Source organism: Microbacterium testaceum (assembly GCF_001476655.1).
Taxonomy (GTDB): Bacteria; Actinomycetota; Actinomycetes; order Actinomycetales; family Microbacteriaceae; genus Microbacterium; species Microbacterium testaceum_C.
In genome coordinates this window covers 1-51,505 of the sequence record NZ_LDRT01000015.1, presented here as the reverse complement: position 1 = coordinate 51,505, position 51,505 = coordinate 1, and the positions used below count along the sequence as shown (strand labels likewise).

56 protein-coding genes, 1 tRNA gene and 1 pseudogene are annotated in these 51,505 nt (G+C 70.6%); 18 read left to right on the top strand and 40 right to left on the bottom strand.

The features are described from left to right. Positions 1-215: 215 nt before the first annotated feature. Together NS220_RS03045 and NS220_RS03040 are read right to left on the bottom strand one after the other, a co-directional pair. Complete coding sequence (locus NS220_RS03045) at positions 216-1,274, bottom strand: SseB family protein (RefSeq protein WP_058622632.1); 1,059 nt, start codon at positions 1,272-1,274, stop codon at positions 216-218. 67 nt (positions 1,275-1,341) lie between these two features. Further along, entirely contained in the window at positions 1,342-3,774 is a 2,433-nt protein-coding gene (locus NS220_RS03040; RefSeq protein ID WP_058622631.1) for an ATP-dependent helicase, read from the bottom strand. Positions 3,775-3,853: 79 nt separating this feature from the next. Here NS220_RS03040 and NS220_RS03035 point away from each other — a divergent pair, with 79 nt between their 5' ends. Beyond that, a complete protein-coding gene (locus NS220_RS03035) occupies positions 3,854-4,261 on the top strand; it encodes a YccF domain-containing protein (protein ID WP_058622630.1) in 408 nt (135 codons plus the stop codon). Here NS220_RS03035 and NS220_RS03030 read toward each other — a convergent pair whose 3' ends face one another. Next, entirely contained in the window at positions 4,262-5,200 is a 939-nt protein-coding gene (locus NS220_RS03030) for a hypothetical protein (RefSeq protein ID WP_058622629.1), read from the bottom strand. 72 nt (positions 5,201-5,272) lie between these two features. Between NS220_RS03030 and NS220_RS03025 the strand changes: the two genes are divergently transcribed. The 3 genes from NS220_RS03025 (at position 5,273) to NS220_RS19585 (ending at position 7,062) form a co-directional block, all read left to right on the top strand. Next, positions 5,273-6,178: a DMT family transporter gene (locus NS220_RS03025; protein ID WP_058622628.1), complete on the top strand. Its 906-nt coding sequence runs from the start codon at positions 5,273-5,275 to the stop codon at positions 6,176-6,178. Beyond that, positions 6,159-6,950, top strand: a complete 792-nt coding sequence (locus NS220_RS03020) for a GntR family transcriptional regulator (protein ID WP_081322952.1) — start codon at positions 6,159-6,161, stop codon at positions 6,948-6,950. The genes NS220_RS03025 and NS220_RS03020 overlap by 20 nt, the downstream gene beginning before the upstream one ends. Positions 6,951-6,986: 36 nt before the next feature. Then, positions 6,987-7,062, top strand: a tRNA-Met gene (locus tag NS220_RS19585). A 182-nt stretch (positions 7,063-7,244) separates the two neighbouring features. On the opposite strand, the gene NS220_RS03015 is transcribed toward NS220_RS19585, so the two are convergent. Beyond that, positions 7,245-7,586, bottom strand: coding sequence for a metalloregulator ArsR/SmtB family transcription factor (locus NS220_RS03015; RefSeq protein WP_058622627.1), 342 nt, complete (start codon positions 7,584-7,586; stop codon positions 7,245-7,247). Between the two features lie 65 nt (positions 7,587-7,651). Here NS220_RS03015 and NS220_RS03010 point away from each other — a divergent pair, with 65 nt between their 5' ends. Continuing rightward, positions 7,652-8,557, top strand: coding sequence for an SDR family oxidoreductase (locus NS220_RS03010; RefSeq protein WP_058622626.1), 906 nt, complete (start codon positions 7,652-7,654; stop codon positions 8,555-8,557). A 25-nt stretch (positions 8,558-8,582) separates the two neighbouring features. Further along, positions 8,583-8,807: an RNA-binding S4 domain-containing protein gene (locus NS220_RS03005; RefSeq protein ID WP_058622625.1), complete on the top strand. Its 225-nt coding sequence runs from the start codon at positions 8,583-8,585 to the stop codon at positions 8,805-8,807. Positions 8,808-8,896: 89 nt separating this feature from the next. Here NS220_RS03005 and NS220_RS03000 read toward each other — a convergent pair whose 3' ends face one another. Genes NS220_RS03000 through ykgO form a run of 4 tightly spaced genes read right to left on the bottom strand, consistent with a single transcriptional unit; the run spans position 8,897 to position 9,885 of the window. Beyond that, on the bottom strand, positions 8,897-9,193 hold the full coding sequence (locus tag NS220_RS03000; protein WP_058622624.1) for a hypothetical protein: 297 nt from the start codon (positions 9,191-9,193) through the stop codon (positions 8,897-8,899). Further along, a complete protein-coding gene (locus NS220_RS02995; protein ID WP_058622623.1) occupies positions 9,190-9,498 on the bottom strand; it encodes an ArsR/SmtB family transcription factor in 309 nt (102 codons plus the stop codon). The genes NS220_RS03000 and NS220_RS02995 overlap by 4 nt, the downstream gene beginning before the upstream one ends. A 49-nt stretch (positions 9,499-9,547) precedes the next feature. After that, positions 9,548-9,742 (bottom strand): hypothetical protein, encoded by a 195-nt coding sequence (locus tag NS220_RS02990; protein WP_058622622.1) that lies wholly within the window; start codon positions 9,740-9,742, stop codon positions 9,548-9,550. Positions 9,743-9,762: 20 nt separating this feature from the next. Continuing rightward, positions 9,763-9,885: a type B 50S ribosomal protein L36 gene (gene ykgO / locus NS220_RS02985; RefSeq protein ID WP_058622621.1), complete on the bottom strand. Its 123-nt coding sequence runs from the start codon at positions 9,883-9,885 to the stop codon at positions 9,763-9,765. 79 nt (positions 9,886-9,964) lie between these two features. Between ykgO and NS220_RS02980 the strand changes: the two genes are divergently transcribed. Both NS220_RS02980 and NS220_RS02975 read left to right on the top strand, forming a co-directional pair. Continuing rightward, complete coding sequence (locus NS220_RS02980; protein ID WP_058622634.1) at positions 9,965-10,960, top strand: GTP-binding protein; 996 nt, start codon at positions 9,965-9,967, stop codon at positions 10,958-10,960. A gap of 213 nt (positions 10,961-11,173) precedes the next feature. Beyond that, the gene (locus NS220_RS02975; protein WP_058622620.1) at positions 11,174-11,359 is read left to right on the top strand and encodes a hypothetical protein; all 186 of its coding nucleotides are present in this window, start codon (positions 11,174-11,176) and stop codon (positions 11,357-11,359) included. A 35-nt stretch (positions 11,360-11,394) separates the two neighbouring features. Here the strand turns inward: NS220_RS02975 and NS220_RS02970 are convergent, their stop codons facing one another. Genes NS220_RS02970 through NS220_RS02955 form a run of 4 tightly spaced genes read right to left on the bottom strand, consistent with a single transcriptional unit; the run spans position 11,395 to position 15,448 of the window. Then, complete coding sequence (locus NS220_RS02970) at positions 11,395-12,474, bottom strand: ABC transporter permease (RefSeq protein ID WP_058622619.1); 1,080 nt, start codon at positions 12,472-12,474, stop codon at positions 11,395-11,397. After that, on the bottom strand, positions 12,471-13,427 hold the full coding sequence (locus tag NS220_RS02965) for an ABC transporter ATP-binding protein (protein ID WP_058622618.1): 957 nt from the start codon (positions 13,425-13,427) through the stop codon (positions 12,471-12,473). The genes NS220_RS02970 and NS220_RS02965 overlap by 4 nt, the downstream gene beginning before the upstream one ends. Positions 13,428-13,475: 48 nt before the next feature. After that, a complete protein-coding gene (locus tag NS220_RS02960; protein ID WP_058622617.1) occupies positions 13,476-14,405 on the bottom strand; it encodes an NAD(P)/FAD-dependent oxidoreductase in 930 nt (309 codons plus the stop codon). Between the two features lie 53 nt (positions 14,406-14,458). Continuing rightward, positions 14,459-15,448 carry a glycerophosphodiester phosphodiesterase family protein gene (locus tag NS220_RS02955; RefSeq protein WP_058622616.1) on the bottom strand — a complete coding sequence of 330 codons (990 nt, stop codon included), beginning with the start codon at positions 15,446-15,448 and terminating at the stop codon, positions 14,459-14,461. A gap of 143 nt (positions 15,449-15,591) precedes the next feature. Here NS220_RS02955 and NS220_RS02950 point away from each other — a divergent pair, with 143 nt between their 5' ends. Then, a complete protein-coding gene (locus NS220_RS02950; RefSeq protein WP_058622615.1) occupies positions 15,592-16,476 on the top strand; it encodes a Bax inhibitor-1/YccA family protein in 885 nt (294 codons plus the stop codon). A 222-nt stretch (positions 16,477-16,698) separates the two neighbouring features. Beyond that, positions 16,699-17,928 (top strand): non-homologous end-joining DNA ligase, encoded by a 1,230-nt coding sequence (gene ligD / locus NS220_RS02945; RefSeq protein ID WP_058622614.1) that lies wholly within the window; start codon positions 16,699-16,701, stop codon positions 17,926-17,928. On the opposite strand, the gene NS220_RS02940 is transcribed toward ligD, so the two are convergent. Next, positions 17,895-18,452 carry a TetR-like C-terminal domain-containing protein gene (locus NS220_RS02940; protein ID WP_058622613.1) on the bottom strand — a complete coding sequence of 186 codons (558 nt, stop codon included), beginning with the start codon at positions 18,450-18,452 and terminating at the stop codon, positions 17,895-17,897. The genes ligD and NS220_RS02940 overlap by 34 nt on opposite strands. A 74-nt stretch (positions 18,453-18,526) precedes the next feature. Between NS220_RS02940 and NS220_RS02935 the strand changes: the two genes are divergently transcribed. Then, positions 18,527-19,240: an MBL fold metallo-hydrolase gene (locus NS220_RS02935; protein ID WP_058622612.1), complete on the top strand. Its 714-nt coding sequence runs from the start codon at positions 18,527-18,529 to the stop codon at positions 19,238-19,240. A 2-nt stretch (positions 19,241-19,242) separates the two neighbouring features. Here the strand turns inward: NS220_RS02935 and NS220_RS02930 are convergent, their stop codons facing one another. The 9 genes from NS220_RS02930 to guaB form a co-directional block, all read right to left on the bottom strand. Then, the gene (locus tag NS220_RS02930) at positions 19,243-20,610 is read right to left on the bottom strand and encodes a glycosyltransferase (RefSeq protein ID WP_058622611.1); all 1,368 of its coding nucleotides are present in this window, start codon (positions 20,608-20,610) and stop codon (positions 19,243-19,245) included. Positions 20,611-20,684: 74 nt separating this feature from the next. Further along, positions 20,685-22,265 carry a glutamine-hydrolyzing GMP synthase gene (guaA, locus tag NS220_RS02925; protein ID WP_058622610.1) on the bottom strand — a complete coding sequence of 527 codons (1,581 nt, stop codon included), beginning with the start codon at positions 22,263-22,265 and terminating at the stop codon, positions 20,685-20,687. Continuing rightward, on the bottom strand, positions 22,262-22,783 hold the full coding sequence (locus NS220_RS02920; RefSeq protein ID WP_058622609.1) for a DUF3817 domain-containing protein: 522 nt from the start codon (positions 22,781-22,783) through the stop codon (positions 22,262-22,264). Before NS220_RS02920 ends, guaA begins: the two co-directional genes overlap by 4 nt. A 9-nt stretch (positions 22,784-22,792) precedes the next feature. After that, positions 22,793-23,662 (bottom strand): SURF1 family protein, encoded by an 870-nt coding sequence (locus NS220_RS02915; protein ID WP_058622608.1) that lies wholly within the window; start codon positions 23,660-23,662, stop codon positions 22,793-22,795. 13 nt (positions 23,663-23,675) lie between these two features. Further along, entirely contained in the window at positions 23,676-24,791 is a 1,116-nt protein-coding gene (locus tag NS220_RS02910; protein ID WP_058622607.1) for a GuaB3 family IMP dehydrogenase-related protein, read from the bottom strand. A 144-nt stretch (positions 24,792-24,935) separates the two neighbouring features. Beyond that, positions 24,936-26,624 carry an ABC-F family ATP-binding cassette domain-containing protein gene (locus NS220_RS02905; RefSeq protein WP_058622606.1) on the bottom strand — a complete coding sequence of 563 codons (1,689 nt, stop codon included), beginning with the start codon at positions 26,622-26,624 and terminating at the stop codon, positions 24,936-24,938. A 103-nt stretch (positions 26,625-26,727) separates the two neighbouring features. Continuing rightward, positions 26,728-26,988, bottom strand: a complete 261-nt coding sequence (locus tag NS220_RS02900; RefSeq protein WP_153004133.1) for a hypothetical protein — start codon at positions 26,986-26,988, stop codon at positions 26,728-26,730. A 22-nt stretch (positions 26,989-27,010) separates the two neighbouring features. Then, positions 27,011-27,340 (bottom strand): hypothetical protein, encoded by a 330-nt coding sequence (locus NS220_RS02895; protein WP_058622604.1) that lies wholly within the window; start codon positions 27,338-27,340, stop codon positions 27,011-27,013. 165 nt (positions 27,341-27,505) lie between these two features. After that, positions 27,506-29,008, bottom strand: a complete 1,503-nt coding sequence (gene guaB / locus NS220_RS02890; RefSeq protein WP_058622603.1) for an IMP dehydrogenase — start codon at positions 29,006-29,008, stop codon at positions 27,506-27,508. 406 nt (positions 29,009-29,414) lie between these two features. Between guaB and NS220_RS02885 the strand changes: the two genes are divergently transcribed. The 4 genes from NS220_RS02885 to NS220_RS02870 are packed head-to-tail and all read left to right on the top strand — an operon-like array spanning position 29,415 to position 33,392. After that, a complete protein-coding gene (locus NS220_RS02885) occupies positions 29,415-30,653 on the top strand; it encodes a branched-chain amino acid ABC transporter permease (protein ID WP_081322953.1) in 1,239 nt (412 codons plus the stop codon). Positions 30,654-30,656: 3 nt separating this feature from the next. Continuing rightward, positions 30,657-31,640, top strand: coding sequence for a branched-chain amino acid ABC transporter permease (locus NS220_RS02880; protein WP_058622601.1), 984 nt, complete (start codon positions 30,657-30,659; stop codon positions 31,638-31,640). After that, a complete protein-coding gene (locus tag NS220_RS02875) occupies positions 31,633-32,640 on the top strand; it encodes an ABC transporter ATP-binding protein (protein WP_153004132.1) in 1,008 nt (335 codons plus the stop codon). Before NS220_RS02880 ends, NS220_RS02875 begins: the two co-directional genes overlap by 8 nt. Next, entirely contained in the window at positions 32,637-33,392 is a 756-nt protein-coding gene (locus NS220_RS02870) for an ABC transporter ATP-binding protein (RefSeq protein WP_058622600.1), read from the top strand. The genes NS220_RS02875 and NS220_RS02870 overlap by 4 nt, the downstream gene beginning before the upstream one ends. Before the next feature lie 378 nt (positions 33,393-33,770). Here the strand turns inward: NS220_RS02870 and NS220_RS02865 are convergent, their stop codons facing one another. The 3 genes from NS220_RS02865 to groES form a co-directional block, all read right to left on the bottom strand. Then, positions 33,771-35,084 (bottom strand): ABC transporter substrate-binding protein, encoded by a 1,314-nt coding sequence (locus NS220_RS02865; protein ID WP_058622599.1) that lies wholly within the window; start codon positions 35,082-35,084, stop codon positions 33,771-33,773. A gap of 155 nt (positions 35,085-35,239) precedes the next feature. Beyond that, positions 35,240-36,181: an EamA family transporter RarD gene (gene rarD / locus NS220_RS02860; RefSeq protein ID WP_058622598.1), complete on the bottom strand. Its 942-nt coding sequence runs from the start codon at positions 36,179-36,181 to the stop codon at positions 35,240-35,242. Between the two features lie 142 nt (positions 36,182-36,323). Beyond that, complete coding sequence (gene groES / locus NS220_RS02855; RefSeq protein ID WP_013583903.1) at positions 36,324-36,620, bottom strand: co-chaperone GroES; 297 nt, start codon at positions 36,618-36,620, stop codon at positions 36,324-36,326. Between the two features lie 132 nt (positions 36,621-36,752). Between groES and NS220_RS02850 the strand changes: the two genes are divergently transcribed. Next, positions 36,753-37,940 (top strand): class I SAM-dependent methyltransferase, encoded by a 1,188-nt coding sequence (locus NS220_RS02850; RefSeq protein ID WP_058622597.1) that lies wholly within the window; start codon positions 36,753-36,755, stop codon positions 37,938-37,940. 6 nt (positions 37,941-37,946) lie between these two features. On the opposite strand, the gene NS220_RS02845 is transcribed toward NS220_RS02850, so the two are convergent. The 4 genes from NS220_RS02845 to tsaB are packed head-to-tail and all read right to left on the bottom strand — an operon-like array spanning position 37,947 to position 40,604. Further along, positions 37,947-38,354, bottom strand: coding sequence for a hypothetical protein (locus NS220_RS02845; protein ID WP_058622596.1), 408 nt, complete (start codon positions 38,352-38,354; stop codon positions 37,947-37,949). Continuing rightward, positions 38,351-39,451, bottom strand: a complete 1,101-nt coding sequence (tsaD, locus tag NS220_RS02840; RefSeq protein WP_058622595.1) for a tRNA (adenosine(37)-N6)-threonylcarbamoyltransferase complex transferase subunit TsaD — start codon at positions 39,449-39,451, stop codon at positions 38,351-38,353. The genes NS220_RS02845 and tsaD overlap by 4 nt, the downstream gene beginning before the upstream one ends. Continuing rightward, complete coding sequence (gene rimI, locus NS220_RS02835) at positions 39,451-39,972, bottom strand: ribosomal protein S18-alanine N-acetyltransferase (protein WP_058622594.1); 522 nt, start codon at positions 39,970-39,972, stop codon at positions 39,451-39,453. Before rimI ends, tsaD begins: the two co-directional genes overlap by 1 nt. Then, positions 39,972-40,604: a tRNA (adenosine(37)-N6)-threonylcarbamoyltransferase complex dimerization subunit type 1 TsaB gene (gene tsaB, locus NS220_RS02830; protein ID WP_058622593.1), complete on the bottom strand. Its 633-nt coding sequence runs from the start codon at positions 40,602-40,604 to the stop codon at positions 39,972-39,974. Before tsaB ends, rimI begins: the two co-directional genes overlap by 1 nt. Positions 40,605-40,667: 63 nt before the next feature. Here tsaB and NS220_RS02825 point away from each other — a divergent pair, with 63 nt between their 5' ends. Further along, positions 40,668-41,591: an alpha/beta fold hydrolase gene (locus tag NS220_RS02825; protein WP_058622592.1), complete on the top strand. Its 924-nt coding sequence runs from the start codon at positions 40,668-40,670 to the stop codon at positions 41,589-41,591. Here NS220_RS02825 and NS220_RS02820 read toward each other — a convergent pair. The 10 genes from NS220_RS02820 to coaA form a co-directional block, all read right to left on the bottom strand. After that, complete coding sequence (locus NS220_RS02820) at positions 41,566-42,483, bottom strand: sensor histidine kinase (RefSeq protein WP_058622591.1); 918 nt, start codon at positions 42,481-42,483, stop codon at positions 41,566-41,568. The two genes, NS220_RS02825 and NS220_RS02820, sit on opposite strands and share 26 nt — an antisense overlap. Next, positions 42,480-43,196 (bottom strand): response regulator transcription factor, encoded by a 717-nt coding sequence (locus NS220_RS02815; protein ID WP_058622590.1) that lies wholly within the window; start codon positions 43,194-43,196, stop codon positions 42,480-42,482. The genes NS220_RS02820 and NS220_RS02815 overlap by 4 nt, the downstream gene beginning before the upstream one ends. Continuing rightward, a complete protein-coding gene (locus tag NS220_RS02810) occupies positions 43,193-43,474 on the bottom strand; it encodes a DUF4190 domain-containing protein (RefSeq protein ID WP_058622589.1) in 282 nt (93 codons plus the stop codon). Before NS220_RS02810 ends, NS220_RS02815 begins: the two co-directional genes overlap by 4 nt. After that, a complete protein-coding gene (locus NS220_RS02805) occupies positions 43,471-44,004 on the bottom strand; it encodes a DUF3060 domain-containing protein (protein ID WP_058622588.1) in 534 nt (177 codons plus the stop codon). Before NS220_RS02805 ends, NS220_RS02810 begins: the two co-directional genes overlap by 4 nt. A 1-nt stretch (position 44,005) precedes the next feature. Continuing rightward, positions 44,006-45,220: an OmpA family protein gene (locus NS220_RS20510; RefSeq protein WP_058622587.1), complete on the bottom strand. Its 1,215-nt coding sequence runs from the start codon at positions 45,218-45,220 to the stop codon at positions 44,006-44,008. 77 nt (positions 45,221-45,297) lie between these two features. Beyond that, positions 45,298-45,801: a tRNA (adenosine(37)-N6)-threonylcarbamoyltransferase complex ATPase subunit type 1 TsaE gene (gene tsaE, locus NS220_RS02795; RefSeq protein ID WP_058622586.1), complete on the bottom strand. Its 504-nt coding sequence runs from the start codon at positions 45,799-45,801 to the stop codon at positions 45,298-45,300. After that, on the bottom strand, positions 45,798-46,919 hold the full coding sequence (gene alr / locus NS220_RS02790) for an alanine racemase (RefSeq protein WP_058622585.1): 1,122 nt from the start codon (positions 46,917-46,919) through the stop codon (positions 45,798-45,800). Before alr ends, tsaE begins: the two co-directional genes overlap by 4 nt. After that, on the bottom strand, positions 46,916-47,296 hold the full coding sequence (locus tag NS220_RS02785) for a holo-ACP synthase (protein WP_058622584.1): 381 nt from the start codon (positions 47,294-47,296) through the stop codon (positions 46,916-46,918). The genes alr and NS220_RS02785 overlap by 4 nt, the downstream gene beginning before the upstream one ends. 96 nt (positions 47,297-47,392) lie before the next feature. Further along, positions 47,393-49,243, bottom strand: a complete 1,851-nt coding sequence (gene glmS, locus NS220_RS02780) for a glutamine--fructose-6-phosphate transaminase (isomerizing) (protein ID WP_058622583.1) — start codon at positions 49,241-49,243, stop codon at positions 47,393-47,395. A 48-nt stretch (positions 49,244-49,291) separates the two neighbouring features. Beyond that, on the bottom strand, positions 49,292-50,236 hold the full coding sequence (coaA, locus tag NS220_RS02775; RefSeq protein ID WP_058622582.1) for a type I pantothenate kinase: 945 nt from the start codon (positions 50,234-50,236) through the stop codon (positions 49,292-49,294). Positions 50,237-50,287: 51 nt separating this feature from the next. Between coaA and NS220_RS02770 the strand changes: the two genes are divergently transcribed. After that, positions 50,288-51,217 (top strand): Ppx/GppA phosphatase family protein, encoded by a 930-nt coding sequence (locus tag NS220_RS02770; RefSeq protein ID WP_058622581.1) that lies wholly within the window; start codon positions 50,288-50,290, stop codon positions 51,215-51,217. Positions 51,218-51,358: 141 nt separating this feature from the next. Here the strand turns inward: NS220_RS02770 and NS220_RS19125 are convergent. Further along, a pseudogene (locus NS220_RS19125) lies at positions 51,359-51,505 on the bottom strand (phosphoglucosamine mutase); the annotation flags it as partial.

Sequence of the window (51,505 nt, the reverse complement as noted above, 5' to 3'; positions counted from 1 at the left end):
CGCCATCCGACCCCGCGGCAACCCGACCCCGCGGCACCCGCGCGCGCCAACCGCCCCCGCGGCAACCCGACCCCGCGGCATCCGCGCGCGGCCGAAACTCCTGCGGAATCGGCGATCCCCCGCCGCTCGGCCCCTGCCGGAGGGGCCGGGCACCGGGAATTCAGGAGTTTCGCCCGCGCACGCCGACCCATCGGCCCGGCGGGAGAACAGCGGGCTTACTCCGCGAGCGCGAGAACCGGCGCGAGCTCGGCGCGCGACAGACGAATCCACGGACCCGCCGGGTCGATGAGCAGCCCGGTGAGCTCCTCGTCGCTCGCGAGCGCCTTGGCGAGCTGCTCGACCTTGAGCGGCACAGGCTGGTCACCGCGGCCGAGGGCGAGCAGCTCGAGCGGGTGCGAGAACACCTCGAGGAAGCGCTCGCCCGTTGCGGAGCGCGATTCGGCCACACCGACCGGTCCGCCCTCTTCGGTCTGGTTCACGGCGATCCAGAGCGGCACGCCCTCGACGATCGCGGAGACGATCGTGGATGCCGTCTCCTCGGTGCGCTTCTCGCTCAAGGCCGTCTTCACGCGGAGCTCCTCATCCGCTTCCGAGACCATCCGCTCCAGCAGCGCTGTCGGCAGCACCGCGCGGGCGTCGTCGGACGCGGGGTCGAGGACGATTCCGGCGTACGGGCCGCCGAGGACGTGACGCAGGAGCGCCATGACCGGCTGCCCCATCGCGGAGGTGTCGCGGTCGCCGTCGAACTCGACGCTCTTGGCGAGGGCCTGACCGCTGCTGTAGGCGAGGACGAGCTGCTCGTCTCCGCGCGTGGCGATCGCGAGCGGGAGGTCCTTGCCCTCGGCGAGCAGCGCGCGGGCGTCTCCCTTGACGCGCAGGAAGACGTGTCCCTGCAGCAGCTGGCGGGCGACGTTCAGCAGCTGAGGGGTGTCGGGCTGGCCGGTGATCTCGGCGAGCGCCATCGCGAGCAGCGCGTTGTCGCGCAGCCCCGGGACCGATTCGAAGCCCTCGGGGGCTTCCATCGGTCCGGGCTGACGAGCCGACGGGCGCGCGGCGACCGGCGGCGCCGAGGAGGTCTCAGGGGCGGCGCCCACCCCACGGAACGACGAGGTCGAGATGGTGACGCTGGGGGTCGGTGCCGCGGCGGCGTCGCTGCCGGCGTCGGCGGAGTCGGGGGCGTCGCTCGGACCGGCCGGGTCGACGGGCTGCTCGCCCGGTTCGATCGTGGTGTCGGCGCGGTCGTCGGACTTGTTCCGGCGCGAGAAGAGAGCCATTGGGCCAGCCTAGCCGCGCGGCTTGTCGGCGGGTCACCGCCGGGTGAACTCGGAGGGGACGCCGCGTCTACAGCTTGGTGATCGGTGCGATCTTGATCAGCAGCTTCTTCGGGCCGACGGTGTCGAAGCGCACGTGCGCGACGCGCTTCGCTCCCTCGCCGGTCACGGCATCCACGCGTCCCTCACCGAAGTCGTCGTGGCGGATGCGATCGCCCGACGCGAGCTCCATGTCCCCGTTGTCGCGGACTTTCGCCGGAATCCGGTTCGGGAACTTGCTCGGGTCGGCTGGTGCGCGCTTGGGCAGTGGCACGAGTTCATCGCCGTAGCGACTCCCGCCGCCGGCCTGCCCCGGGCGTCGGCCGCGCGCGTTGAGGGCGCGCGACTGCGATCCGCCGCGGCCGTTGACGTCGCCCGGCGATTGGCGCCAATCGATGAGGTCGGCCGGAATCTCTTGCAGGAACCGGCTCGGCATCGCGACAGTGACCTCGCCGAACTGCGCGCGGGTCATCGCGAGGGACACGTGCAGACGCTTCCGGGCGCGCGTGATCCCGACGTAGAACAGCCGCCGCTCCTCTTGCGGTCCGCCGGGTTCGTTCGCCGAGATCCGGTGCGGGAGCAGGTCTTCCTCGACGCCGGTGAGGAACACCGCGTCGTACTCGAGGCCCTTCGCCGTGTGCAGGGTCATGAGCGAGACCGAGCCGGACGCGTCGTCGAGGTCGTCGGCATCCGCCACCAGGGTCACCTCGGTGAGGAAGTCGATGACCGTCCCCTCGGGGTTGTTCCGGGCGAACTCGCGGGTGACCGCGACGAGCTCGTCGAGGTTCTCGAGGCGCGCCTCGTCTTGCGGGTCTTTGCTCGCACGCAGAGCGTCGAAATAGCCGCTCTTGTTGAGCAGCAGCGTGAGCCCCTCGGTGACCGACGTGGAGGGGGCGAGTTCTCCGGATGCCGGGAGCATGATCGCCGTAGCCTCGGTGAGCACCGCGTCGAGCTGATCGATCGCCTTCTGCAGCTTCGGCCCGACGCCGATCTGGGCGGAATTGGCCAGGGCGTCTCGGAAGGTGATGTCGTGCTCGGCGGCGTAGCGCGCGATCGCCGTCTCGGTCACGTCGCCGATCCCGCGTCGCGGACGGTTCAGGATGCGGCGCACCGACATGCCGTCAGCCGGGTTGGCGACGGCGACGAGGTAGGCGAGCGCGTCCTTGATCTCGGCGCGCTCGTAGAACTTGGTGCCGCCCATGATCTTGTAGGGCACGGCCGAGCGGATGAAGATCTCTTCCAGCGCACGCGACTGCGAGTTGGTGCGGTAGAACACCGCGATGCCGGAGTAGTCGACACCCTTCTTGTGCAGGGCCTCGATCTCGTCGGCGACGAACTGTGCCTCGTCGTGCTGCGAGTAGCCGGTGAAGCCGATGATCGGGTCGCCCGCTCCGACGTCGGTCCAGAGCTTCTTGTCTTTGCGGTCGAAGTTGTTCGAGATGACCGCGTTGGCGGCCGAGAGGATGTTCTGCGTCGAGCGGTAGTTCTGCTCGAGCAGCACGACCTTCGCGCCCGGGTAGTCGCGCTCGAACTCGCTGATGTTGCGGATGTCGGCACCGCGGAACGCGTAGATCGACTGGTCGGAATCACCGACGACGGTGAGGGACGCCGCGTCTTCACCCGCCGGCTCGGCGTCGAAGATCATCATGCCGCCGGAGGAGAACGGCTCGGCGTCGGACCCCACGGGCCGCGTGAGCTCGTGGATCAGCGCGTACTGCGCGTGGTTGGTGTCTTGGTACTCGTCGACCAGGATGTGCCGGAAGCGCTTGCGGTAGCGATCGGCGACCTGCGGGAAGGCGCGGAACAGGTAGACCGTCTGCGCGATGAGGTCGTCGAAGTCGAAGGCGTTGGCCCGCTGCAGCTCGCGCTGGTACGACGAGAAGATCTCGACGAAGATGCGCTCGGCCGGGTCGCTCATATTCGCGGACCGCGCGTAGGACTCGGCGTCCGCCAGCTCGTTCTTCAGCTTCGAGATGCGGCTCTGCGTGCCGGCCGGGGTGAGGCCGAACGAGTCGCCCTCGTGCTCCTTCACGAGACGCTTGATGAGCGCCCGTGAGTCGCCGGAGTCGTAGATGGTGAAGGCCTTGGTGAAACCGAACTGCTCGGCCTCGCGACGGAGAATGCGCACGCACGCGGAGTGGAACGTCGAGATCCACATCCCGTCGGCCTTCTGACCGATGAGCTGGTGGACCCGCTCGCGCATCTCGCCCGCGGCTTTGTTGGTGAAGGTGATCGCGAGGATCTGGCTGGGATACGCCTCGCGTGTGCGCAGCAGCGAGGCGATCCGCCGGGTGAGGACGCTCGTCTTGCCCGAGCCGGCACCCGCCACGATGAGCAGCGCCTGCCCGCGATACGTCACGGCCTCGCGCTGGGGACCGTTGAGACCCTGGAGGAGGTCGGCGTCGGGGCGGGCATCCGACGGTGCGGGACCGCCGACGATCAGGGGCGTGGAGGCGTCGGTCATGGCGCGTCCAAGTCTAGGCGGGGGCTCCGACATCGGCCTCGCCCTCCCGGCATCCAGGACCGCCCGTCATGATGAACGCATGCGTCTGATCCTCAACATCCTGTGGCTCGTCCTCTCGGGCTTCTGGCTCTTCGTCAGCTACTTCTTCGCGGGGATCATCCTGTGCATCCTCATCGTGACGATCCCGTGGGGGATCGCCGCGTTCCGCATCGGCCTCTACGCCCTCTGGCCGTTCGGGCGCGAGATCGTGGCGAAGCCGACGGCGGGGGTCGGGTCGTTCCTGGGCAACGTCGTCTGGGTGATCCTCGCGGGGTGGTGGCTCGCCCTGGAGCACATCCTCACCGGGATCGCGCTGTGCATCACGATCATCGGCATCCCGCTCGGCATCGCCAACTTCAAGCTCGTGCCGGTGTCGCTCATGCCGCTCGGCAAAGAGGTCCGCGACATCCGCCGCGGCGGTCCGTTCGACCGCAACCTCGGGGGCTGACTAGCGGGAGGAGCGGTCGCGAGCGCGCTGAGGAAGAGCGAGCAGGAGGCCGGCGGCCGTCACGACCGCACCGATGACGACCGCCGCGACGACCGCTTCCGTCGGGATCTCGCCCTCGCGGGCACCGGTGAGCCGAGCGAGATCCCAGGGCAGCACGCCGATCTGCTCGTTCCACGAGCGCAGGGCGTCGCCCGTTCCCACGACGGCGATCGTCGCCGCGGGCAGGGCGTAGGCGATCCCCATTCCGGCCAGGGCGACACCGGTCGCGCGCCGTCGCCCGAGCTGCGGGCGCAGCGACCAGCCGGCCACGACGAACACCCAGGCGAGCAGCGCGAACGCGAGCGCCAGATAGAGAATGCGGACGAGGGGCATGGCCCACAGCGCGGGCCAGATCCCCTCGGGACCCGAGACCGCGATCACGGCGAGGGCGACGACGCAGCGCAGCACGAGCGCTCCCCCGACCGCGGCGATGATCGGCCACGGCGAGCGCCTTCCGAGCAGGAGTCGCACCACGATCGCGAAGAAGAGCCATCCGATCACCGCGAGGACCGCCCCCCACAGCCCGTCGCGGGGCGTCTGAACGACGCGGGTGGCGACCAGGACGCCCGCCGGCACGATGATCATGAGCCAGCGGTCGAGGGGCAGGAGGCCGAGGCTCGATTCCGCCGCCCGCCACGGCCGGGTCGAGGCGACCCAGCTCGCGCGTGCCGCGGCGGCGCCGGGTCGGCGCACGAGGCGTGTGCGTGCCGCGACCATTCCGACGATCAGCCAACCGGCGCCCAGCACCAAGAGGATGCGCGCCAGCCACTCGGTCGTGGGGTCGACCTCGATGGGCGTCCGGGCGAACGGGTCGACGAGCATGGCCAGGATTCCGCCGGACACGAGCAGTCCGACAGCGACGATCAGGGCCAGAATGCCTCGCCCCGCCGTCGTCGCCATGCACCTACGTTACACAGCGCTTCCTGGGCACCCGCTCCGCCGGGAGGGAGCAAATTGTGTAACAATCCATCCATGCTTCCCGCCCTCGCGATCCTCGCCGCGGCCCTGTGCTTCTCCACCACCGGGACCGCGCAGGCGCTCGCGGGTGTGGACGCCTCCCCCGTCGCGGTCGGGGCGGCGCGGATCGTCGTGGGCGGCGGCATCCTGGGTCTGCTCGCCCTCGCGCGACGCTCGCGCGAGCCCGCCCCCACCGGATCACGTCTCTCGACCGCTGCGCTGATCGCCGTCGGAGCGATCGGGGTCCTCTCCTACCAGCCCCTGTTCTTCCTCGGCACACGCGAGAACGGCGTCGCTATCGGCACGGTCGTCGCCCTCGGATCGGCACCCATCGCGACGGGGATTGCGGATGCCGTGCGCTCGCGCCGCCTCCCCTCCCCGCGCTGGACGCTCGCCACCGCCATCGCGCTGGCCGGCGTCGTGCTCGTGTCGGGGATGACGGGCGGCACCGTGGCGCTCGCGCCGGGCGGCCTGTTCGCCTCGGCCGGGGCGGGGATGTCGTACGCCCTCTATACGGTGTGCGCAAAGGCGCTCATCGAGAGGGGGTGGAACTCCACGCGCGTGATGGGGACGGTGTTCGGCGTCGCTGCCGTCGCGAGCCTGCCCGTTCTGCTGCTCGCCGGGGCCTCGTGGCTCGCAACCCCGAACGGCCTCGCGCTGGCGCTCTGGCTCGGCGTCGTCACGACGACGGTCGCCTACCTCCTGTTCGGATGGGGGCTCGCCCGCCTGACGGCCGTCACCGTCTCGACACTGACCCTCGCCGAGCCTCTCGCGGCGACCCTCCTCGGCCTGTTCGTGCTGCACGAGCACCTCACGCTCGTCAGCGCGATCGGCCTGACGCTCCTCGCGGTCGGTCTCGCCCTCGTCTCGATTCCCTCTCGTCGGCGTGAGGAGGTTCCGGATGCCACGACCCCCGCGTGACGAGACCCCCGACGCCGCGGCGGGTTCACGCGCCGACGCCACCCCCTCGGCACCGCGTTCGCGCGACGGAGCACCGCCCGCGAGCCCCGGGCGCGCGACGAGCGCCGCCCCGGGCCCCCGCGCGGCCGACCTCGTCGCGGACGCGGTGCGCGCCGGCATCCTCTCCGGCGAGCTCGCTCCCGGCACGCCCCTCCGCGAGGAGGAGCTGAGTGCGGCGCACGGCGTCTCGCGGCACACGGCGCGCACGGCGCTCACGCGCCTCGCTGCCGAACGCCTCGTCACCGCGGAGCCGTACCGCGGCGTCCGGGTCTCGCTGCTCGACGACGACGCGCTCGTCGCCCTGCAGCAACTGCGCTGCGCCCTCGAGACCGAAGCGGTGCGGATCGCGCGGGATCGCGGCATCCGTCCCGCCGATGTCGACGACGCCCTCGACGCCCTCGCCGCCGCCGAGGCATCCGGCGACTGGCCGGCCACGCTCGACGCGCATGCGCGCGTCCACTTCGCGCTGATCGACGCGGCGGGCAGCCCGCGGATCGCCGAGGAGTATCGGCGGCTCGACTCGGAGATGCACCTGCTGCTGACGCACGTGCGGCCGGCCTATGCCCCCGGGGCCCTGACCGCGGAGCACCGTGCGTACGTCGATCAGGCCTGGGCGGACCCGCAGCGGGCCGTGCGGGCGCATCTCGAGCACTCGACGCGGGCGATCCTGGAGGGCCGGCGCGCGTCTTCGCCACACGACGACACATCCGGTCACGATGCGCAACGCCCGTAGGAGTCGCGCCCATCCGTGGTTAGCGTGGGAACACATCGCGGCGATCCGGGCGGTCCCGGGCCTCGGCTCATAACCGAAGGCGTGGCGGGTTCGACTCCCGCCGTCGCGTCCACTTCTCCCCTCCGCCCGCGACTCCCGCGCGACGACCCGGCCTTCCGGCGCCCCCTCGCTCACCGAGTGTCCACAACACCCGGACGCCGTGGAAATTCACCCGGGTTTCGTGGCCACTCGACGCGGAGAACACCCCGGGACGGTGGGCGGAGCGACCGAGCGCGCGGGTGCGCGGCCCTCGCCTCAGGCCTCCGCCACCGTCTCCGCATCGCGCGACGACGTCCGGCGCTTGCGCACCTCACGCAGCACGATCTGTTCCGGGCACACCGTCGAGAGGAAGTCGGCGACCGACAGCGCGAGACGCTCCCCGACCAGCGAATACAGGATGCGATTGGCATCCCGTCGCTCCGAGATCAGGCCCGCCTGACGCAGGACGCCGAGGTGGCGCGAGATCGTGGGGCCGCTGGCGTCGAAACGCGCGGCGATCTCGCCCGCGGCCAGCTCGCCGTCCTTGAGGTCCTGCAGGATCTGCCGGCGAGTCGGGTGCGCCAGTGCGGCGAAGATGTCGGATGCCGCGTCGCTCATGATTCCAATGTAGCACCGAAGCTAAATTGCGTGTAGCTTGCTAGCTAAAGAGCAAAGGAGTGACGATGCGAGTAGCCATCACCGGTGGCACGGGGTTCGTCGGACGCCACCTGGCATCCCGCCTCGACCCCGCAGAGACCGTCGTGATCTCACGGCGGACGGGTGTGGACATCCACGACGTCGACGCGCTCACCGCGGCGTTCCGCGGCTGCGATGCCGTCGCCCACTGCGCGGGAATCAACCGCGAGATCGGCGACCAGACGTTCCGCCGCGTGCACGTCGAGGGCACACGCGCCGTCATCGAGGCGGCGCGGCGGGCGGGCGTGCAGCGCGTCGTGCTCTTGAGCTTCCTCCGCGCCCGGCCCGGCACCCGGTCGGGATATCACCAGACGAAGTGGGAGGCGGAGGAACTCGTCCGCGGCTCCGGCCTCGAGTACACCGTGCTCAAATCCGGCATGATCTACGGCCCCGGCGACCACATGGTCGATCACGTGAGCCGCGCCGTGCGCACCTTCCCGATCTTCGCCACCGTCGGCTTCCGAGAGCGTCGCGCGCGCCCCCTGCCGGTCGCGGACGCCGTCGACGTCCTGGTCGCCTCGCTGGAAGGGCGGATGCCGAACCAGACGGTCGCACTCATGGGTGCCGAGGAGCTCGAACTCGGTGCCGCCGTCCGTCGCATCGCACGTGTCGCCGGCGGACGCCCGCTGTACATCCCCGCACCCGTCTGGACCATTCGCGCTCTCGCCCAGGTGACGGAGTGGCTGATGGTCACCCCCCTCGTCGCCAAAGCGCAGGCGATGATGCTGTCCGAGGGCGTGACGGAAGCAGCCCCGCCGACCCCGGAGCCCCCGAAGGATCTCCGCCCGTCTCGTCCCTTCAGCGAGGACAGCATCCGCGAGGCGCTCCCCGACGGCGGCTTCGGATGGGACGATCTCCGCCTCGTGCGCCGTCTTCGGCGGCTACGCCGCTGAGCCGCACACCTGCCATGCTGAAAGCATGACCGCCCCCGCACCCCAGCACGTCTCGATCGGCAGCGAGAGCATCCGTCTCAGCCCCTTCCTGAAGTTCGCCGGCATCCTCGACTCCGGCGGAGACGCCAAGGAGGCGATCATCGACGGCTACGTGACGGTCAACGGCGAGGTCGAGCGGCGCCGCGGGCGACAGCTGCAGCTCGGCGACGTGGTCGGCTTCGAGGGCCGCGCGTTCCGCGTGCAGGCCTGACCGCGGCAACACCAAGGGCCCGCCTCCCTTGCGGGAAACGGGCCCTCTTCACGGCATCCCGCGCTCGTGACACGGGATGCCGTCACGACTCAGTGCTCGTCGTAGTGATCGGCGTGGGCAGCGTGACGGTGGCCGTCGTGCACGTAGTCCACGTGGTCGTCGTGCTGCACACTCTCGTGTCCGCAGTCGTCGCCGTGCGCGTGCTCGGCGGCGGTGTGCTCCGCCTGCGCCTCGTGCTCGTCGTAGTGGTCGCCGTGCAGCGCGTGGTGGTGGGTGCCGTGCACGTAGTCGACGTGGTCGCCGTGCTCGACGGCCTCATGACCGCAGTCGGCACCGTGCGCGTGCTCGTCGACGGTGTGCTCGGCGTGGGTTTCGGTGGTGCTCATTGTTCGCTCCCCTGGTGGTTCGGTTCCTGGACGTGGGCGATCGCATCGAGCACGACATGCGCGACATGCTCGTCGGCGAGGGCGTAACGGATCTCCTTGCCCTCGCGCTCCGAGGTCACCAGGCCCGCCTGGCGCAGAGTCCGCAGGTGTTGGGACACCAGCGGCTGCGACAGCCCGGCCTGGTCGGCGAGGGCGCCGACCGTGAGCGGCTCATGGCTCAGCAGCCACACGAGCGCCAGACGCGACTCGCTGCCGAGAACCTTGAACAACTCCGCGGCTTGGTCGAGTCCCGCGATCTTCTCCACGTGAAAGAGAACACCACATACATAAACGGATTGCAATGTGTTCACGCAATCAAGAACGGTTCTCGTTCCCGTTCTCGTCGGGGTCGCTGCGGCGCGGCGGCTCGAGCTTCATCCACCCGAACGTCGCGGCATCCTCGATCTCCTCCGCCTGCCGACGCCGAAGCACGCGACGGCCCCGCCACACCATGAGCCCCGCCAGCGCGAAGCCGATCGCGACACCGAGAACGAGACCCCACCACTCCACGCGGCGAGTCTACGAACGAGTCAGCCCTGACGCCCCTTGTAGCGGGGATTGAGCTTGTTGATCACGAAGATCTTTCCGCGCCGGCGCACCACCTGGGCGCCCGGCTGCTTCTTGAGGGACTTGATCGAGGCGCGGACTTTCATGGCATTCTCCTTGTTGATAAGCGTTCTCATTAACAAGGTAAGGTGTCGAAGGTTCCCTGACAAATGAGAGGTGGATGCCATGAGCCGAACGATCGCGATCATGGGCGTCTGCGCCCCCGAGCGACGGACCTACGCCGAACGCACGGCCGTAGCCCTGGCCCGCCCCCTGCACCTGCTCCGCCACAGCGACCTGCGCGCGGCGCACGCTCTTCCCCTTCCTCGCCCTCGAGCGGACGACGAGAACGCGGTGGTCGATCTCGGCACCGACGTCGACCTCATCCACGCGATCGCGGCCCGCGGCGGCCACGAGGTCGAGGCGGTCTGCGTGGTCGACGCGCGCCACATGATCGGCGATCTCCTCGACGACGCCCCGCTCGTGGCATCCGCCCGCCCCGGCGACACCCGCGGTGACGTCGGAGCCCGCGCGCGACAGGGTGCTCTCGCCCTCGAGCTCGCGACGCGCATCGTCTGGGTCAACTGGGACCAGGTGCCGACGTCCGCCCTCGCCGTCCAGATGGCGCTGGCCTCTCACCTCAATCCGGGTGCCGTGGTGCGCCTGTCACGCGACCCCCTCAGCGACCTCGCCTCCGGCGGCTCGAACCAGGGAGAGATCCTCGAGCGCGCCGGATGGGTCCACGCCCTCAACGAAGAGCACGACCCCTACATGCGCGACAACCGGGTCATGACGCTCCGGTACGACCAGGTTCGGCCGTTCCACCCCGGTCGCCTCTCCGCCGCCCTCGACCGACTCGACAACGGCGCGGCGGGACGCCTCGTCCGCTCGGCCGGATTCTGCCGCCTCGCCACCCGCCTGGGCATCCTGGCGCGGTGGGAGCACGTCGGCTCGGCCATGTGGATCGAGCCGATCGGCGCCGACGACGGGCGCATGGGACTCGGACAGGAGATCGCGTTCACCGGACTCGACCTCTCGGCCCCGCGCCTCGCGCACATCCTCGACGGCGCCGCCCTGACCGACGCCGAGTTCGCCGCCGGCCCCTCCGCGTGGGCGTCGTTTCCGGATCCGCTGCCGGCCTGGCCCGCGGTGGAGTCGTCGATCCCGGATGCCACCGACTGACGACACCCGCGCGGTCGACACCGCGGTGGTTTCGCGGCCCGCCGGCCGCTCCGGGTGCGTGGTGCGCGGAGGAGGTTCCGCGACGGGAGGACGTTTCCGCGCGCTTTTCGTCGTCCCCCGCCCGGATCCGCTCCCCACGCATCGCCCCTGGCACCTCAAGCCCTCCCGCGCAAGCCGGTCGACCGTGACTCGTCGAGGGCGGAGCGTAGACGCATGAGCACTCCTGAGATCCCCTCCCGCCACGCCGACGACGCCCACGCCGACTCGGCGGCCCCCACCGATGCCGTAACAGATGAGGTGCGGGAAGACGCCGCCGAGGCGGAAGAGCACGTCGACCTCGCGGACGACACCGGCGACGCCGTCGACCCGGGCTTCCCCGCCGCCGAGGGTCACGCCTGACGGCACCCACCGACCGGCCACGCGTGCCCGCGCGCTCAGGCGATGCGCGTCCCCGGCGGCAGCCGCTTCGCCGGGGTGCGCGTGCGAGCGATCCCCCAGGTCAGCAACCCCGCCGCGATGAGGACCTGCAGGAGCAGTCCGACGAACCAGCTGGGCACCGTGCCGTCGAGCTGGTCTTCCGGGGTCTCGTACGACGGCACGTCGGGAGCCGCGCACCCGTCGAACCGCGTCTCGGTCTCGGGAACCTTCTGCGCGAGGCGGACGCTGTAGGCGATCTGCGAGAAGAGGTCGCGCGGATACCCGTCGACGTAGGTCGGGGGCGTGGCATCCGCCAAGATCACGAACGGGTTCGCGGCGAGCACCCACCACACGCGATCGAAACGCGGCACCTCTGAGATGTACCGGTTCTCGACGCACGGGAGCTCCTCGTAGGACGGGCACCCGGTATCCCGGGGCCACACCCCGGGATCGCACCCCTCCGGTGCGGCGCTGAAGTCGACGTCGCGTGTGATCGACACCTGCTCGCTTCGGAGTGCGAGCCCCCCGAGCCCGAAGGCGATCAGCGTCCCGATCGACAGCGCCGCGATGACGAGGTACGTGCTCGCGACCGAGAAGATCGGGCGCGCGACGACGGCGCTGAAGCCCACACCGATCGCGGCGACGACCCCGACCTCGAGGACCAGGATGCCGAGAGAGGCGAGAATCACGCCCGGGTTCAGACCCCCGGCCGCCGTGGCGACGAGGAGGAACGGAGCCGCGACGACGAGGAACGCGAGTCCCGCGATCCACGCGGCGAGGAACTTCCCGATCACGATCTCGACCGTCGTCACGAGCGTCACCTGCACGGGAGCCAGGGTCGCGGCATCCCGATCCCCGTTCACCGCGCTCCCGCTGAGGGTCGGAGAGACCAACAGCACCAGCAGCAGCACGAGCATGATGACGAGGGAGAAGAACCACTCGTTGCCGCCACCGCCGAGCGCGAAGGATGCGAACGACAGGGCGAGAACGCCCACGAGGATGACGAAGAACACCCCGAGGAGCACATACCACCCGACCGAGCGCACGCGCTGACGCAGTTCGATGCCGATCACCGTTCCGAGACGACGCGGGTTCATGCGGGACTCCCCTCGGGGCCGGAGCCGACTCCCAGGTCGAGGAAGGCGTGTTCGAGGTCTCCCACCGCCGGGGCGAACTCGACGATCGGCAGGCCGGCCCCGATCAGCGCACGGAGCCCCGCGACGGCTCCGGCCTCGTCGGCGAACGGCACCAGCAGATCGCGGCGGTCGACGCCGATCTCGTCGGGGAGCCGGCCGAGCGCCGCCGCGACCTCGGCGCGATCGGTCCCCGCCCCGCGGGACGGATCGGCGAGCAGCCGCACCCGCCAGGACCGCGTGCGCGTTGCGGCCGCGGCGACGCGGTCGACCCCGACCGTGCGCCCGTTCATCATGAAAACCGCGTCGTCGACGACCTCTTCGAGCTCGGACAGCACGTGGCTGGAGATGAGGATCGTGCGCCCCTCGGCGGCCAGACGGCGAAGAAGCACCCGCAGCGCGATGCGCGCCTGCGGGTCGAGCCCGGAAGCCGGTTCGTCGAGCAGCAGCACCCACGGGTCGTGCACCAGAGCCCGCGCGAGTGCGAGACGCTGCTTCTGTCCGCGCGAGAGCACCCGCGCCGCGGACTTCGCGAGCGGGGTCAGATCGACGAGGTCGAGCAGCTCGTCGGCACGGGTACGAGCGTCCGCCCGCGGGAGGTCGTAGAGCTGCGCCGTCGCGACGAGGACCTCGCGCGCGCTGAGGCTCGGCCACGCGCCCAGCGAGTCCGGCATCCATCCCAGAAGGCGCCGCGCCCCCGCGGGGTCGGCGACGGGGTCGACACCGCCGATCCGCATCTCTCCCGCGTCGGGCCGCAGCAGCGACGCGAGCATGAGCATCACGGTCGTCTTGCCCGAGCCGTTGGGGCCGACCAGCCCGGTGACCCTGCCCGGTGCCGCCGCGAATGTCACGTCCGCGACCGCCTGAACGGCGCCGAACGAGCGCCGCACCCCTGTCGCGTCGATGCCCACATCCATGGCCCCACCCTAAGAGGGGCCTTCCGACATCGCCGCGAGATCGCGGAATCAGGATGCCGCGAGCACCCGTCCGAGCGCATCGCCCGACGCCCATGCGGTCCGCACCGCGGAGCTCTCTCCCCACGCGTCCCCGCAGGCGGACAGACCGGGCGACCGGAAGAAGGGCCGACCGGTGGTCTCGGTCGGGCGCGCGAACGTCCACCGGTGCGCGAACGTCGAGACGGGGTCCGCATCGATGCGCAGGAGACGACGCGTGGCGTCCACGATCGGCGGGATCGCCCCACCGGGGTCGCCGAGGTGCCGCCGCGCGCGGTCGGCGGTCGTGTGGACGACCAGCACCGGCGCTCCGTCGCCCCGCCGATCGCCGTCGTCGGCGATGAACGACACGTCGGGGTCGCCGTCGACGAAGGCCCCGTGCAGGTCGGCCGGCCACTGTCGTTCGTCCCACCGCAGCACGACCGCGATGACCGGCTCCCACTCGGCGCCCGAACCGAGACGGACATCGGTGAGACGCGCCGCCTGCGGCTCCGGCATCGCGAGCACGACCTCGCCCGACGGCTCCCCGCCGACGCGGTACGGCTCCACGCGCTCGACCGCTCGCTCGGACACCACGTCGAGCCCCTGCGCGAGGTCGAGGGCGAGCGAGCGGAGTCCGCGCGGAGCAGCCCAGCGCATCGGCCCCGGCTTCGGCGTCTGATTCCCGTCCGCGTCGATGACGACGAACGTGTCGGTCCAGGGGCGCGCGAGGTCCCGCTCCGCCCAGTCCGCGACGACGTGCGCGAACCGTTCCGCCTCGCCGACGACGAAATACGACGCCCCGAGGTCGACGGGGCGACCCTCGATCGTCCGGCTCGACAGACGCCCGCCCACACGCCGGCCGCGGTCGAGCACGCGCACCGTCTTCCCGGCATCGTGAACCGCCCGCGCGCACGCGAGGCCCGAGATCCCACCGCCGATGACCGTCACGTCCTGTGTCATCCCGCCATCCTCACGCGGCGCGCGGGACACCGGCGCGGGGTTGCGTCCACCCCTCAGCGTCCGAAGACCTCGACACCGAGGTCTGGGTGATCGACGAACACCCCGTCGAGCCGCGCGTCGCGGAGGATCGCCCACTCCGTCCGGAAATCACCGAACGCGGCCTGACCGCCGTGTCGCCGATACCCCGCCAGGAGGAACATATTCTCCGGACGGCATGTCCAGGTGAAGACACGGAGGCCGCGGTCCTGTGCCTCGGCGACGAACCGCGCGGGGCCGCGCGCTCTCCCGAGCCGCCCGGGGTCGAGAATGAGCCGCTTGTCGGGGCTGATGCCGTCGACCTCGAGAGCGAGCGCGTCCAGGCCGGCGGGCGTCAGCATCGACGCGTACGTCGCGGCCCCGGCCCCGTCGCGCGCGCGCAGGTCCCACGGAGCCCCACCCGCCTCGATGAGCTGAACGAGAGGCGACCGGATGCCGAGCTCCCGCAACCGCGCCAGCACGAGGGGCTCGAACGACTCGATGACCAGCGCCGGGTCGTCGAGCCAGCCCGCCTCGCGCAGTTCGTCGCTCACGAGGGCGGCCATGTCGAAGCCCTGCGCGGCGAACGCCGCGGCGTGCTTGATCTCGAGGACCACCCCGACACCGCCCTCCCGCGCGAGATCGAGGACGTCCCGAAGCCGCAGCACGGGTTCGGTGTCGTCGAATGCCGCGCTCGCCGGGCGGAGCGCCGGGATGCGCTCACGGCAGTGGAGCGTGCGGAGCTCCTCCCACGTGAAGTCCTCGACGAACCATCCGGTCAGCCGCTCGCCGTCCACGGCCTTCGAGACGCGACGCTCCGCGAACTCCGGGCGCGTCGCGACGTCGGTGGTGGCGCTGATCTCGTTCTCGTGGCGAACCACCAGCACACCGTCTTTCGAGGGCACCACGTCGGGCTCGACGGCATCCACGCCGGCGGAGATCGCCAGCGCGTACGAGCTCGACGAGTGTTCCGGGCGGTATCCCGGAGCGCCTCTGTGGCCGATGACGAGCGGGCGGTGGAACGGCACTCGCCCACGGTAGCGAGGGCGGGTGAACGACTCCTTTGCTCATAGCGGAATCCCAGTCAACACAAGGAATCTCGCACCCTGCTCGGCTAGTGTTGTCTGACAGCACGGTGCTGTGATCACCATCATTTGGAGTGTGAGTCCCCGTGGCCCTCAACAACCCGGCATTCAATACCCCGGCGTTCCAGGACCCTCGTGCCGGCGCCCAGACCCGCTACAGCCCGCCCGCCGCTCCCACCGCGAGCGCCGCGGCTGCCGCTGAGGCTGCCAACCTCGAGGGCATGTACACCGCCCCCGCGGCGGGTGCCGTCGAAACCGATCGCATGTCGATCGAAGACACCGTCTTCAAGACCCTCGCGCTGTTCGGCATCCTCGTCGTCGGCGCCGTGGCCGGCTGGATCTGGTCGATGGCCGGCGTCAGCGTCGCCAACCCGAGCCCCAGCGCCGCCCCCATGGTCGTCGGTGGCCTCGTCGGCTTCGTGCTCGCGATGGTGGCGATCTTCAAGAAGAAGCCCTCCGTCCCCGTCTTCTTCGCCTACGCGGCGTTCGAGGGTCTGTTCATCGGTGGCATCTCGGCGTTCTTTGAGTTCATGTTCCCGGGCATCGTCATCCAGGCGACCCTCGCGACCCTCTCCGTCGTCGGCGTGACCCTCGCGCTGTTCGCGAGCGGCAAGGTGCGCGCCTCGGCCCGCGCCACGAAGATCTTCCTGATCGCCATGGTCGGCTACATGGTGTTCAGCCTCCTCAACATCGTCCTGATGCTGTTCAACGCCCCGATCGCCGGTGGCGCATTCGGCATGTTCAGCGAGGTCAAGATCCTCGGCATCCCGCTCGGTGTGATCATCGGCGTCGTCGTGGTCATCATGGCCGCGTACTCGCTCGTGCTCGACTTCGACCAGATCCAGCGCGGCGTCCGCAACGGCGCCCCGCGCGTCTACGGCTGGGTCGGCGCCTTCGGCATCATGGTCACCGTCGTGTGGCTGTACGTCGAGATCCTCCGCCTGATCGCGATCCTGCGCGGCAACAACTGAGCACCCCCGCACGAAGGGCCGTCCCGTTCCGGGGCGGCCCTTCGTCGTTCCCGGCCGTGCGCTCCGCCCCCACCTCCGTCGAGTGTCCAGAACACGCCGTATCGGCGTCGTTCGTCACGGCGTGTCTTGGACACTCGCGTTTGCCCGCGAGCCCCGCGTCGCACACCGAGCCTGCGCCGCAAGGGGCGGCGCGCACGCGGGCCGCGGCGCTAGCCTCGCGCCATGAGCCCCGCCAAGACTGCCCCCGAGATCCTCGACGTCGACGGTTTCGAGGTGCGCGTCACGAGTCCCGATCGCGTGGTCTTCGCCGAGGCGGGCCTGACCAAGCTCGATCTCGTGCACTACTACCTCGCCGTCGCCGAGGGTGCCCTGCGCGGCGCCGGCGGTCGGCCGATGGTGCTTAAACGCTTCTCGAAGGGACTCGACCACGAGCCGTTCTTCCAGAAACGCGTGCCCGAGAACCACCCCGCCTTCATCGACAGCGCGACGCTGCGCTATGCCTCCGGCACCTCCGCCGAGGAGACGGTGATCCGGGATGCCGCGGGCCTGGCGTGGGTCGTCAACCTCGGCTGCCTCGACCTCAACCCGCACCCCGTGCGCGCGGAAGACCTCGACCATCCGGACGAACTGCGCGTTGACCTCGACCCGATGCCGGGGGTCGATTGGGCGCAGATCGTCGACGTCGCGTTCATCGCGCGCGAGGTGCTCGAGGACCACGGCCTCACCGGGTGGCCGAAGACGTCGGGCTCACGGGGGTTGCACATCCTGGCGCGCATCCGCCCCGAGTGGGACTACACCGACGTGCGCCTGGCCGCCGAGGCCCTTGCCCGCGAGGTCGAGAATCGCGCGCCCGGACTCGCGACCGCCCGCTGGTGGAAAGAGGAGCGGGGCGAGAGCGTCTTCGTCGACTTCAACCAGAACGCCAAGGACCGGACCGTTGCATCCGCGTACTCGATCCGCGCCCTTCCCGACGCGCGCGTCTCGACCCCGCTCACGTGGGACGAGGTGCGCTCGCGCCGCCCCGAGGAGTTCACGGTGCTGACGGTCCCCGAACGGTTCCGGGCGATCGGCGACCCGCACGCCGGCATCGACGCCGCGGCGGGCTCCCTCGAGGCCCTCCTCGCTCTCGCGAGAGAGCTCGGGCCCGCCGAGAAGCCTCCGCGCGGCTCCGACGGCTCGGGACGTCGCACGTCGACCATGCCGCTCATCGAGGTCGCGCGGACGAAGACCAAGCCCGAGGCGCTGAACGCCCTCGAGACGTGGAAGCAGCGGCATCCTCAGGCCGCAGGGCGACTCCACCCGGCCGACATCCTCGTCGACGGCATGCGCGGCTCGAGCTCGCTCTGGTACCGGGTCCGCGTGAACCTCCAACACGTTCCGGATGCCGAGCGCCCGACGCAGGAGGACCTGATCGCCGACTACGACCCCTGGGCCGCCCGCACCTCGTCCTGACGCGTCGTCAGCGCGCCGACGATGTGACTCATCCCGTAGGCGAAGGCTTCGTCGAGGTCACCGCCAAGACGGAAGGCACCCGTCAGCTCCATCGTGATGAATCCGAGCGCCCACGAGGTCAGCAACCGAGCCGCATCGAGCGCACGCTCGGGGCCGACGACAGCCGCCGTCGCGCGAAGAACAGGTTCACTGGTCGCCGCGAGACGCTCGGGGTCGATCGACGACGCGAACAGCAGACGGAACGCCTCGGGTCGCTCCTGACCGAACCGACGGAAGACGGTGAGCAGTTCGCCGAGGTCGCCCCCGGCATCCGTCAGTCGACGCGTCAGCTCGTCTGCGGTCGCGATCCCGACCAGACCGAGGAGCGCTTCCCTGTCGCGCACCCGCTTGTACAGCGACGGCGCCTTCACACCGACGGCCGCCGCCACCGCCTGCATCGTGACGGCGGTCGGGCCGCCGCTCTCGAGCAGGCGGGAGGCCTGCTCGACGATCTGGGCGAGAGATGTTCGTTCGGGGGTCGGCATCCAGCCCTCCTCATGGCTACGCTAATAAGCTATCATGGCTATTGCTCGTAGCCATCCCGCGAAAGGCCAGCCCCATGAGACTCGCTCCGTCCCTCCACCGCCTCGGCAACGACATCGTCGCCTCGTACCTGATCGTGACGGCCGACGGCGTCACGCTCATCGACGCCGGCCTCCCCGGTATGTATGCCGACCTGACACGCGAACTGGATGCCATCGGCCGCTCGATCGACGACATCCGCGGCGTGATCCTCACGCACGGCGACAGCGATCACGTCGGCTTCGCCGAGCGACTCCGCCGCGACCACGGCGTCCCGGTCTTCATCCACACCGCCGACGCCGATCGCGCACGGGGCGGCGACAAGCCCAAGAACCCGGTCGGCCCGATGCGCCTCGGGCCGCTGGTGAGCTTCGCCGCGTTCGGCATCCGCAAGGGCATGCGTCCGCAGTGGCTGACCGAGGTGGTGAGCCTCGACGGCGACACCGCTCTCGACCTCCCCGGCGCGCCCCGGGTGATCTCGCTGCCCGGACATTCCCCGGGCAGCGTCGCCGTCTTCTCCCCCGAGGTCCGCGCGGTCTTCGTCGGCGACGCGCTCACGACCCGTCACGTCCTCACGGGCCGCACCGGTCCGGGTCCCGCGCCCTTCACCGACGATCCGACCGAGGCACTGGCCTCGCTGGCGCACATCGCCGACCTCGACGCCGACTGGGTCCTCCCCGGTCACGGGCCCGCCTTCCGGGGCTCACCGGCAGCCGCGGTGCGCGCGGTCCGCGAGGTCGCGCGCGCCTGAGCTCAGCGCCGCCGCGGGTGCGACAGCGCCTCGCCGCACGCCGCGGCCAGGGTCCGCATCGCGCGCGCGGGGCTCAGGGCCGCGGCCGCGGCCACAGCCTCCGTCGACAGGCGTTCGCGCACGTCGGCATCCGTGAGCACCCGAACGAGGGCCGCGACAAGGGCGTCCTGGTCTCCGTCCGGGACCAGGATGCCGCCACCGGCGGCCAGCATGTCGCGCGGGCCGTAGCGGATGTCGTAGGCCACCGCGGGGGTGCCGTGGGCGAGGGCCTCGGCGAGGGCGAGCCCCTGCCCCTCGAACGCCGAGGTGGTGAGGTAGACCGCCGCGCGATCGAGCACGGCGCCGGGATCATTCGTCAGGCCCGGGAGCGACACGGCATCCGTCAGCCCGAGCTCAGCGACCAGGGATTCCAGCTCGGCCCGCTGGGCGCCCGCACCCCAGAGCTCGAGGCGTGCCGCCGGAACCTCGGCGACGACCCGGGCGAAGGCGCGGACGGCCGCGGGAAGCCGCTTGCCGGGGGCGAGGCGCCCGAGGACCACGACACGGCCGGCGTCGCGGTCGGCTGCGGCGACGACCTCCGCGGGCGCGCGAACGGCGTGCGGCGCGACGAGATCGTTCGCCGCGTCCCCGAAGCGTTCGCGCACGTCGTCGCGCTGGTGCACCGTCGGCCACAGCACCGCGTCGAAACGCGGGGAGATCTCGAACCAGCGCGTCCAGAGGGCGTTGAGGTCGGAGTCGGCGCGATACGGAGCTTCGAGGTGGATCGTGTGGATCGTGTGGATGATCCGGACGTCGTCGTCTCCCCACCCCACGATGAGCTCCCCCAGCTGCCGCGACTCGCAGATCACGACGAGCGGGCGAGGGTTCTCCTCTCGCAGCTGCGCACCGAGGTGCGTGAGCCACGCACGGTAGAGCGCGCCGAACCCGGGGATGCCCCCGACGGGCGCGCCCGTGGCATCCCGGATCACGATCGGCGCCGTCGTCCGGTGCCAGTCGGGGTCGATGACGTTCGGGAGCGAGACGGCACCGCCGGCGACATCGCGGTACTCCCACGCGGAATCGGCCTCGCCCGGCGTGGCCGCCGCTCGCAGCCACTCCGCGGCCCCTCCATCGGCGCCCACCGCGTCGTCGAAGAGATTCCGGAAGACCTCGGATGCCACCGCCGCCCCGCGCTCCACGAACGTCGCGCGGTGCTGGGCATGGGCCTCGGGCGTTCCCGGATCGACCGTGAGAAGAAGCGGTTGCGTGCCGGCATCGGCCATCTGCCGCGCGCGGGCGAGGGTGGAGATCGTGTAGCCCCCATCGAGATCGGGGATGAGCCGACTCGACAGGATGAGATACCACGCGTCGGGGAAGTCGGCAGAAGTCACGCCCCCATCCTCCCCCACAGCAGAAACGCCGCCACCCGGAAGGCAGCGGCGTTTCTGGAGGAGCGCGTCCCGGCTCACTCCCATTCGATCGTCCCCGGCGGCTTCGACGTCACGTCGAGCACGACGCGGTTGACGTCTTTCACCTCGTTGGTGATGCGGTTGGAGATCTTGGAGAGCACGTCGTAGGGCAGGCGCGTCCAGTCCGCCGTCATCGCGTCTTCCGACGAAACCGGGCGCAGCACGATGGGGTGACCGTAGGTCCGGCCGTCTCCCTGGACACCGACCGAGCGGACGTCGGCCAGCAGCACGACGGGGCACTGCCAGATCTCGTCGTCGAGGCCGGCCTTGGTCAGCTCGGCGCGGGCGATGGCGTCGGCCGCACGCAGGATCTCGAGACGGTCAGCGGTGACCTCGCCCACGATGCGGATGCCAAGACCCGGCCCCGGAAAGGGCTGGCGGCCGACGATGGCTTCGGGCAGGCCCAGCTCGCGGCCGATGGCGCGCACCTCGTCTTTGAAGAGGGTGCGCAGGGGCTCGACGAGCTCGAACTGCAGATCCTCGGGGAGCCCGCCGACGTTGTGGTGGCTCTTGATGTTGGCGGTGCCCGTGCCGCCGCCGGACTCGACGACGTCGGGGTAGAGCGTTCCCTGCACGAGGAAGCGCACCTGCTCGCCCTCGGCCTTGGCCTCGGCGACGAGGTCGGCCTGCACCTTCTCGAACGCGCGGATGAACTCGCGACCGATGATCTTGCGCTTCTGCTCGGGGTCGCTGACCCCGGCGAGGGCGTTCAAGAAGGTCTCGCGCGCATCGACCGTGATGAGCTTCACGCCGGTCGAGGCGACGTAGTCGTTCTCGACCTGCTCGCGCTCGCCCTGACGGAGGAGTCCGTGGTCGACGAACACCGCGATCAGCTGGTCACCCACGGCCTCGTGCACGAGGGCGGTCGACACGGCGGAGTCGACGCCGCCCGACAGGGCCGAGATGACGCGCCCGGTGCCGACCTGCTGGCGGATGCGCTCCACCTGCTCGGCGATGACATTGCCGCTGTTCCAGTCGGCGGGCAGGCCCGCCGCCTTGTGCAGGAAGTTCTCGAGGACATGCTGCCCGTGGTCGGAGTGCTTGACCTCCGGATGCCACTGCACGCCGTACATGCGACGCGCGTCGCTCGCGAAGGCGGCGACGGGCGTGTGCGCGGTGCGGGCGAGCACCTCGAAGCCCTCGGGGGCGCGAGACACCTGGTCGCCGTGACTCATCCACACGTTCTGCTCGACGGGCTGCCCCTCGAGCAGGGTGCCCTCGGTCACGATCGTGGCATCCGTCGCCCCGTACTCGCGCAGGCCGGTGTTCGCGACCTCACCGCCGAGGGCCTTGGCCATGACCTGGAAGCCGTAGCAGATGCCGAGCGTCGGCACGTCGAGGTCGAAGACGCCGGCGTCGAGGCTGGGGGCCCCCTCTTCGTAGACCGACGAGGGCCCGCCCGAGAGGATGATGCCCACCGGGTTCTTGGCCGCGATCTCTTCCGCCGACGCGGTGTGCGGGACGATCTCGCTGTAGACGCCCGCTTCGCGGACACGACGGGCGATCAGCTGTGCGTACTGGGCGCCGAAGTCGACGACGAGGACGGGACGCTGGGACGTTTCGGTCTGTTCGGTCACCGGTTGCCTTCCGGGGCGGGAACGGGAGCGGATGCCAGGGCGGCTTCGCGCTCGGCGAGATAGGCGCGCACGCCGCGGGCGGTGCGCACCTCGAGGATGAAGGAGAGGAACGGCACCACGCCGCCGAGCGCGAGGAAGACGAAGCGGCGGAACGGCCACCGCATCAGGCTCCACACGCGGAAGCACGAGATGAGGTACACGACGTAGAACCAGCCGTGGACCACGAGGATCGCCAGCGAGACGTTGACGCCATCGCCTGTCGAGATCATCTCGCAGCCGTCACCGCCGGGGATGAAGAGGGAGAACCACTGGCATCCGGGTCCGGCGATGGCATCCGCGAACCACAGGAACCCTCCGGATCCGCCCAGGAACAGCTCCACGTGAATGGGCGTGTACTTCAGGATCATCTCGGCGACCAGGAGCAGGAGGCCGATACCGGTGATGATCGAGCAGATCTGGTAAAACTTCAGGGCTCCGCGGATCGCCGGGAAGGAGGCGAGTTTCGGGGGACGCGGCATGCGCCAAGTCTAGTCGCGAGGAACCGAAGGCCCCGCCGCCTCCGCCTCTTGCTGGGCGTCTTCGAGGTCTTCGACCTCCTTCTCCCACGCGTCGCGCGCCAGGCGGTACCAGAGGTACAGCGCGAAGCCCGCGAAGATCGCCCACTCTGCCGCGTAGAAGATGTTGAGCCAGTTCACGCGAGACCGCTCGTCCGGAGCCGGGGACGCGATCGGGTCCAACGGTCCGATCGCCGTCTGCGAGGCCACGTACTGCCGGTACACCGCGACACCGTCGACGTCGTGCCACCGACCGAGCAGCATCGCGGGCGACATGCGCGTGAGGGTCTGCGGGTCGGCACCGGCGTCCGGACGCGACGGGCCCTCGTCGGAGATCAGGCGGCCGGTCACGTCGATCGCCGCCGTGGGGTCGGCTTCGGCCGCCGCGCGCATCTCGTCGGCGGCGGCGTTCGCCTGATCGAGCGTCGGTGCCCAGCCGAGGGCGACGGCGAGAGAGGCCGGCTTCCCCGCATCGTCGACGCGCAGCTGCCCCGTGACCCAGTAGCCCTCGACGTCGTCATTGAAGCGGGAGGACACGACGATGAAATCGGAGGGGATCCAACGGCCACTCGTCTCGACGCGTTGGCCGACCAGAGGTTCCGCGAGGTACGCGCCGGGTGGGACCACCTCATCGAGGGGACGGACCACCTCGGTCATCCCGGGCTCCGACGGAGCGGTATCGACCGCGCGACCGAGCTGCCACTGTCCGAGCCACGCGAGGACTCCGGCGACCACGAGCGAGAACGCCAGCAGCGCCAGCCACCGCGGACGCAGCATGACCTCGCGCAGCGTCGGCGGGAAGACCTCGGGGATCTCCGGGGCGATGGCGGGCGACGAGGTCACGCGGACTCCGGCATCAGTGCCCGTAGGGGGCCACGACGACCTCGACGCGCTGGAACTCCTTGAGGTCGGAGTAGCCGGTCGTGGCCATCGACTTCTTCAGGGCGCCGATCAGGTTGGCGGTGCCGTCCGCGACGGGCGCGGGGCCGTAGAGCACCTGCTCGAGGGGGCCGACACGGTCGACCGCGACGCGACGCCCGCGCGGCAGCTTGGCGTGGTGGGCCTCGGGCCCCCAGTGGAAGCCGCGCCCGGGCGCATCGGTGGCCCGGGCGAGCGCGACGCCGAGCATGACGGCATCCGCGCCCATGGCGAGAGCCTTCACGATGTCACCGGAGGTGCCCACGCCGCCGTCGGCGATGACGTGGACGTAGCGTCCGCCCGACTCGTCGAGGTAGTCGCGGCGCGCGCCGGCCACGTCGGCGACGGCGGTCGCCATCGGCGCGTGGAGGCCGAGGGTGGCGCGCGTCGTGGACGCCGCTCCCCCGCCGAAACCGACGAGCACGCCGGCGGCTCCCGTGCGCATGAGGTGCAGGGCCGCGGTGTAGGTGGCCGCCCCGCCGACGATGACGGGGACGTCGAGGTCGTAGATGAACTTCTTGAGGTTCAGCGGCTCGGCGACCTTCGACACGTGCTCGGCCGACACGGTGGTGCCGCGGATCACGAACAGATCGACGCCGGCGGCGACGACCGTCTCATACAGGTCCTGCGTGCGCTGCGGCGTGAGGGCTCCGGCCACGGTCACACCTGCGGCGCGGATCTCGGCGAGCCGGTCGCGCACGAGCTCGGGCTTGATCGGCTCGGAGTACAGCTGCTGCATGCGGCGCGTGGCATCGGCATCCGGCAGCGTGGCGATCTCGGCCAGGAGCGGCTCGGGGTCGTCGTACCGCGTCCACAGGCCCTCGAGGTCGAGCACGCCCAGGCCGCCGAGGCGGCCGAGCTCGATCGCCGTGCGCGGGCTCACGACCGAGTCCATCGGAGCACCGAGCACCGGGATCTCGAACGAGAAGGCGTCGATGCTCCAGGTCGTCGACACGTCCTCGGGGTTGCGCGTGCGCCGGGACGGCACGACGGCGATGTCGTCGAAGGTGTACGCGCGGCGGGCGCGCTTGGCGCGGCCGAGGTCGATCTCCATGGTCACCCGCCCAGCCTACCCGCGACCTTCGACACCGCTGTCGGTCGTCGGCGCAACGGCGGGCGAAGGCGGGGCATCGGCTCCGCGCAGCAGGCGCGTCGACAGCCCCGCCCAGGGGAGTCGCGGAGATGCCCGACGCGACCGTCAGCGCGCGCGCACCACCCGCTTCTCGTCCCAGACCGGCTCGGGAGCCTCGTACACCCGGCCGTCCGACCCGAACACGAGGAACCGGTCGAAGGAACGGGCGAACCACCGATCGTGCGTCACGGCGAGCACCGTCCCCTCGAACCGCGCGAGAGCCTCCTCGAGCGCCTCGGCCGAGGCGAGGTCGAGGTTGTCCGTCGGTTCGTCGAGGAGCAGCAGGGTCGTCCCCGAGAGTTCGAGGAGGAGCACCTGGAACCGCGCCTGCTGCCCGCCGCTGAGCGTGTCGAACGGCTGCTCCGCCTGGGCGACGAGGCCGTAGCGGTCGAGGGCCGAGCTCGCGGCATCCCTCGGCATCCCTCGCCTGTTGTCGTCACCCCGATGAAGCAGGTCAAGCAGGGTCCGTCCGACGAACTCCGGATGCCGATGGGTCTGGGCGAACCACCCCGGCACGACGCGTGCGCCGAGGATCGCGCGCCCGGTGTGCTCGACGCGAGCCAATCCGGCACCGACGGTGGTCACATGCCCCAGGAGCGCGTCCGGGTCGGAGCCGCCTCCGGCGAGAAGACGCAGGAAATGCGACTTCCCTGAACCGTTGGAACCGAGGACGGCCACGCGGTCGCCGAACCACACCTCCAGGTCGAACGGCTTCATGAGCCCGGTCAGCTCCAGGTGTTCGGCGACCACGGCGCGCTTGCCGGTGCGGGCACCGCGCAGACGCAGCCGCAGGTCCTGCTCGGGCGGCCGCTCCTCGGGCGGACCGGCCGTCTCGAACTTCGTCAGTCGAGTGACGGCGGCTTGGTAGCGCGAGGCGAAGCCGTCGTTGGCCGCGGCGGCGACCTTCATGCGCGCGACAAGGGCCCGAAGCTTCTCGTGCTCCTCGTCCCACCGGCGGCGCAGCTCGTCGAGCCGGGCCATGCGGTCCTCGCGCGCCTCGCCGTAGGTCGAGAACCCGCCCCCGTGCACCCACGCCGTGCTCCCCGCGCTGCCCGCCTCCAGGGTGACGATGCGATCGGCCGCGCGCGCGAGGAGCTCTCGATCGTGCGAGACGAGGAGGACGGTCTTCGGCGTGGCGCGCAACTGGTCCTCGAGCCAGCGCTTACCGGGAACGTCGAGGTAGTTGTCGGGCTCGTCGAGCAAGAGCACGTCGTCGGGGCCGCGGAGCAGGGATTCGAGGGCGAGCCTCTTCTGCTCCCCTCCCGACAGGGTGGCGAGCTCCCGGAAGCGCGCGCGCTCGTAGGGCACCCCGAGCGAGGCGATCGTGCACGTGTCCCAGACCGTCTCGTGCTCGTACCCGCCCGCGTCGGCGTAGTCGGCGAGCGCCGCCGCGTACCGCATCTGGGTGGCGAGATCGTCCTGCTCGATGAGGGCGTTCTCGGATGCCTCGAGCTCGAGCGCCGCGCGACGGATGCGCGCGGGCGACACCGAGACGAGAAGGTCGTGCACGGTTTCGCCGGCTTTTCCGTGACCGATGAACTGGTCCATGACCCCGAGAGAGCCGCCGATCGCGATCGCACCGCCGTGAGCCTTCTCCTCGCCGCGCACGATGCGAAGCAGCGTGGACTTTCCCGCACCGTTCGGACCGACGAGAGCGGTGGTCACGCCCTCCCCCACGCGGAACGTCACCTCGTCGAGCAGGGGCCGCCCATCGGGCAGGGTGAAAGAGACGGCGTTGAGGTCGAGGTAGCCCATGGGGAGATTCCGGTCCGGTGGTATCGACCTCCGCACGCGCACGACGCGGCGCCGGTCGGCCCGCCGGGAAGCGAGCCGACCAGCCTAACCGAAGAATGCGCTCTCAGCCGTCACCCCTCGGGGACAGAGCCGACGAGCGGGACAGTTCGACGAGCGATGTCGCCGTGAGCGAGACGACGCCCGCCCCCAGAAGGACGAGTCCCGCGGGCCACAGCGCGACGGACTCTCCCGCGTAGGTGTCGATCCCCGTCGTGTCCGAGACGGCGATGAGCCATGCGGTCGCCGTGTTCACCGCCGCGAGAACCGTCCCCGAGACGAGAGCGAGAACGGGCACCGCCCACGCCAGCACTCGCGGCCACGACATCGACGAACGGGGCACCTCCACCTCACTGACCGACGGCGAAGCCGTCGATCGGCGTAAACGCCGCCAGCTGGCCCGAGGTGTCGACGAGCCGCCACCTCGGCCGATACTCTCCCGCAACCTTGTTTCCGACCCACTTCTGCACCTGGTAGGTCGCCTTCGTGCCCGTCGCCCACGCCTTGAAGGAGGACCCGACCGACGCGCGCGGCGAGGTCCACGACACCGACACGGTTCGCTTGTTCGAAGCCGAGAAGTTGACCCCGACCTCGACCGCCCACCGCGCAGCGACCATCGCCACCTCCTGTCCGGCGCGATCGAGCGCGACGGCGACGACGCCGGTCAGTATGCGTTTCATAGCCTCTCCCCGCTTTGCCGCGCATGTGCACATGCTTCTTGCGAGAGACTATGTGGTGGCGGGCGGATCCGAATGTATACATGATCGTTCTCATCTTCTCTCTCACCCGCACACGACGAAGGGGGCCGGGCAGTCACCTGCCCGGCCCCCTTCGTGACGACGCGCCTACTTCTTGTAGTTCGGCGCCTCGACGACGATCTGCACGTCGTGCGGGTGCGACTCCTTCAGACCCGCAGACGTGATGCGGACGAACTTGCCCTTGGACTTGAGCTCCTCGACGGTGCGCGCTCCGACGTAGAACATCGACTGGCGGAGACCGCCGATCAGCTGGTACGCGACCGCCGACACCGGGCCGCGGTAGGGCACCTGGCCCTCGATACCCTCGGGGATGAGCTTGTCGTCACTGGGAACGTCGGCCTGGAAGTAGCGGTCCTTCGAGTACGAGGTCTTCTTGCCGCGCGTCTGCAGCGCACCGAGCGAGCCCATTCCGCGGTACTGCTTGAACTGCTTGCCACCCTGGAACACGATCTCGCCCGGCGACTCGTCGGTTCCGGCGAGGAGCGAGCCGAGCATGACGGTGTCCGCACCGGCGACGAGCGCCTTGGCGATATCACCCGAGTACTGCAGACCACCGTCGGCGATCACGGGCACGCCTGCGGGGATCGCCGCCTGGGCTGCTTCGTAGATGGCAGTGACCTGCGGCACACCGACACCGGCGACGACGCGGGTGGTGCAGATCGAGCCCGGACCGACGCCGACCTTGACGGCATCCACTCCCGCGTCGATGAGCGCCTGAGCGCCTTCGCGCGTGGCGACGTTGCCGCCGATGACATCGATGTGGGCGAACGACTCGTCGGCCTTGAGGCGCGTCACGATGTCGATGACACCTGCGGACTGGCCGTTGGCCGTGTCGACCACGAGGACGTCGACACCGGCGTCGCGCAGCGCCTCGGCGCGCTGCCACGCGTCGCCGAAGAAGCCGATGGCGGCGCCGACGCGCAGGCGACCCTGATCGTCCTTGGTCGCGAGGGGGTACTTCTCGCTCTTGTCGAAGTCCTTGATGGTGATGAGGCCCGCCAGCTTGCCGTCGTCGTCGACGAGCGGCAGCTTCTCGACGCGGTGCTTGGCGAACGTCGCGATGACGTCGTTGGCGTGGATGCCGACATGGCCGGTGATCAGCCCCTCCTTCGTCATCACGTCCTTGACGAGGGTGGTCTGGCGCTCGAAGCCCGAGACGAAACGCATGTCGCGGTTCGTGATGATGCCCACGAGCAGGCCGTCGGGGTCGACGACGGGCAGACCCGAGATGCGGTACTGCGCGCACATCGCGTCGACCTCGGCCACGGTGGCATCCGGGGTCGTCGTGATGGGGTTGGAGACCATGCCGGACTCGCTGCGCTTGACCTGGTCGACGATGCCCGCCTGGTCTTCGATCGAGAGGTTGCGGTGGACGATGCCGATGCCGCCCTGGCGTGCGATGGCGATCGCCATACGGGCCTCGGTCACGGTGTCCATCGCCGAAGAGAGCAGCGGGGTGGCGACCGTGATGCGGCGGGTGAGGCGCGACGACGTGTCCGCTTCGCTCGGGATGACGTCGGTGTGCCCGGGAAGGAGCAACACATCGTCATAGGTCAGTCCGATGAAACCGAAGGGGTCGTGCTGCTCCATGGGTCCTCCTGCGCGCGCGGCGCCTGTGTATAGATGACGTCGTCGGCCGGTGCGCTTCGCGCTTCGCGCTCCGCCTGCGATTCTAAGCGTCGGGAGGCCGTGAATTGTTCCCGCAGCAGCTGACCGGTTCGCGCAGAGAGATGACACGGTTCGCTAACGAGACGGTCGGTGAAACACGTCCGACACATTACGCTCGTAGCGTCGACCGTCGAAGCTGACGGGACGACTTCGTCAGCGCTGCCGAACTGGAGACTCCGTGGGTCATCCCTCCCCCACCGCGACACGATCGCGAACGCTATCCCGCCCCGCCTTGGCCTGGGCACTCCTCGCCGCCATCATCACCGTGATGCTCGGGTCAGCACTTTTCGCGGCACCACCCGCGGCGCGTGCGGCCACGACTGCACCCGTGACCACGCAGACCGAGGTCTGCACACCCGGTCCGGAGACGGGCTGCCTCAACGGCACGCTCGCCGCGGCCGGTGGCGGCGTCACGGTGACGGCCACCGGCCCCGGAGGAACCGCCTCGGCGACCACCGGTGACGACGGCAAGTGGTCGATCGGGTTCTCCGAGCCCGGCGACTACTCCGTCTCGGTCGATCCCGAGACCCTGCCGGACGGCGTCACGCTCAAGAGCGAGGACCCCTCGGTCCGTCCGGTGAACCTCGGCTCGTCGACCGCGGTCCTGATCGGGCTGAACGGCAACGTCGACGGATCCAGCGCCGGCGACGCCCCGGGCGACCAGGCCGCTTCGGCCGGCGGTTTCGACTGGGATCGCCTCGCTCAGCAGGCCGCGTCCGGCCTGCGCCTGGGGCTGCTTCTCGCCCTCGCCGCCGTCGGCCTCTCCCTCATCTACGGCACCACGGGCATCTCGAACTTCGCCCACGGCGAGATGGTGACCCTGGGCGGTCTGCTGGCGTACCTCTTCGCCAATGTCCTGGGGCTCAACATCTTCGTGGCGGGCATCATCGTCGTGGTGATCTGCGCCGCCTTCGGCTATTTCCAGGACGTCGGTATCTGGAAGCCGTTGCGCAAACGCCGATTGAGTCTCACGCAGCTCATGATCGTCACGATCGGTATGTCGCTCGCCTTGCAGTACACCTTCCAGTTCTTCATCGGCGCCTCGACCGTCCGCATCGTGACCGCGAACCCGATCCCGGTGAAGCTTGGTCCGGTCAGCCTCAGCGTCGACTCGCTGGTGGCGATGGCCATCGCGGTGGTCGTGCTCATCGGTGTCGGCCTGTTCCTGCTGAAGACCCGCGTCGGGCGCGCCACACGCGCTGTCAGCGACAACCCGGCCCTGGCTGCGGCATCCGGGATCAACGTCGACGGAGTGGTGCGTCTCATCTGGACCACCGCCGCCGCGCTGGCGGGCCTGTCGGGCATCCTCCTCGGCCTCGTCCTGAACGGCGTCAACTGGATGACCGGTATGCAGCTTCTTCTTCTGCTGTTCTCGGCCGTCACCCTGGGCGGTCTCGGCACCGCCTTCGGCGCTCTCTTCGGAGCCCTCATCATCGGTATGACCGTGGAGCTGACCAACATCTGGCTGCCCGGCGACTTCAAGTACGCGACCGCGCTCGTGCTCCTCATCCTGCTCCTGCTGGTGAGACCACAGGGCCTCTTCGGACGCAAGGAACGGGTGGGCTGACCCATGATCTTCCTCGATCTTCTGCGCGAGATGGCCTCGACGGCCATCGCCCCCACCACCGCCGCTCTCGCGATCGCCGCGATCGGTCTCAACATCCACTTCGGCTACACGGGCCTTCTCAACATGGGCCAGGCCGGCTTCATGCTGCTGGGCGCGTACGGTTTCGCCGTCTCGGTCCAGGCGGGTCTCGGTTTCGTCCCCGCGCTGATCATCGCTCTGCTGGTGGTCCTCGTCTACAGCTTCATCCTCGGCGTCCCGACGTTGAAGCTGCGCGGTGACTATCTCGCCATCGTGACCATCTCGGCAGCCGAGATCATCCGCATGGTCGGGCGTTCCAGCGTGCTCGGGCCGATCACCAACGGCAGCAACGGCATCCCGGGCGACCGCTACCGTGACCCCTTCAACGGACTGTCGTTCTTCGGCGACGGCCAGACCACCATCCTCTGGTGGACGTACGACAACACCGGCGTCAGCGGATGGTGGGTGCGCGCCGTGGCGTGGGCCGTCGTGGCCGTCCTGCTGGTCCTGGTCTGGCTTCTGATCCGCAGCCCCTGGGGGCGCGTCCTCAAGGGAATCCGCGAGGACGAGGATGCCGTCCGCAGCCTCGGCAAGAGCGCGTTCTCGTTCAAGATGCAGGCGCTCATCCTCGGTGGACTCATCGGCGGCATCGCCGGCATCGTCTACGTGATGCCGAGTTCCGTGCAGCCGGACGCCCTCGGCCGGTCGATGACGTTCTTCATCTGGACGGCCCTGCTCCTCGGAGGTGCGGCAACCATCTTCGGCCCGGTGCTCGGAGCCATCCTGTTCTTCGTCGTACGCATCTTCATCCAGGGCGTCACGCGACTGATCGTGCCCGAGGGGGTGTGGTCGGGCCAGCAGACCGAACAGTTCTCGTGGATCCTCATCGGTATCGCTCTGATGCTTCTCGTGATCTTCCGGCCGCAAGGAATCCTCGGCAACAAGAAGGAGCTGAGCTTCAATGTCTGAGCCGACCGCAGCGACCATCCGCACGCGCGAAGCGTTCGCGGGGGTCCCCCACGAGCCCGGGGCGAGCAAGCCCGACCCGATCCTCGTCGTCGACAACATCGTCCGCCGCTTCGGCGGTATGACCGCCGTCGACGTGCAGCACCTCGAAGTCCAGCGCGGAGGCATCACGGCGCTCATCGGCCCCAACGGTGCCGGTAAGACGACGTTTTTCAACCTCATCACCGGATTCGACAAGCCGACGTCGGCCAAGCGCCTGATCGGTGGGCCACCGGCTGACCGCGTCGCCCGCTGGTCGTTCGACGGCCGCACCCTGGGCGACACGGCGGCCTCGAAGGTCGCCCGCATGGGTATGGTCCGCACCTTCCAGCTCACCAAGGCGCTGTCGCGCATGTCGGTGATGGAGAACATGCTGCTCGGAGCCAACCAGCAGCCGGGCGAGAACATGGCCGTCGCTCTCATCCGCCCGCTCTGGAAGGCGCGCGAGCAGGAGATCACGGCGAAGGCCGAGGAGCTCCTGGAGCGCTTCAAGCTGTACGAGAAGCGCGATGACCTCGCCGGTTCCCTCTCGGGCGGGCAGAAGAAGCTGCTCGAGATGGCCCGTGCGCTCATGAGCGATCCGAAGATGATCATGCTCGACGAGCCCATGGCCGGAGTCAACCCCGCGCTGACCCAGTCACTGCTCGGGCACATCCAGGCGCTCCGCGACGACGGCACCACGGTGCTGTTCGTCGAGCACGACATGCACATGGTCCGCCACATCTCGGACTGGGTCGTCGTCATGGCTCAGGGCACGATCGTGGCCGAGGGCACCGCGGGCGAGGTCATGTCGCAGCAGGCCGTCGTCGACGCCTACCTGGGCGCCCACCACGACACCGACCTCGGCGACGACGCGCTGTTGAGCGACACCACGGCGATCGCCCTGGCGGAGGAAGCCGCCGAAGCGGATGCAAAGGAAGAGGCTCGCGTCGACGAGGCCCTCGGAAAGGAGACGCGCTCGTGAGCACGTCCACCGACTCTCAGCCCGTCCTCGTCGCGAAGGATCTGCACGCGGGGTACCTGCCCGGTATCAACATCCTCAACGGCGTGAACATCGTCGCCCACCCGGGCGAGCTGATCGGGATCATCGGGCCGAACGGAGCCGGGAAGTCGACCTTCCTCAAGGCGGTCTTCGGTCAGGTGAACATCCGCCAGGGTTCGGTGACCCTGAAGGGCACCGACATCACCGGGTGGAAGCCGAACCGGTTGGTCAAGCAGGGAGTGGGGTTCGTTCCGCAGACGAACAACGTCTTCCCGTCGCTGACGATCGAAGAGAACCTCCAGATGGGGATCTACCAGAAGCCGCGCGAGTTCCAGGCGCAGCTGGAGCGCATCTTCGAGATCTTCCCCGTTCTCGCCGACCGGCGTGGCCAGCGTGCCGGGTCGTTGTCCGGCGGCGAGCGGCAGTCCGTCGCCATGGCCCGCGCGCTCATGATGGACCCGTCGGTGCTGCTGCTCGATGAGCCCTCGGCCGGCCTCTCCCCCGTGCGCCAGGACGAGACCTTCATCCGCACCCGCCGCATCAACAAGGCGGGTGTCTCGGTCATCATGGTCGAGCAGAACGCCCGGCGGTGCTTGCAGATCTGCGACCGGGCGTACGTGCTCGACCAGGGCAAGGACGCGTACACCGGAACCGGCCGCGATCTGGCGAAGGACCCCAAGGTCATTCAGCTTTACCTCGGAACGCTCGCGACCGACGTCGAGGGCGCCGCGTAACCCGAGCGATCCGAACGGGCCTCGTGCCCACGGCCTTCCGCCGTGGCCCGAGGCCCGTTTCGCGTCTCGGGAAGGGGCAGACGGATGCCGCGGCTGCGGCGCGGAGCGCGAAGCCCTCTGCGCGGTAGGCGCCTCCCGCGCCGGATGAGCGCCGGACAGGCGCCCCGCGAGCCGCTGCGTCCGCCCGATATCCCCGAGCGTGCTCGGCCCCCTGCCCGCATCGGAGGGCCGCAGAGGCCGCCCCGACGGCACGCACCGGACGCCCGAGCCGCCGCCACCCCGACGGGAGCATCGCTCCGGGCGTCCCGGCATCCCCGCGACACGCGAAAGGGCGGCCCCGGCGAACCGGGACCGCCCTTCGGCGTGAGACGAGGGTGCTTAGGACTTGCCCTCGACGGCGCTCTGCCAGATCGGCTTGTTGTCGGCATCGAACTGGTAGATGCCGATGAACGCGCTGGACGGGTCGTTCATCGAGTTGAACGAACCGACGCCCGACATGCCCTTGTAGTGGATGCTGTCGCCCTTGGCGATGGCGTCGGCGCACTCCTTGTACGTGGTGCACTCGGTGCCGCCGTCAGCGCCGGAGACGGCAGCCATGTTCTTCTGGATGGTCGTCGGGTCGGTTGCGCCGCCCTTCTTCGCGGCAAGGGCCGCGAGGATGGTGGCGTCATACGACTCGGCACCGTACGAGTAGTCGGACAGAGCCGAGCCCTCGACGCTCTGGTGCCAGTCCGACATGCGCTTCTTGAAGTCGTCCGCGGCGTTGGCACCGGGGATGGTGCCCTTGGCGCCCTCGAGCGTGCCCTTGTCGAACACCTTCGAGTAGTCCGACGTGTTGCCGTCGGTGTAGTAGGTGCTCTTCATGTCCCAGCTCTGCGAGACGAGTTCGGGGACGATCGCCTTGGTCTCGTCGAAAGCGATGACGACGATGGCGTCCGGCTTCGAGGCGATGGCCGCGGTGACCTCCGACGAGAACGTCGTCTGTCCGGGCGGGAACTCCTGGCCCTTGCCCTTGCCGCCGTACGTGACGGTGCCGCCGGCGTCTTCGACCGTCTTCTCGATGACGTCGCGCAGGCCCGTGCCGTAGGCGTCGTTGAAGACGAGGAACGCGACGCTCTGCTTGCCGTCACCGACGATGAGCTGGCCGAGAGCCGAGCCCTGGACGGTGTCCGGCGGAGCGGTGCGGAAGAAGAACGGCGACTTGCCGGAGAGCTCGGCCGACGTGTTGGCCGGGGAGATCTCGACGATGGGCGCGGCGGCCAGCTTGTCGACGACGTTCAGCGACACCGAGGACGACGCAGCGCCGATGGCGACCGAGACCTTCGCATCGATGAGCTTGTCCGCGGAAGCCGAGGAGACGGCCATGTCGGTCGAGTCGCCCGAGTCGGTCCAGAAGGTGCACGCGGAGTCGCCGGCTTCGACGATGTCGTTCACCGCGAGGCCGACACCGGCGATCTCGGGCGGGCCGAGGAAGGCCAGGGTGCCCGTCTGCGGCAGGATCGTGCCGACCTTCAGCGTGGTGGCGCTGGTGGCGTCGCCCGCGCAGTCCTGGCTGGCGTAGTTTCCCGCGGGCGCCGCAGTGCCGGCGGAACCAGCGTCATTGCCGCCTCCGCCGCTACAGCCGGCGAGCGTGAGGGTGGCTGCGGCCGCGAGTGCTGCGGCAGCGAACCACCCCTTCTTGGAGTGAACCATCTGGCTCGTCCTTTCGATGATGATGCGTGGCCTCGCCACGCGGTGGGACGAACCTAACCGCCGTGTGTTACGAATGTGTTTTCGTCCGGAGACTGCGCCGAAATCGTTATGAATCGCGTGTGCGCGAGCGTGCCGGCGAGTGCGTTTTCTGCTGATCAGACCGGTTCTGAAACGTCCGAGATCGCGGCGCGATGGCGGCGCGACATCACGATGGAGTCGGCGCTCAGCATCACGAGCGCGACCCACACCAGGCCGAAGCCGATCCACCGTTCGAGAGTCATCGGCTCCCCCAGGACCCACACGCCGATCGCGAACTGGATGATGGGTGCGACGAACTGCAGAAGGCCGATCACCGTGAGCGGCACGCGCCGCGCCCCCGACGCGAACAGCAGCAGCGGGACGGCCGTGACAGCACCGGCGAGCAGCAGGAGAACGGTGTGCAGGGGGCCCGCCGTACCGAGGGTGATACCGGTCAGGTTCGCGACGAACACCAGCTGGATCGCGGCGACCGGGAGGAGCCAGAGCGATTCGAGGGTCAGACCGCTCACGGCATCCACCGCCGGGCCGATCTGCTTCTTCACGAGTCCGTAGAAGCCGAACGAGAACGCGAGCGTCAGCGCGATCCACGGGAACGCGCCGTACCCGATGACGATCACCGCGACGGCGACGACCGCGAGGCCGATGGCGATCCACGGCACGATCCGCAGGCGTTCGCGCAGCACGATGACCCCGAGCAGGACGGTCACGATGGGGTTGATGAAGTAGCCGAGACTCGTCTCGATGACGTGGTTCGTCAGCGCCCCATAGAGGTAGGTCTGCCAGTTGACGTAGATGAGAACGCCCGCGACAGCGGTGAGGCCCATCAGGCGGGGCTGGCGGACGATCGCGAGGAAAGGCCGCCAGGCGCGGAGGACCGTCAGCAGGAGCAGGCAGAAGACGAAGGCGAGGATGATCCGCCACGCCACGACCTCGAAGGGGCCGGTGGGCTTGAGCTGCAGGAAGTAGATCGGGAGGACGCCCCACAGCAGGTAGGCGCCGAGCGCGTACAGCGCCCCGCGGGTGCTCTCGCCGGTCGGAGCGGGAGGCACGGGGGTCATCGATCCAGCCTACGCGGGCGGTCGTGCGTCGAAGCGTCTCCCGGCGTTCCTTTCCTGCCATCTCGGGAGCGAACGACACCGGGGACGACGAAGGCTCCGGATGCCATGGCATCCGGAGCCTTCGAACGATCTGACGCGGTGATCAGCGGACGACGACCGCCAGCACGTCGCGAGCGGAGAGCACGAGGTACTCCTCGGCACCGAACTTGACCTCGGTGCCGCCGTACTTGCTGTAGAGCACGCGGTCGCCGACGGCGACGTCGAGGGGGACGCGGTTGCCGTTGTCGTCGATGCGGCCGGGGCCGACGGCGACGACTTCGCCCTCCTGCGGCTTCTCCTTGGCGGTGTCGGGGATGACGAGACCACTCGCGGTGGTCTGCTCAGCCTCGACCTGCTTGATGACGATGCGGTCCTCGAGCGGCTTGATGGAAACCGACACGGTCTACCTCTTCTTTCTCGTTACAGAAGACTTGTCAGCACTCACGCGGGGAGAGTGCTAATCCGAGTGTAGAGAAGCGCTGGCACTCACGCAACGCGAGTGCCAACACATTCGCCCGCCTAGGCTGAATCGGTGGATACCCGCGAGCTGACCGCCCTGCTCACACCCGACGGCCTCCGTCTGCTCGACGAGGTGGGCCGGATCGAGTCCACCGACGACGCCGCCCGGGCGGTGTCTCGGCTGCGGGCGGCCGGTCACTCCCCCGACCTCGTGTCCGCGGTCGTCGGGCAGGCCCGGCTGCGCGTGCGCGGAGCGGCGAAGTTCGGGCCGTTCGCGGACCGGATGCTGTTCACCCGCGCAGGTCTCGAGCAGGCGACGCGCCTGTCGATCGCCGCCCGCCACGCGGGGCGCTTCCGCGCCGCCGGGATCACGCGCGTCGCCGACCTCGGCTGCGGCATCGGCGGGGACGCGTTGGGCATGGCGGGCCTCGGTCTCCGCGTGGACGCCGTCGACGCCGACGAGGTGACCGCCGCGATCGCCGCCTACAACCTCGCCCCGTTCGACGACGCGGTGACCGTCGCTCACGCACGCGCCGAGGACGTCGAGCTCGACGCAGTGGATGCCGTCTGGCTCGACCCCGCGCGACGGACCGCGGGGCACTCCGAGACGCGCCAGGTGTCGTCGGCCGAATGGTCCCCCTCGCTGGAATGGGTCTTCGCGCTCCTGCGGGAGCGGTCCGGCGGGGTGAAGCTCGGGCCCGGATTCGACCGCGAGCAGATCCCCGACGACCTCGAGGCCCAGTGGATCAGCGCAGACGGCTCGACCATCGAGCTCGTCCTCTGGTCGGGAGCCCTCGCCCGCGAGAACGTGCGCCGCGCGGCCCTGGTCGTGCGCGGCGACGAGGCGTGGGAGCTCACGGCACCGGCCGACTCGCCCGACGCCGAGCCGCGCGAGCTCGGGACCTTCGTCCACGAGCCGGACGGGGCGGTCATCCGCGCGCGCCTCATCGGCGAGGTCGCGCGCGCACTCGAGGCGGGAATGCTCGCTCCGGGCATGGCGTATCTGACGTCCGACGCGGCTCTGACGAGCCCGTTCGTCTCGTCGTTCCGCGTCCGCGAGCAGCTCCCGGCCGATCCGAAGAAGCTCTCTCAGGCTCTGCGCGCCCGGGGGATCGGCACGCTCGAGATCAAGAAGCGCGGTGTCGACGTCGACCCCGCGGTGCTGCGCAAGAAGCTGTCGCTCCGGGGAGAAGAGTCGGCGACGCTCATCCTCACGCGCATCGGCTCGAGACGACTGACGTTGCTGGCCGACCGCGTCTGAGCGGGCTCAGGCGGGGAGCTGCGAGAAACCCCAGATCAACCAGCCGGCGCTGAAGACACCCGACAGAAGCGCCAGGGCCAGAGCCCATACCGCGACGCGGCGGCTGTCGTGCGTTCGACGCAGCGACATCGCGGCGACGATCGCCGCCATCGCGCTGAGCGGGAGCAGCCAGCCCCAGAAGAACGACGACACCAGGGCCGCGATCGCCGCGAACAGCGCCCAGGGGGCGAGCGAGGGCGGCGGCTTCGGGGCCGGGGGAACGTACGGGATCACGTGATCGCCGAAGGCCGCCATCTCGAGCTGCGCGGTCGCGAGGCGACCCTCCTCCCCATCCGGCTCGACGGCGTCGGGAAGCGCGGTGGCGCCCTCGATCTCTTTGCGGGCGCGACGGGTCGGCGGCGGCGCCTCGCTCACGCGGGGGCTCCGGGGCGAACGGCCGGGGGCACGGCATCCGGATCCTCCGCCACCTGGATCTCGGTGACGGGCAGCGTCGAATCGGCGCCGAAGGCGAGGGTCGACGGGGGCCGGCCCGACGAGATGAGCTCGGCCGCGAGGGCCGCGATCATCGCACCGTTGTCGGTGCAGAGCCGCAGCGGCGGGATCCGGACCGCGACACCCGCAGCCTCAGCGCGTTCGAGGGCCACGTCGCGCAGACGCTTGTTCGCGATGACTCCGCCGCCGAGCAGCAGACGCGGCACCCCGTGTCGGGCGCACGCGTCGAGGGCCTTGGTGACGAGCACGTCGACGACGGCTTCGCGGAAGGATGCCGCGACATCGGCCACCGGCACGGACTGCCCCGCGGCCTCATGCTGTTCGACCCACCGCGCGACGGCGGTCTTCAGGCCCGAGAACGAGAAGTCGTAGCGATGGGATGCCATGTCGGAGGCGCGCGAGAGACCCCGCGGGAAGCGGATCGCGGTCGGATCTCCGGACGCGGCGGCGCGGTCGATCTCGGGGCCACCCGGGTACGGCAGCTTCAAGAGCCGCGCGACCTTGTCGAACGCCTCGCCCGCGGCGTCGTCCATCGTCTCGCCGAGCAGCTCGACGTCGCTCGTGAGGTCGCGGACGAGAAGCAGCGAGGTGTGTCCTCCGCTGACCAGAAGGGCGACCGTGGGGTATTCGAGCTCGCCGGCCTCGGCATCCAGGATGTCGGCGGCGATGTGTCCGACCAGGTGGTTCACCGCGTACAACGGCTTGTCGAGGGCGACCGCGAGGCCCTTGGCGGCACCGACGCCGACCATCAGGGCTCCGGCGAGCCCGGGGCCGCTGGTGACCGCGACGGCGTCGAGGTCCGCGAGGGTCACTCCCGCCTCGGCGAGCGCCGCATCGATCGAGGGTTGCAGGGCCTCGAGGTGGGCGCGCGCGGCGACCTCGGGCACGACGCCGCCGTAGCGGGCGTGCTCGTCCATGCTGGAGGCGATGGTGTTGCTCAGCAGCTGCCGCCCGCGCACGATGCCGATCCCGGTCTCGTCGCAGCTGGTCTCGATGCCGAGCACGAGGGGCGCGTCCATCAGCACCAGCCCTCTCCGGTCGTGGGGGTGTCCGCGGATCCGGATGCCGCACCCTCGGCGTGGCGGGAGAGCCAGCCCCGCAGGTCGAGCTGCATCACGATCGCGTCGACGTCGTCGGGCTGGTAGTACCGCGGTCGGCGCCCCACCTCGACGAATCCCTCCGAGGCGTACAGCGCCTGCGCGACGGGGTTGTCGGCGCGGACCTCGAGGAAGACGTCGTGCACCCCGCGACGGCCCGCTTCGTCGAGCAGGGCCGTGAGCAGCGCGCGTCCGCGTCCCCGACCGCGCGCGGCCTCGGCGATCGTGATCGTCTGGACATCGGCATCCCGAGCCCCGCGCACGGCGCGGAGCCCCGCGTAACCGATCAGCCGGCCGGCTTCCTCGACCACGACGTACCACCCGTGGGGAGAGGCGAGCTCTTCGCGCATCATCGCCGCGCTCCACGCGTCGGTCGGGAAGGACGCGTGCTCGAGCGCCATGATCCCGTCGAGATCGGCGAGGGTCGCGGGGCGGGTGGTCATCAGCTCACCCGCTTCGGAGGATGAGCGGCGACCACGTCGGGGCTCCGCAGGTATAGGGGTTCCGCGCCCGCCAGGGATCGTCCGGCGTCGAGCGCACGGGCAGCGGCGAGCGCGATCATCGCAGCCGAGACGCTCGTGGCATCGCAGCGGGCCGCCTCGAGGTCGGCCAGTCGCTGGTCGAGCTCGTCGCGGGGGCTGAGGGCGGCATCCGTGATCCGGATCGGGAGTCCGTCGTCGTCGATGCCGTCGTAGACGCTATAGGCGAACTCCCGTCGACGGGCGTCGGTGACGACGGCGAACCGCGGGGTGTCGACGCCGGTGAGCGCGTCGGCCAGCAGGATGCCGAGCGCGATCCCGTCGTGGCTCGGGACCGGGACGACCGGGATGCCGCGACCGAGCGCATAGACGCGTGCGGTCGCGATGCCGACGCGCAGCCCGGTGAAGGGTCCGGGTCCCATGCCGATCGCCACGTGCGCCGGCGCGGGGGCGGCGGCCGTCGCGCGCCGCAGCAGGTCGCCGATGACCTCGGCGTGGCCGAGCGGGTTGGCGCTCTGCTCATCGGCGAGCACCTCCCCGTCGCGCGTGATCGCCGCGACGGCGGTGCCGAGCGAGGTGTCGATGCCGAGGATCACCGTTCCAGGGTATCCGCCGCGCGTCGGGGCATCCGATCGGGGTCCGTGTTCCGAAGAAGAGACATGGATGCCACCGCCCTCGGCCTGCGCCGACTCGTCGTCCCCACCGCGGTGGGAACCATCGTCGTGCACGCGGGACGGCGGTCGGGGAGCCCCGTCGCGACCGTGCTCCTGCACGGGGCAGCGGCGTCGTGGCGCACGTGGGCTCCGATGATCGCGGCGTCGGACGAGATGCGGACGCCCCTCGCGGACATCGTGGCGATCGACCTGCCCGGGTGGGGCGAATCGCCCGGACCCGTTCCCGAGCCGGGCGACCTGGCGGTGGCGGTGGCAGCTGTCGCGCGTGCTCTCGGGTATCCGCGGTGGCGCGTGGTGGGGCACTCCCTCGGGGCGGTGGTCGCTCTCGACGTGGCCGCACGCTTTGCCTCCACGACCGTCGGGGTCGGTCTGGTGTCGCCGAGCGGCGAAGGCGCTCGCACGGTTGCGCGGCATCCTCTCCGCGGCATCCTGACCATGCCGGGGCTCGCCGGCATGGTCGCCGCGATGCGTGTTCTGCGGGGCCTCGGCCCGCTGTCGCGCCCCCTTCTGCGTCTGCTGGCGCGGACGGGGGCGCTGCGCGTGCTGTCGCGCCCTCTGTTCCGGCATCCGTCCCGTGTCGCCCGCTCAGAGACCGATGCGCTCGCGACCGAGATCCGTCCGACGGCGTTCCTCGCGGCCACGCCGAAAGCACGGACCCACGACGACGCGGTGTGGCGGCGCATCGCGTGCCCGGTCCGATCGGTGCGGGGACGCCACGACGTCTTCGTCGCCGCGCGCGATCCGCGCGGGTGGGCGCGCGCGATCTCCGACTTCGACGAGGTCGTCCTCGACGACAGCGGGCACTTCGCGCACGTCGAGCAGCCGGCCCTCGCGCTCCTCGCGCTCCGCGCGGTCTGGGCGGCCGCGCGCGTCCGGCCGCCGATCAGGCGGTCGGCACGCGCAGCGTGACGATGGTTCCTGCTCCCTCGCGGGAGCGCAGATCGACACCACCGCCGTGGCGATGAAGGATCGTCCGCACGAGCGAGAGGCCGATGCCCGAGCCGGGCACGTCACGGGCGTTCGCCGCGCGCGCGAGGTCGTCGAAGACGAGCCCCTGGGCGTCGGCGGGAACACCGCGTCCGGTGTCGGCGACCTCGATGACGGCGCCTCCCCCGTCCTCACGCAGTCGGACCTCGATGGGTCCGGATGCCGAGAACTTGACCGCGTTGGCGAGGACGTTGTCGAGAGCCAGGGCGAGCAGGTCCGGATCGCCCGGGAGCACCGGCACCGACCAGGGCACGCGTTCCGCGATGACGCTGATCCGTCCGCGCGCCTCGGGCCGCTGCTGTTCGATCGCGTGCACCGCGTCGCGGGCGAGCGCCTCGAGGTCGACCGGCTCGGTCTCGAGCGGCCGCGTCTCGATCTCGGAGAGCTTGCGCAGGTCGCCGACGAGGGCCGCGAGCCGCCGCGCCTGCGCATCGATGACCTCGACGTGCGCGGGGGCGGCCGCGGGGTCGACCCCGGCGAGGGTGGCGCGGATCGCCGTGATCGGGTTCTTCAGCTCGTGATCGAGCCGCGCGAGGAAGCGGCGGTGAGCGTCCCGCTCGTCATCGCGACCGGCGCGATAGCCCTCGTCCCGCGCGAGGTCGAGGGCCGCTCTCGCCTTGCCGCGCCGCGCTGTGAGCGCCACGATCACCGCGGCGACGACCGTGAGGGCCACCCCGACGTACACCACGACGAGGGGCAGCGCCGTGCTCACCGTCAGCGCTCTGCGCTCCCCGGCGACGAACAGCACCAGCGCCGCGAGCACCGCGAGAGACACGGGCAGCGCGATCACGAGCGCCGCCGTCCGCCGGCTCACGCGGCACCGACCGGGTGGACGAAGCGGTACCCCGCGCTCTGCACGGTCTCGATGTAGCGGGGCGAGCCGGGGTCGTCTCCGAGCACGCGGCGCAGCTCGGCGATGCGGTGATCGATCGCGCGGGTCGAGGTGACGAAGTCGAAGCCCCACAGCGCCGTGAGGAGCCGCTCCCGCGTGTGCACCTCCCCGGGGTGCGCCATGAGGTAGTCCAACAGCATGACCGCCTTGGGCGTGAGCGTGACCTCGGCACCGTCGCGCCAGACGCGTCGTGCCGAACGGTCGAGCTCGAGGGACCCGGCCCGCAGCCGCGGCGCCGCGCTCAGCGGTCGCTCACCCGGGACGCTTCGACGCAGAACAGCGCGCACGCGCGAGAGCAGCTCCTGCGGGTCGAACGGCTTGTTCAGGTAGTCGTCCGCGCCTTCGTCGAGAGCGGCGCTGCGTTCGTACGACTCCCCCACCTGCGTCAGCAAGATGATGGGCAACCACCGCCCCTCCGCGCGCACCCGCCGGACGAACTCGCGCCCGTCGACTCTCGGCATGATGACGTCGCAGACGGCCAGCGCGACGTCGCCGGTGGGGAGCAGGTCGAGGGCCTCCTGCCCGTCGGCGGCGACCACGACGCGATACCCGCTGCGCTCGAGAAAGGCGCCGAGGCCGGCGCGGATCGTCTCGTCGTCGTCGACGAGCAGGATGGCGGGACGGTCGTCGCTCACGCGGACACCCACGTGGCGAAGACGGGGATGCCGACCGCGATGGCGACCACCAGGCCCACGCCGATGATCGTCGCGGCGAGCGCGACGTAGCCCAGCACCAGGCCGACGATCGCGAGCGTCGCGCCACGATCGCCGGTGCGCCGGATCTGTCCGAGGGCGATGTGCCCGAAGATGACGGGCAGGATGCCGAATCCGCACAGGCCGAGAACGAGGGCCGCGATCGCGAGACCGTTGGTCCGGGGAGCCGTCTGCGCCCACGCGGGGACCGGCGCGCTCATCGGGTGTCCCGGATCGAGGTGGTCGCGACGCCCGTGTCGTCCAGGCGGGGCGCGCTCCCCCGCCACAGGATCGTGTTCACGTCACCGCTCACGACGAGGTCGCCCACCTGCTGGGCGTACACGACGATCCCGCTGCCGCTCACGGTGAGCGTCGAGACGTCGTCGAGCACCGCCACCGTCGCGAAGCCCGAGACGGTGACGTCGTCGCACGCCCCCTCGACCCGGACGATCTTGCCGTCATCGGCGATGACGAGACCGGGGGTGCAGGCGATCGTCGTGTCCGCGAGCGAGATGGCCTCGTCGCGGGTACGGAGGCTCGACGGGGCCTCGGGCGCGTCGGAGGCGTCGGGGGCCGGCGGCGCGATCACCTCGGGCCGCGGATCGTCGGTGGCCGTCTCGAGGCTCGGGGCCTCCGTGGGCGAGGCGAGAGGGCTGGCCCCTTCCCGCTCGTCGGTGATGCTCACCGCGCACCCGGTGAGAACGACCGCGGCGACCCCCAGGGCCAGGACGGATGTGATGGTTCTGCGCATGTCAGCCTCCGAAAGGGGGGACGAGGATCTCGACCCGGCGGTTGAGTTGGCGACCGGCGGGGTTGTCGACCCCGTCGAGCTCGTTCGCGGCGACGGGCCGGGACTCCCCGTACCCCTCCGCCGTCCAGGCGGTGGGCGTCCCGCGCTGACGGAGCGCGTCGGCCACGGCGTTCGCCCGGCGCTCGGACAGCACCTGATTCTCGGCGTCGGTGCCGATGGCATCCGTGTGTCCCGAAACCGTCGCCGCGGGGACAGCCACCTGGGTGAGGACGGTGGCGAGCGCGTCGAGCACGGATGCCGCGTCGGGACGGATCTCCGCCGAGTCGAAGTCGAACAGCACCGCGTCGGACAGGGTCAGGGTGGTGCCGCAGCTGGTCACCGGCGCGAGCGCCCTGAGAGGCGGGAACACGCCGAGCTTCGGAACGGGCGGCAGCGGGGCCACGGAGACCGGCACCCCGTCGACCGTGCCCGTGCCGTCGCCGAAGTTCTGGATCTCCACGACGCCGTCACGGTACGACCCCGATCCGTCGCCGGCGTTGTGGATCTCGACCGCGCCGGCGCGGGAGGAGCCCGAGCCGTCGCCGAAGTTCTCGATGCTCTCGTCACCGCGGGTGCTGGTGCCCGAGCCGTCACCGAAGATCTGGATCGAGCGGGTCGCATCGCGGTACGTCCCCGACCCGTCGCCGAAGTTCTGGATCGACACGTCGCCGGAGTCGTACGCGCCTGACCCGTCTCCGAAGTTCTGGATCTCGACCCCGCCGATCGTCGTCGAACCCGAGCCGTCGCCGAAGTTGTGGACGGTGCCGTCCGGCCCGGTGTACGCGCCCGAGCCGTCGCCGTACAGGACCGCGGTCCCGGCGCCCGCGCTGACGCTCCCGGGGGTGTCGCACGACGCGGAGGCGACGGTCACTCCGGGCAGCGACGACAGCGACGAGGCCGCCGCGATCGTGAAGGCCGACGCCGAGCCGTCCAGCAGCGACAGGTCGGGGAGGGTGAACAGGGGCACGGGCGGAAACTGCCCGACGTCGTACCCGGCGACCCGAGCGACGTCCGGCTGCGACGCGGTCGGCGACGGCGTCCCGGCATCCGTCGACGGCGCGGGGGCGGAGACGGATGCCGTCGGCTCCGCGCTGCACCCGACGAGGGCGAGCAGCAGGGCGGAGGCCGCGGCGCCGAGGGTGCGGCGACCCGGAAGGAGGCGGGGGGATCGGCTCATGGCATCCACCGTATTGACCCGATGTCGCACCCGTGTCGCCGCGATGTCGCTGTTTCGCGACAACCGTGGCGCGCGCGTCACGGTCGACGCGAGATCGTCACCGTCCGCGGGGCGTCCGCGTCGAGGTCGAGCGTGTGCGGAGCGATCTCGCCGCACGCGTTGTCGACGCCGCGGCCGCCCACCTCGCGGTCGATCTCGATCTCCCACCACGTGTCGGCGAGGTACTCGGCGACGCCGCGCCCCCACTCGACGATCACCGCGGATCCCGCCACGTCGATGTCGAGGTCGTCGAGCTCGACCGCGGCGCCCAGACGGTACGCGTCGACGTGCACGAGCGGCGTCCCGCCGACCAGCGAGGGGTGCGTGCGCGCGATCACGAAGGTCGGGCTCTGCACGGGACCCCGGATGCCGAGACCCTCGCCGATCCCCCGGGTGAGGGTCGTCTTCCCGGCGCCGAGCGGTCCGGTCAGCACGACGACGTCGCCCGGCTCCAGCGCGCGACCGAGGGTGCGGCCGAGCTCCTCCATGTCGCTGGGGCCGTCGATCCGGTGCACGCCGAGCAGGTCGGCGGGCACGCTCATGCGCCGACCTCCCGCCGGGGAACGCGGGGCCCGACGCGCGTGACGATCTCGTAGTCGATGGTGTCGGCGGCATCGCCCCACTCCCGCGCGGCCGGCACGCCCAGGGTGGGGTCGCCGAAGAGCACGACCTCGTCGCCGACGGACACGGGGTGCTCGCCCACGTCGACGACGAACTGGTCCATCGCGATTCGTCCGGCGACCGAGAAGCGTCGCCCACCGATCGCGACCGGCCCGCGGTCCGACGCCTGCCGCGGGACGCCGTCGGCGTAGCCGAGGGGCACGAGGGCGAGAGTTGTGTCCCGCTCCGTCCGGTACGCGTACCCGTAGGACACGCCCGTCCCCGCCGGGACGCGGCGCACGGCCGACACCGCGCCGCGCAACGTCATGGCGGGGCGCAGGCCCAGGTCGGCGGAGGTCCGATCGTGGAACGGCGAGATGCCGTAGATGCCGATGCCGATGCGCACACCGGTCAGGCGCGCTTCGGGGAGGGCGATCGCGGCGTGCGTCGCCGCGATGTGGCGGAGCGGCGGGGTCAGGCCCGCGGATGCCGCGAGCACGACGCCCTCTTCGAACCGGGCGAGCGCGGCGCGATCGTCCGCCTCGCTCGCGTTCGACAGGTGCGAGAACAGCCCCACCACCCGCAGACGCCCGATGCGCTCGAGGCGGGCCGCCTCGGCGAACACGACGCGCCAGTCGGCGGGGGCGATGCCGTTGCGCGACAGGCCCGTCTCGATCTTCAGGTGGACCGCCGCCGGGCGATCGCCCTGCGCCGACTCGCCCGCGCGGAGCAGCTGATCGATGTCGGAGATGCCGAGCTCGACGTCGTGGCGCACCGCCTCGACGAACGACGCCCCCGGAGCGTGCAGCCACGCGAAGAGCGGAGCGCGGATGCCCGCTCGCCGGAGAGCAAGCGCCTCGTCGATGTCGGACACGCCGATCCGCGTCGCTCCCCCCCGCAGCGCCGCCTGCGCGGCGCGGTGCGCGCCGTGACCGTAACCGTCGGCCTTGACCACGGCGATGACCTCGACCCCGGTGAGACGCCGGAAGTGGCGGACGTTCTCGGCGATCGCGTCGACGTCGATGAGCGCTTCGCGTAGCACTCCCGGTGCCATTTTCATGCGGTGTCCTCTCGGGCGGGCGGAGCGCCGGCTTCGGCGATCACGTAGGCGGTGGCGAGCCCCGCGTCGTGCGACATCGACAGGTGCAGCGCGGTGATCCCGCGCGCGGCGACCGTGACCGCGGTCTCGCCGCGGAGCGCGAACACGGGTCGCCCCGAGGGCTCGGACGCCACCTCGATGTCGGTCCAGTGCACGCCCTCCGATCCCCCGAGCGCTTTGATGAGCGCCTCCTTCGCGGCGTAGCGCGCCGCGAGCGAGCGGGGCTTGAGCACGCGCTCGGCGGGAGCGAAGAGCCGTGCCAGCAGGCGCGGGGTCCGGGCGAGATGCGCCTCGAACCGCGGCACGTCGACGAGGTCGACGCCGATACCGACGATCATGCGCTCTCCCCTCCTGGCATCGGTGTCCATTCTGCCGGTGATGCGGAACGAGAAGGGGCCGGATGCCACGGCATCCGACCCCCACTCCGATCCGGCTTACTCGACCGTGACGGACTTCGCGAGGTTGCGCGGCTGATCGACGTCGAGGCCCTTGGCCTCGGCCAGCCCCATCGCGAAGATGTGCAGCGGCACGACAGCCAGGAGGGGCTCGAACAGCGGGGCCGCGAGCGGGATGCGGAGTACCTCGTCAGCGGCGGGGAGAACGGCGACATCGCCCTCTTCGGCGATCGCGATGACGCGGGCGCCGCGGGCGCGGATCTCCTCGATGTTCGAGACGACCTTCTTGTGCATCTCGCCCGAGCCGCGGGGCGACGGCACGACGACGAACACCGGCTGCCCGGGCTCGATCAGGGCGATGGGGCCGTGCTTGAGCTCGCCGGCGGCGAAGCCCTCGGCGTGGATGTACGCCAGCTCCTTGAGCTTGAGCGCCCCCTCCAGGGCAATCGGGTAGCCGACGTTGCGGCCGAGGAACAGCACCGAGCGAGTGTCGGCCATCCAGTGGGCGAGCTGCTCGATGCGCGCCTGCTCGCTCTCGAGCACGCGGGCGATCTTGCCGGGAACGGCCTCGAGCTCGGTGACCGCCTCGACGGCGACCATCGCGTCGACGGCACCGCGGACGCGACCCACGTGCAGGGCGAGCAGGTACAGCGCGGTGATCTGCGCGACGAAGGCCTTGGTGGAGGCCACGGCGACCTCGGGGCCGGCGTGCGTGTAGACGATGGCATCCGACTCGCGCGGGATGGTGGCGCCCTGCGTGTTGCAGATCGACAGCGTCTTCGCACCGCGCGACCGGGCGTACTTCACGGCCATGAGCGTGTCCATGGTCTCGCCCGACTGACTGATCGACACGACGAGCGTGCGCGGGCTGAGCACGGGGTCGCGGTAACGGAACTCGTGCGCGAGCTCGACGTCGACGGGGACGCGCGTCCACGTCTCGAGCGCGTACTTGCCGACCATCCCCGCGTACGCGGCGGTGCCGCACGCGATGACGAGGATCCGGTCGATGTCGGCGAGGAAGTCGTCCATCCCCTCCAGCTCGGGGATCTCGACGCGCCCCTCGTGGATGCGACCGCGGATGGTGTTCGCAACGGCCTCGGGCTCCTCCGAGACCTCCTTGGCCATGAACGACGACCAGCCGCCCTTCTCGGCCGCGGACGCGTCCCACGTGACCTCGAAGGCTTCGACCTCGACGGGAGCGCCCGAGAAGTCGGTGACCTCGACGCCGTCGGGGGTGATGGCGACGATCTCGTCCTGGCCGATCGCGAGCGCGTTGCGCGTGTGCTCGACGAAGGCGGCGACGTCGGAGCCGAGGAAGTTCTCGCCCTCGCCGAGGCCGATCACGAGCGGCGAGTTGCGGCGGGCGCCGACGACGAGACCGGGGTGGTCCTCGTGCATCGCGAGGAGCGTGTACGCCCCCTCGAGGCGCGACACGACAGAGCGGAACGCCTGCACCAGATCCTTGGTGCGGGCGTACTCGCGACCGATCATGACCGCGGCGACCTCGGTGTCGGTCTCGCTGCGGAAGCTGAAGCCCTCGCCCACGAGCTCGCTCTTGAGCTCGGCGAAGTTCTCGATGATGCCGTTGTGGATGACGGCGAGCTTGTCGTCGTCGGCGAGGTGGGGGTGCGCGTTGGCGTCGGTGGGGCCGCCGTGCGTCGCCCAGCGCGTGTGACCGATTCCGGTCGTGCCGTTGGCCATCGGCGATGCCTCGAGGTCGTCGCGCAGCACGGCCAGCTTGCCGGCGCGCTTGCGCATCCCGAGCGCACCGTCACCGTCGATCACGGCGATGCCCGCGGAGTCGTAACCCCGGTATTCCAGCCGCGACAGACCTGCCAGAAGAATGTCCTGGCTCTGCCGGGGACCCACGTAACCGATGATTCCGCACATAGCTTCCGAGTCTACGGGCGGTGGCTGGGCGAACCCCTCGGCGACGGCCTACAGCTTGCGCAGGAGCACCGACTCGACCGTGTGGTCGACGCCCTTCTGCAGCACGAGCTTCGCGCGGTGCCGGGTCGGCAGGACGTTCTCCTCGAGGTTGGGGAGGTTGATCTCGCGCCAGAACCCGAGCGCGCGCTCCACTGCTTCCTCGTCGCTGATGTCCGCGAAGACACGGAAGAACGACGACGGGTTCGTGAAGGCGTTGTCGCGAAGCGCGAGGAACCTGTCGACGTACCAGCGCTCGATGTGCGCGGCGTCGGCGTCGACGTAGATCGAGAAGTCGAACAGGTCGCTGACCGCGACCTCGTTGGGCGACGGTGGAGGCTGCAGCACGTTGAGCCCCTCCACGATGACCACGTCCGGGCGGTGCACGCTCACGTGCGCGTCGGGCATGATGTCGTACCGCACGTGCGAGTAGAACGGAGCGCGCGCCTCTTCGGCCCCCGACTTGACCTCGCTGAGGAACTCCACGAGCGCGCGCCGGTCGTAGGACTCGGGAAACCCCTTTCGGTCCATGAGACCGCGCCGCTCGAGCTCGGCGTTCGGGTAGAGGAAGCCGTCCGTGGTCACCAGCTCGACGCGCGGGGTGTCGGGCCAGCGACTCATGAGCTCGCGCAGCAGGCGGGCGATCGTGGACTTGCCCACCGCGACGGAACCGGCGACCCCGATGACGAAGGGGGTCGTGGCATCCGGTTCCCCCAGGAAGGCGCTCGTGTCGGCCCCCAGTCGACGGGTGGCGCGCGCGTAGAGGCTCAGCAGGCGGCTCAGCGGCAGGTAGACCTCGGCCACCTCGCGCTGGTCGAGGCGATCCCCGATGCCACGCAACTGCACGACCTCGGTCTCGGTGAGCGGCTGCTCGATCCCTCCGGCCATGCGCGCCCACTCGGCTCGATCGATCTGTCGATAGGGGCTCAGCGACGGTGCGGCAGCGGTCTCGGACACGCGGTAATGCTACTCGCGGGCTGATCGGCGCCTTCCCACTACGCTCGGACCGTGCGTCTCGGAGTCCTCGACATCGGCTCGAACACGGTGCACCTGCTCGTCGCGAACGCGCGAGCGGGAGGCCGTCCCACAGCCACCACGTCCCACCGCTCGGTGCTGCGCCTCATGCGCTACCTTCTGCCCGACGGATCGATCTCGCCCGAAGGCGTGAAGGGGCTCGTGGATGCCGTGGCCGCGGCGTGCGCGACGGCCCGGGCCGAGGGGGTCGACGAACTCCTCGCGACGGCGACCTCGGCGGTGCGGGAGGCGACCAACGGCGAAGAGGTCATCGCGCAGATCGAGGACGTCCTCGGTCAGCCGCTGCAGGTGCTCGGCGGCGAGACCGAGGCGCGCTTCACCTACCTCGCGGTGCGACGGTGGTTCGGCTGGTCGGCCGGACAGATCCTGCTGTTCGACATCGGCGGCGGCTCGCTCGAGATCGCGGGCGGCGCCGACGAGCTGCCCGACCTCGCCGAATCGGTGCCGTTGGGCGCCGGGCGCTCGACCGTGCAGTTCCTCCCCCACGACCCGCCGAGCGCCGACGAGATCGACGCGCTGCGTCAGCACGCGGCATCCGTCCTGGCCCCGGTCGCCGAACGCTTCTCCGTCCTCCCCCGCCCCGACCACGTGGTGGGCTCGTCCAAGGCCATCCGCTCGCTCGCCAAGCTCGCGGGCTACCCCGTACCGGGGTGGTCGGGCATCGACCGCATGGTTCTTCCCCGCAAGCAGCTCAAGGACTGGATCCCGCGTCTCGCGCAGATCCCCGCCGACGCGCGCGAGGCCCTTCCGGGGATCACCGCAGACCGGACGTTCCAGATCGTCGCGGCCGCCATCGTCGTCGAGCGGGCGATGAAGGCGATGGATGTCGAGGAGCTCGAGGTCTCTCCCTGGGCCCTCCGCGAGGGAGTCCTGCTGCGCTACATCGAGTCGCTGGAGTACTGAGCGCCGAGGCTCAAGGCCCGGTGCACGGAGGTTCCTGAGCCCGCCCACCCCGAGGTCCCCGAGCCCGTCGAAGGGACCGCGCACCGCAGTGCCCCGCCACCCGACGCCGAGGTTCCTGAGCCCCGTCGAGGGGGCCGGGCGCTACAGCGCCAGACGCTCCCGGACGACCTCGGCGAGCCGGTCCGCGTGAGCGCGGGCGACGTCCTCCGACGCCGCCCCCACCCTCACGCGCACGAGCGGCCCGGTGCCCGACGAACGCAGCAGGCCGCGCCCGGAGTCGCCGAGTCC

Bases quoted from the DNA above. Each gene is read 5' to 3' on its own strand.
- NS220_RS03045 (WP_058622632.1), bottom strand. From the start codon at position 1,274: ATGGCTCTCTTCTCGCGCCGGAACAAGTCCGACGACCGCGCCGACACC.
- NS220_RS03040 (WP_058622631.1), bottom strand. From the start codon at position 3,774: ATGACCGACGCCTCCACGCCCCTGATCGTCGGCGGTCCCGCACCGTCG.
- NS220_RS03035 (WP_058622630.1), top strand. From the start codon at position 3,854: ATGCGTCTGATCCTCAACATCCTGTGGCTCGTCCTCTCGGGCTTCTGG.
- NS220_RS03030 (WP_058622629.1), bottom strand. From the start codon at position 5,200: ATGGCGACGACGGCGGGGCGAGGCATTCTGGCCCTGATCGTCGCTGTC.
- NS220_RS03025 (WP_058622628.1), top strand. From the start codon at position 5,273: ATGCTTCCCGCCCTCGCGATCCTCGCCGCGGCCCTGTGCTTCTCCACC.
- NS220_RS03020 (WP_081322952.1), top strand. From the start codon at position 6,159: ATGCCACGACCCCCGCGTGACGAGACCCCCGACGCCGCGGCGGGTTCA.
- NS220_RS03015 (WP_058622627.1), bottom strand. From the start codon at position 7,586: ATGAGCGACGCGGCATCCGACATCTTCGCCGCACTGGCGCACCCGACT.
- NS220_RS03010 (WP_058622626.1), top strand. From the start codon at position 7,652: ATGCGAGTAGCCATCACCGGTGGCACGGGGTTCGTCGGACGCCACCTG.
- NS220_RS03005 (WP_058622625.1), top strand. From the start codon at position 8,583: ATGACCGCCCCCGCACCCCAGCACGTCTCGATCGGCAGCGAGAGCATC.
- NS220_RS03000 (WP_058622624.1), bottom strand. From the start codon at position 9,193: ATGAGCACCACCGAAACCCACGCCGAGCACACCGTCGACGAGCACGCG.
- ykgO (WP_058622621.1), bottom strand. From the start codon at position 9,885: ATGAAAGTCCGCGCCTCGATCAAGTCCCTCAAGAAGCAGCCGGGCGCC.
- NS220_RS02980 (WP_058622634.1), top strand. From the start codon at position 9,965: ATGAGCCGAACGATCGCGATCATGGGCGTCTGCGCCCCCGAGCGACGG.
- NS220_RS02975 (WP_058622620.1), top strand. From the start codon at position 11,174: ATGAGCACTCCTGAGATCCCCTCCCGCCACGCCGACGACGCCCACGCC.
- NS220_RS02970 (WP_058622619.1), bottom strand. From the start codon at position 12,474: ATGAACCCGCGTCGTCTCGGAACGGTGATCGGCATCGAACTGCGTCAG.
- NS220_RS02965 (WP_058622618.1), bottom strand. From the start codon at position 13,427: ATGGATGTGGGCATCGACGCGACAGGGGTGCGGCGCTCGTTCGGCGCC.
- NS220_RS02960 (WP_058622617.1), bottom strand. From the start codon at position 14,405: ATGACACAGGACGTGACGGTCATCGGCGGTGGGATCTCGGGCCTCGCG.
- ligD (WP_058622614.1), top strand. From the start codon at position 16,699: ATGAGCCCCGCCAAGACTGCCCCCGAGATCCTCGACGTCGACGGTTTC.
- NS220_RS02940 (WP_058622613.1), bottom strand. From the start codon at position 18,452: ATGCCGACCCCCGAACGAACATCTCTCGCCCAGATCGTCGAGCAGGCC.
- NS220_RS02935 (WP_058622612.1), top strand. From the start codon at position 18,527: ATGAGACTCGCTCCGTCCCTCCACCGCCTCGGCAACGACATCGTCGCC.
- NS220_RS02920 (WP_058622609.1), bottom strand. From the start codon at position 22,783: ATGCCGCGTCCCCCGAAACTCGCCTCCTTCCCGGCGATCCGCGGAGCC.
- NS220_RS02910 (WP_058622607.1), bottom strand. From the start codon at position 24,791: ATGGAGATCGACCTCGGCCGCGCCAAGCGCGCCCGCCGCGCGTACACC.
- NS220_RS02905 (WP_058622606.1), bottom strand. From the start codon at position 26,624: ATGGGCTACCTCGACCTCAACGCCGTCTCTTTCACCCTGCCCGATGGG.
- NS220_RS02900 (WP_153004133.1), bottom strand. From the start codon at position 26,988: ATGTCGTGGCCGCGAGTGCTGGCGTGGGCGGTGCCCGTTCTCGCTCTC.
- NS220_RS02895 (WP_058622604.1), bottom strand. From the start codon at position 27,340: ATGAAACGCATACTGACCGGCGTCGTCGCCGTCGCGCTCGATCGCGCC.
- guaB (WP_058622603.1), bottom strand. From the start codon at position 29,008: ATGGAGCAGCACGACCCCTTCGGTTTCATCGGACTGACCTATGACGAT.
- NS220_RS02880 (WP_058622601.1), top strand. From the start codon at position 30,657: ATGATCTTCCTCGATCTTCTGCGCGAGATGGCCTCGACGGCCATCGCC.
- NS220_RS02875 (WP_153004132.1), top strand. From the start codon at position 31,633: ATGTCTGAGCCGACCGCAGCGACCATCCGCACGCGCGAAGCGTTCGCG.
- NS220_RS02865 (WP_058622599.1), bottom strand. From the start codon at position 35,084: ATGGTTCACTCCAAGAAGGGGTGGTTCGCTGCCGCAGCACTCGCGGCC.
- rarD (WP_058622598.1), bottom strand. From the start codon at position 36,181: ATGACCCCCGTGCCTCCCGCTCCGACCGGCGAGAGCACCCGCGGGGCG.
- tsaD (WP_058622595.1), bottom strand. From the start codon at position 39,451: ATGGACGCGCCCCTCGTGCTCGGCATCGAGACCAGCTGCGACGAGACC.
- rimI (WP_058622594.1), bottom strand. From the start codon at position 39,972: ATGACCACCCGCCCCGCGACCCTCGCCGATCTCGACGGGATCATGGCG.
- NS220_RS02825 (WP_058622592.1), top strand. From the start codon at position 40,668: ATGGATGCCACCGCCCTCGGCCTGCGCCGACTCGTCGTCCCCACCGCG.
- NS220_RS02810 (WP_058622589.1), bottom strand. From the start codon at position 43,474: ATGAGCGCGCCGGTCCCCGCGTGGGCGCAGACGGCTCCCCGGACCAAC.
- NS220_RS02805 (WP_058622588.1), bottom strand. From the start codon at position 44,004: ATGCGCAGAACCATCACATCCGTCCTGGCCCTGGGGGTCGCCGCGGTC.
- NS220_RS20510 (WP_058622587.1), bottom strand. From the start codon at position 45,220: ATGAGCCGATCCCCCCGCCTCCTTCCGGGTCGCCGCACCCTCGGCGCC.
- tsaE (WP_058622586.1), bottom strand. From the start codon at position 45,801: ATGAGCGTGCCCGCCGACCTGCTCGGCGTGCACCGGATCGACGGCCCC.
- alr (WP_058622585.1), bottom strand. From the start codon at position 46,919: ATGAAAATGGCACCGGGAGTGCTACGCGAAGCGCTCATCGACGTCGAC.
- NS220_RS02785 (WP_058622584.1), bottom strand. From the start codon at position 47,296: ATGATCGTCGGTATCGGCGTCGACCTCGTCGACGTGCCGCGGTTCGAG.
- glmS (WP_058622583.1), bottom strand. From the start codon at position 49,243: ATGTGCGGAATCATCGGTTACGTGGGTCCCCGGCAGAGCCAGGACATT.